This is a genomic window from Microbacterium imperiale (assembly GCF_017876655.1).
Classification (GTDB): domain Bacteria; phylum Actinomycetota; class Actinomycetes; order Actinomycetales; family Microbacteriaceae; genus Microbacterium; species Microbacterium imperiale.
Window position 1 is genome coordinate 1753153 of sequence record NZ_JAGIOK010000001.1, and the last position, 55473, is coordinate 1808625.

Annotated in this window: 58 protein-coding genes (2 of these 58 cut by a window edge); 28 read left to right on the forward strand and 30 right to left on the reverse strand. The window is 72.0% G+C overall.

Annotation, left to right across the window (positions count from 1 at the left end; all coding sequences use genetic code 11):
- The 10 genes from JOF37_RS08610 to JOF37_RS08655 form a co-directional block, all read right to left on the reverse strand.
- A protein-coding gene (locus JOF37_RS08610) for a dihydrodipicolinate synthase family protein (protein WP_210006446.1) crosses the window boundary here: on the reverse strand, nucleotides 1-831 show its 5' portion. It extends 72 nt beyond the left edge of the window; only the first 831 of its 903 coding nucleotides appear in the window; it begins with the start codon at nucleotides 829-831; its stop codon lies beyond the left edge, outside the window.
- Nucleotides 828-3185, reverse strand: coding sequence for a beta-L-arabinofuranosidase domain-containing protein (locus JOF37_RS08615; protein WP_245338127.1), 2358 nt, complete (start codon nucleotides 3183-3185; stop codon nucleotides 828-830). Before JOF37_RS08615 ends, JOF37_RS08610 begins: the two co-directional genes overlap by 4 nt.
- 381 nt (nucleotides 3186-3566) lie before the next feature.
- On the reverse strand, nucleotides 3567-5009 hold the full coding sequence (locus JOF37_RS08620; RefSeq protein WP_210006448.1) for an aminopeptidase P family protein: 1443 nt from the start codon (nucleotides 5007-5009) through the stop codon (nucleotides 3567-3569).
- Nucleotides 5006-6295, reverse strand: a complete 1290-nt coding sequence (locus tag JOF37_RS08625) for an alpha/beta fold hydrolase (protein WP_210006449.1) — start codon at nucleotides 6293-6295, stop codon at nucleotides 5006-5008. The genes JOF37_RS08620 and JOF37_RS08625 overlap by 4 nt, the downstream gene beginning before the upstream one ends.
- The gene (locus JOF37_RS08630) at nucleotides 6292-7176 is read right to left on the reverse strand and encodes an ATP-binding cassette domain-containing protein (protein WP_210006450.1); all 885 of its coding nucleotides are present in this window, start codon (nucleotides 7174-7176) and stop codon (nucleotides 6292-6294) included. Before JOF37_RS08630 ends, JOF37_RS08625 begins: the two co-directional genes overlap by 4 nt.
- A complete protein-coding gene (locus tag JOF37_RS08635; protein ID WP_210006451.1) occupies nucleotides 7173-8042 on the reverse strand; it encodes an ABC transporter ATP-binding protein in 870 nt (289 codons plus the stop codon). Before JOF37_RS08635 ends, JOF37_RS08630 begins: the two co-directional genes overlap by 4 nt.
- Before the next feature lie 17 nt (nucleotides 8043-8059).
- Nucleotides 8060-9058, reverse strand: coding sequence for an ABC transporter permease (locus tag JOF37_RS08640; RefSeq protein ID WP_210006452.1), 999 nt, complete (start codon nucleotides 9056-9058; stop codon nucleotides 8060-8062).
- Nucleotides 9055-10029, reverse strand: coding sequence for an ABC transporter permease (locus tag JOF37_RS08645; protein WP_210006453.1), 975 nt, complete (start codon nucleotides 10027-10029; stop codon nucleotides 9055-9057). The genes JOF37_RS08640 and JOF37_RS08645 overlap by 4 nt, the downstream gene beginning before the upstream one ends.
- A 1-nt stretch (nucleotide 10030) precedes the next feature.
- On the reverse strand, nucleotides 10031-11725 hold the full coding sequence (locus JOF37_RS08650) for an ABC transporter substrate-binding protein (protein WP_210006454.1): 1695 nt from the start codon (nucleotides 11723-11725) through the stop codon (nucleotides 10031-10033).
- Nucleotides 11726-11935: 210 nt separating this feature from the next.
- Entirely contained in the window at nucleotides 11936-13126 is a 1191-nt protein-coding gene (locus tag JOF37_RS08655; protein WP_245338128.1) for a serine hydrolase domain-containing protein, read from the reverse strand.
- Between the two features lie 133 nt (nucleotides 13127-13259).
- Between JOF37_RS08655 and JOF37_RS08660 the strand changes: the two genes are divergently transcribed.
- On the forward strand, nucleotides 13260-13568 hold the full coding sequence (locus JOF37_RS08660) for a DUF2470 domain-containing protein (RefSeq protein ID WP_210006456.1): 309 nt from the start codon (nucleotides 13260-13262) through the stop codon (nucleotides 13566-13568).
- Nucleotides 13569-13636: 68 nt separating this feature from the next.
- Nucleotides 13637-14293 (forward strand): biliverdin-producing heme oxygenase, encoded by a 657-nt coding sequence (locus tag JOF37_RS08665; RefSeq protein ID WP_210006457.1) that lies wholly within the window; start codon nucleotides 13637-13639, stop codon nucleotides 14291-14293.
- A gap of 25 nt (nucleotides 14294-14318) precedes the next feature.
- Here the strand turns inward: JOF37_RS08665 and JOF37_RS08670 are convergent, their stop codons facing one another.
- Entirely contained in the window at nucleotides 14319-15701 is a 1383-nt protein-coding gene (locus JOF37_RS08670; RefSeq protein WP_271175011.1) for an ATP-dependent DNA helicase, read from the reverse strand.
- Between the two features lie 42 nt (nucleotides 15702-15743).
- Here JOF37_RS08670 and JOF37_RS08675 point away from each other — a divergent pair, with 42 nt between their 5' ends.
- On the forward strand, nucleotides 15744-16877 hold the full coding sequence (locus JOF37_RS08675; RefSeq protein ID WP_271175012.1) for a hypothetical protein: 1134 nt from the start codon (nucleotides 15744-15746) through the stop codon (nucleotides 16875-16877).
- 22 nt (nucleotides 16878-16899) lie between these two features.
- Here JOF37_RS08675 and JOF37_RS08680 read toward each other — a convergent pair whose 3' ends face one another.
- From JOF37_RS08680 to JOF37_RS08700, 5 genes are all read right to left on the reverse strand, one after another.
- Nucleotides 16900-18873, reverse strand: coding sequence for a bifunctional copper resistance protein CopD/cytochrome c oxidase assembly protein (locus tag JOF37_RS08680; RefSeq protein WP_210006459.1), 1974 nt, complete (start codon nucleotides 18871-18873; stop codon nucleotides 16900-16902).
- A 94-nt stretch (nucleotides 18874-18967) separates the two neighbouring features.
- On the reverse strand, nucleotides 18968-19255 hold the full coding sequence (locus tag JOF37_RS08685; RefSeq protein ID WP_036304753.1) for an HU family DNA-binding protein: 288 nt from the start codon (nucleotides 19253-19255) through the stop codon (nucleotides 18968-18970).
- 210 nt (nucleotides 19256-19465) lie between these two features.
- Nucleotides 19466-20569, reverse strand: a complete 1104-nt coding sequence (locus JOF37_RS08690) for an alpha/beta hydrolase (protein WP_210006460.1) — start codon at nucleotides 20567-20569, stop codon at nucleotides 19466-19468.
- A gap of 98 nt (nucleotides 20570-20667) precedes the next feature.
- Nucleotides 20668-21996, reverse strand: coding sequence for an SLC13 family permease (locus tag JOF37_RS08695; RefSeq protein ID WP_210006461.1), 1329 nt, complete (start codon nucleotides 21994-21996; stop codon nucleotides 20668-20670).
- Between the two features lie 89 nt (nucleotides 21997-22085).
- Nucleotides 22086-23447 (reverse strand): homoserine dehydrogenase, encoded by a 1362-nt coding sequence (locus JOF37_RS08700; RefSeq protein ID WP_245338129.1) that lies wholly within the window; start codon nucleotides 23445-23447, stop codon nucleotides 22086-22088.
- A 183-nt stretch (nucleotides 23448-23630) separates the two neighbouring features.
- Between JOF37_RS08700 and otnK the strand changes: the two genes are divergently transcribed.
- Genes otnK through JOF37_RS08715 form a run of 3 tightly spaced genes read left to right on the forward strand, consistent with a single transcriptional unit; the run spans nucleotide 23631 to nucleotide 26318 of the window.
- Nucleotides 23631-24863, forward strand: a complete 1233-nt coding sequence (otnK, locus tag JOF37_RS08705; RefSeq protein WP_210006462.1) for a 3-oxo-tetronate kinase — start codon at nucleotides 23631-23633, stop codon at nucleotides 24861-24863.
- Nucleotides 24860-25507 (forward strand): class II aldolase/adducin family protein, encoded by a 648-nt coding sequence (locus JOF37_RS08710; protein WP_210006463.1) that lies wholly within the window; start codon nucleotides 24860-24862, stop codon nucleotides 25505-25507. The genes otnK and JOF37_RS08710 overlap by 4 nt, the downstream gene beginning before the upstream one ends.
- A gap of 4 nt (nucleotides 25508-25511) precedes the next feature.
- On the forward strand, nucleotides 25512-26318 hold the full coding sequence (locus JOF37_RS08715) for a DeoR/GlpR family DNA-binding transcription regulator (RefSeq protein WP_245338130.1): 807 nt from the start codon (nucleotides 25512-25514) through the stop codon (nucleotides 26316-26318).
- 101 nt (nucleotides 26319-26419) lie between these two features.
- On the opposite strand, the gene rpsN is transcribed toward JOF37_RS08715, so the two are convergent.
- From rpsN to rpmB, 3 genes are read right to left on the reverse strand one after another with little or no spacing between them, the layout of a single operon-like run.
- Nucleotides 26420-26725 (reverse strand): 30S ribosomal protein S14, encoded by a 306-nt coding sequence (gene rpsN / locus JOF37_RS08720; protein ID WP_112617610.1) that lies wholly within the window; start codon nucleotides 26723-26725, stop codon nucleotides 26420-26422.
- 4 nt (nucleotides 26726-26729) lie between these two features.
- On the reverse strand, nucleotides 26730-26900 hold the full coding sequence (gene rpmG / locus JOF37_RS08725; protein WP_005051772.1) for a 50S ribosomal protein L33: 171 nt from the start codon (nucleotides 26898-26900) through the stop codon (nucleotides 26730-26732).
- A complete protein-coding gene (rpmB, locus tag JOF37_RS08730; protein ID WP_005051771.1) occupies nucleotides 26900-27136 on the reverse strand; it encodes a 50S ribosomal protein L28 in 237 nt (78 codons plus the stop codon). The genes rpmG and rpmB overlap by 1 nt, the downstream gene beginning before the upstream one ends.
- 243 nt (nucleotides 27137-27379) lie before the next feature.
- On the opposite strand from rpmB, the gene JOF37_RS08735 reads away from it, so the two are divergent.
- The 3 genes from JOF37_RS08735 to JOF37_RS08745 all read left to right on the forward strand — a co-directional run bounded on the left by JOF37_RS08735 (nucleotide 27380) and on the right by JOF37_RS08745 (nucleotide 29913).
- A complete protein-coding gene (locus JOF37_RS08735; protein WP_210006464.1) occupies nucleotides 27380-27877 on the forward strand; it encodes a DUF1990 domain-containing protein in 498 nt (165 codons plus the stop codon).
- A 156-nt stretch (nucleotides 27878-28033) separates the two neighbouring features.
- On the forward strand, nucleotides 28034-28282 hold the full coding sequence (locus tag JOF37_RS08740) for a hypothetical protein (protein WP_210006465.1): 249 nt from the start codon (nucleotides 28034-28036) through the stop codon (nucleotides 28280-28282).
- 194 nt (nucleotides 28283-28476) lie between these two features.
- Nucleotides 28477-29913 (forward strand): HNH endonuclease signature motif containing protein, encoded by a 1437-nt coding sequence (locus JOF37_RS08745; protein WP_210006466.1) that lies wholly within the window; start codon nucleotides 28477-28479, stop codon nucleotides 29911-29913.
- Nucleotides 29914-30240: 327 nt separating this feature from the next.
- Here JOF37_RS08745 and JOF37_RS08750 read toward each other — a convergent pair whose 3' ends face one another.
- From JOF37_RS08750 to JOF37_RS08780, 7 genes are read right to left on the reverse strand one after another with little or no spacing between them, the layout of a single operon-like run.
- A complete protein-coding gene (locus JOF37_RS08750; RefSeq protein ID WP_372445436.1) occupies nucleotides 30241-30981 on the reverse strand; it encodes a DNA-3-methyladenine glycosylase in 741 nt (246 codons plus the stop codon).
- Nucleotides 30957-32387, reverse strand: coding sequence for a hypothetical protein (locus JOF37_RS08755; protein ID WP_210006467.1), 1431 nt, complete (start codon nucleotides 32385-32387; stop codon nucleotides 30957-30959). Before JOF37_RS08755 ends, JOF37_RS08750 begins: the two co-directional genes overlap by 25 nt.
- Nucleotides 32377-33177, reverse strand: a complete 801-nt coding sequence (locus JOF37_RS08760) for a TIGR03943 family putative permease subunit (RefSeq protein WP_210006468.1) — start codon at nucleotides 33175-33177, stop codon at nucleotides 32377-32379. The genes JOF37_RS08755 and JOF37_RS08760 overlap by 11 nt, the downstream gene beginning before the upstream one ends.
- A gap of 10 nt (nucleotides 33178-33187) precedes the next feature.
- Entirely contained in the window at nucleotides 33188-34204 is a 1017-nt protein-coding gene (locus JOF37_RS08765; RefSeq protein ID WP_210006469.1) for a permease, read from the reverse strand.
- Complete coding sequence (locus JOF37_RS08770; protein WP_210006470.1) at nucleotides 34185-34601, reverse strand: Fur family transcriptional regulator; 417 nt, start codon at nucleotides 34599-34601, stop codon at nucleotides 34185-34187. The genes JOF37_RS08765 and JOF37_RS08770 overlap by 20 nt, the downstream gene beginning before the upstream one ends.
- A gap of 10 nt (nucleotides 34602-34611) precedes the next feature.
- Nucleotides 34612-35493, reverse strand: coding sequence for a metal ABC transporter permease (locus tag JOF37_RS08775; RefSeq protein ID WP_210006471.1), 882 nt, complete (start codon nucleotides 35491-35493; stop codon nucleotides 34612-34614).
- The gene (locus JOF37_RS08780) at nucleotides 35490-36350 is read right to left on the reverse strand and encodes a metal ABC transporter ATP-binding protein (RefSeq protein ID WP_210006472.1); all 861 of its coding nucleotides are present in this window, start codon (nucleotides 36348-36350) and stop codon (nucleotides 35490-35492) included. Before JOF37_RS08780 ends, JOF37_RS08775 begins: the two co-directional genes overlap by 4 nt.
- Before the next feature lie 73 nt (nucleotides 36351-36423).
- Here JOF37_RS08780 and JOF37_RS08785 point away from each other — a divergent pair, with 73 nt between their 5' ends.
- Together JOF37_RS08785 and JOF37_RS08790 are read left to right on the forward strand one after the other, a co-directional pair.
- Nucleotides 36424-37269, forward strand: coding sequence for a flagellin N-terminal helical domain-containing protein (locus tag JOF37_RS08785; RefSeq protein WP_245338131.1), 846 nt, complete (start codon nucleotides 36424-36426; stop codon nucleotides 37267-37269).
- Between the two features lie 100 nt (nucleotides 37270-37369).
- Nucleotides 37370-38437, forward strand: a complete 1068-nt coding sequence (locus JOF37_RS08790; RefSeq protein ID WP_210006473.1) for a sugar-transfer associated ATP-grasp domain-containing protein — start codon at nucleotides 37370-37372, stop codon at nucleotides 38435-38437.
- A gap of 21 nt (nucleotides 38438-38458) precedes the next feature.
- Here the strand turns inward: JOF37_RS08790 and fliW are convergent, their stop codons facing one another.
- From fliW to flgN, 4 genes are read right to left on the reverse strand one after another with little or no spacing between them, the layout of a single operon-like run.
- Nucleotides 38459-38851: a flagellar assembly protein FliW gene (fliW, locus tag JOF37_RS08795; RefSeq protein WP_210006474.1), complete on the reverse strand. Its 393-nt coding sequence runs from the start codon at nucleotides 38849-38851 to the stop codon at nucleotides 38459-38461.
- Nucleotides 38848-39717: a flagellin N-terminal helical domain-containing protein gene (locus JOF37_RS08800; protein WP_307803455.1), complete on the reverse strand. Its 870-nt coding sequence runs from the start codon at nucleotides 39715-39717 to the stop codon at nucleotides 38848-38850. The genes fliW and JOF37_RS08800 overlap by 4 nt, the downstream gene beginning before the upstream one ends.
- Before the next feature lie 25 nt (nucleotides 39718-39742).
- Nucleotides 39743-41140, reverse strand: a complete 1398-nt coding sequence (flgK, locus tag JOF37_RS08805; RefSeq protein ID WP_210006476.1) for a flagellar hook-associated protein FlgK — start codon at nucleotides 41138-41140, stop codon at nucleotides 39743-39745.
- Between the two features lie 9 nt (nucleotides 41141-41149).
- A complete protein-coding gene (gene flgN / locus JOF37_RS08810) occupies nucleotides 41150-41611 on the reverse strand; it encodes a flagellar export chaperone FlgN (protein ID WP_210006477.1) in 462 nt (153 codons plus the stop codon).
- Nucleotides 41612-41871: 260 nt separating this feature from the next.
- Here flgN and JOF37_RS08815 point away from each other — a divergent pair, with 260 nt between their 5' ends.
- The 17 genes from JOF37_RS08815 to JOF37_RS08895 all read left to right on the forward strand — a co-directional run.
- On the forward strand, nucleotides 41872-42672 hold the full coding sequence (locus tag JOF37_RS08815; RefSeq protein WP_210007736.1) for a sigma-70 family RNA polymerase sigma factor: 801 nt from the start codon (nucleotides 41872-41874) through the stop codon (nucleotides 42670-42672).
- A 125-nt stretch (nucleotides 42673-42797) separates the two neighbouring features.
- Nucleotides 42798-44180, forward strand: coding sequence for a flagellar filament capping protein FliD (gene fliD / locus JOF37_RS08820; protein WP_210006478.1), 1383 nt, complete (start codon nucleotides 42798-42800; stop codon nucleotides 44178-44180).
- A complete protein-coding gene (gene fliS, locus JOF37_RS08825) occupies nucleotides 44177-44554 on the forward strand; it encodes a flagellar export chaperone FliS (protein ID WP_210006479.1) in 378 nt (125 codons plus the stop codon). The genes fliD and fliS overlap by 4 nt, the downstream gene beginning before the upstream one ends.
- Nucleotides 44551-44952 carry a hypothetical protein gene (locus JOF37_RS08830; RefSeq protein ID WP_210006480.1) on the forward strand — a complete coding sequence of 134 codons (402 nt, stop codon included), beginning with the start codon at nucleotides 44551-44553 and terminating at the stop codon, nucleotides 44950-44952. Before fliS ends, JOF37_RS08830 begins: the two co-directional genes overlap by 4 nt.
- Nucleotides 44953-45068: 116 nt before the next feature.
- Nucleotides 45069-45410, forward strand: coding sequence for a flagellar basal body rod protein FlgB (locus tag JOF37_RS08835; RefSeq protein WP_210006481.1), 342 nt, complete (start codon nucleotides 45069-45071; stop codon nucleotides 45408-45410).
- Nucleotides 45407-45799 (forward strand): flagellar basal body rod protein FlgC, encoded by a 393-nt coding sequence (locus JOF37_RS08840; RefSeq protein ID WP_210006482.1) that lies wholly within the window; start codon nucleotides 45407-45409, stop codon nucleotides 45797-45799. The genes JOF37_RS08835 and JOF37_RS08840 overlap by 4 nt, the downstream gene beginning before the upstream one ends.
- Nucleotides 45799-46107: a flagellar hook-basal body complex protein FliE gene (gene fliE / locus JOF37_RS08845; RefSeq protein WP_210006483.1), complete on the forward strand. Its 309-nt coding sequence runs from the start codon at nucleotides 45799-45801 to the stop codon at nucleotides 46105-46107. Before JOF37_RS08840 ends, fliE begins: the two co-directional genes overlap by 1 nt.
- Entirely contained in the window at nucleotides 46107-47729 is a 1623-nt protein-coding gene (gene fliF / locus JOF37_RS08850) for a flagellar basal-body MS-ring/collar protein FliF (protein WP_210006484.1), read from the forward strand. The genes fliE and fliF overlap by 1 nt, the downstream gene beginning before the upstream one ends.
- Entirely contained in the window at nucleotides 47726-48727 is a 1002-nt protein-coding gene (fliG, locus tag JOF37_RS08855; RefSeq protein ID WP_210006485.1) for a flagellar motor switch protein FliG, read from the forward strand. Before fliF ends, fliG begins: the two co-directional genes overlap by 4 nt.
- Nucleotides 48717-49322 (forward strand): FliH/SctL family protein, encoded by a 606-nt coding sequence (locus tag JOF37_RS08860; protein ID WP_210006486.1) that lies wholly within the window; start codon nucleotides 48717-48719, stop codon nucleotides 49320-49322. The genes fliG and JOF37_RS08860 overlap by 11 nt, the downstream gene beginning before the upstream one ends.
- Entirely contained in the window at nucleotides 49322-50614 is a 1293-nt protein-coding gene (locus JOF37_RS08865; RefSeq protein WP_210007737.1) for a FliI/YscN family ATPase, read from the forward strand. Before JOF37_RS08860 ends, JOF37_RS08865 begins: the two co-directional genes overlap by 1 nt.
- Nucleotides 50611-51045, forward strand: coding sequence for a hypothetical protein (locus JOF37_RS08870; RefSeq protein WP_210006487.1), 435 nt, complete (start codon nucleotides 50611-50613; stop codon nucleotides 51043-51045). The genes JOF37_RS08865 and JOF37_RS08870 overlap by 4 nt, the downstream gene beginning before the upstream one ends.
- The gene (locus JOF37_RS15785) at nucleotides 51042-52634 is read left to right on the forward strand and encodes a flagellar hook-length control protein FliK (RefSeq protein WP_210006488.1); all 1593 of its coding nucleotides are present in this window, start codon (nucleotides 51042-51044) and stop codon (nucleotides 52632-52634) included. The genes JOF37_RS08870 and JOF37_RS15785 overlap by 4 nt, the downstream gene beginning before the upstream one ends.
- Nucleotides 52635-52647: 13 nt before the next feature.
- The gene (locus tag JOF37_RS08880; protein WP_210006489.1) at nucleotides 52648-53064 is read left to right on the forward strand and encodes a flagellar hook assembly protein FlgD; all 417 of its coding nucleotides are present in this window, start codon (nucleotides 52648-52650) and stop codon (nucleotides 53062-53064) included.
- A 42-nt stretch (nucleotides 53065-53106) separates the two neighbouring features.
- Entirely contained in the window at nucleotides 53107-54264 is a 1158-nt protein-coding gene (locus tag JOF37_RS08885) for a flagellar hook protein FlgE (RefSeq protein ID WP_210006490.1), read from the forward strand.
- 214 nt (nucleotides 54265-54478) lie between these two features.
- Complete coding sequence (locus JOF37_RS08890) at nucleotides 54479-54697, forward strand: flagellar FlbD family protein (RefSeq protein ID WP_210006491.1); 219 nt, start codon at nucleotides 54479-54481, stop codon at nucleotides 54695-54697.
- A protein-coding gene (locus JOF37_RS08895; RefSeq protein ID WP_210006492.1) for a motility protein A crosses the window boundary here: on the forward strand, nucleotides 54697-55473 show its 5' portion. It continues 27 nt past the right edge of the window; 777 of the gene's 804 nt are visible here — the first part of the coding sequence; its start codon is at nucleotides 54697-54699; the stop codon falls past the right edge of the window. The genes JOF37_RS08890 and JOF37_RS08895 overlap by 1 nt, the downstream gene beginning before the upstream one ends.

Genomic DNA, 55473 nt, shown 5'->3' on the forward strand with positions numbered 1-55473 from the left:
CAGGCGGGGCGGACGCGTCGTGATGTTGCTCAGCACACCGGCCACCTGCTGCGAGAGCTTGATGGCCTGCACGAACCAGGTCTTCGAGTCCCAGCGCAGCAGCGGGTGCAGGTCGCGGTAGATCTCGCGGGCGCGCACCCAGTCCTGCGGGTCGTCCGACGTCGACAGCGTGTACAGCTCGACCGTCGCGGCGGGGATCGCGTTGGGGTAACCGGCAACCCACCCGACGGCGCCGTTCAGACCGAGCTCGAACACGACGTCGTCCGACCCGATCGAGATGTCGAGGCCCGGCGCGAGCTCGCGGATCTCGTAGGCGTGACGGACGTCGCCCGAGAACTCCTTGACCGAGACGATCAGGCCTTCGTCGAACAGGCGGGCGAGCAGGTCGGGACGCAGGTCGACCTTCGTGTCGATCGGGTTGTTGTAGGCGAGGATCGGCAGCCCGACGGCCGCGACGCGGCGGTAGTGGTCGACGACCTCGTCGTCGCTCGCGCGGTACGCGTTCGGGGGCAGCAGCATGACGGCCGGGGCGCCGTTCTCTGCCGCGTGCTCGGCGAATCGCACGCTCTCGAGTGCGCCGTAGGCACCGACGCCCGGGATGACCGCCGCGCCATCCGCCGCCTCGACGGCGGTGAGGAAGACGCGCTTGCGCTCCTCGTCGGTGAGGGTCTGGTACTCGCCGAGCGAGCCGTTGGGGATGATGCCGGTCACCCCGTTGCTCGTCGTGAAACGGACGAGCTCGGCGTACGCGTCGTAGTCGACGGAGAGGTCGTCGCGGAACGGCAGGGTGGTCGCGAGGTTGACGCCGTGCCAGGGCTTGCGGTCGGTCATGAGTCGTTCTCCGATCTGGCGGCGCGAGGCGCCGGTGTCAGTGCAATTGCAATGGTATCTGGTTTCGGGGCGGGGGGAAGAGTGAGACGGTTCCGTGGCTCTTCGTTGCCGGCACGGTCGACGGCGGCGAACTCGATGACCTGCTCGCGGTCGGTGAGCGCGCGGACGAACGCCTCCTGGAACGTCGCCCAGAAGGTGCCCTCACCCTCCCAGCGGATGCCGTCGACGCCCGACACGTCGTCGGTCGCCACGAGGGTGATCTCGACGGCCGCGCCGAGGTCTTTCACCCGCGCCGTGCTCTGCGGCGGTGCGGTGTCGATCGACAGCTCGCGCCCCGCCGTGGTGGTGCGGCCCTCCCGGTCGGTCGCGCGCGCCTCGACCCGCACGACGCCCTCGCGATCGATGGCGACCGGGCCGTCGGCGGCGAGCCAGGCTCCGCCGTCGACGCGGACCTCGGCGCGAGCGTCCGCCGAGGTGCGCACCGCGATCGTCGGCGGCCGGGTGAACCACCCGGATGCCGCGGGGGCCGGGGTCACCGCGATCTCGAGGGTCGGCGGCATGGCGGCATCCGGTTCCGCCGCGGTCGCCGCGATGAATGCCTGCGCGCGGGCGGCCGCGTCCGCCACAGCGGGTGACGCTCCGAGCGCCTCGACGGCGGCGGTCACGATGGCCCGCGCCTCGGATCCGTTCACGAGAGCGCCCGCCAGCCCGTCGCGGCACACCGCGACGATCCGATCGAGCAGATCGGCGTCGTCCCGGGGTGCCGGCTCGGACCACAGGTCGTCCAGGAGCGAGGTGCCGTCGGTGCGTCGGCGGGCCGGGACGCCCGTGTCGACGCCGGCGAACCCGATCGTGGGGTCGACCGCGCGCCCGTACAGGTGATAGCGCTCGTCCGAGCCGTTCCACACCGGCTCGAAGCGCAACCCCGCGACCGGAACCGCGCCGGCCCCGGCGAGCGCGGCGGCGACATCCTCGACGTCGGCGCGGATCGCCCCCGCCGGCATGCGACGCCCGTCCCACGGCCGCTCGATCGCTGTCGTGCCACCGTCGCGGGCGACGAGGACATGCGGGCCGAACGCGAGACTGCGCAGCGCGGGGTCGTCGATCGTCGGTTCGGCCCGCAGCGTTGCGGGCAGCGTCAGCTCGACCGTGTCACCGTCGCGCCAGTCCTGCTCGACCGTCGCAAAGCCGCCGGCCGCGGGGGTGAGCGCGAGCTCGCCGACCACGACGCCGGCCTCGCCCGCCACCCAGTCGGGGATGCGCAGGTGCAGCCGCAGCCGAACCGGCTGCGGAGAGTCGACTTGCACGCGCAGCGTCACCCGATCCGCGAAGGGATGCTCCTGCTCGATCGCGATGCGCAGTCCGCGCTCGGGCCAGCGCAGCTCGGCCGGTGTGTAGCGGGCCACCCACAGCTCGGCGCGGTCGCCCGACCCGGCGAAGAAGATGCCGCCGTGGTGGCCCACGTGGTTCTCGAGTCCGGTGCCGCCGCAGCAGGTGCCGATGTTGTCGTACTCGGGCAGCGCCCCCGCGTGCACGGGGAACATGTAGGTCACCTCGGGGCTCTCGTCCGAGAACACGTCACGGCGCGAGCCGAGGATGTGGTTGAGGCGCGCCCGCTCGGCGTACGCGAGGAAGCGGGGCTCGAGGGTGTGGGCGAACAGCAGCTCGGCCAGCTTCACCAGGTTGTAGGTCGCGCAGGTCTCGGCGTTGCGTCGTCCGATGTCGCCGGCGACGGTGCGGGCCGGACCCCACAGCTCGCTCTCGCCGGTGCCGCCGTGGGCGTACATCCGACCCGGCACGACCTGGTCGAAGATGCCGATCGCCGCGTCGAGGTAGCGGCGCTCGCCGGTGCGCTCGTACTCGTGGACGTAGCCGACGAGCTGCGGCAGGTGCTGGTTGGCGTGCATCCCGTCGAGGATGTCGCGGCCCGCGGCCCCCGCATCGATGAGGTCGCGCTGATCGAACCAGCGGGCGGCCGCGAGGAAACGCGGCTCGTCAGCCACGACACTCAGGCGGGTCAGCGTCTCGTTCATCCCGCCGAACTCGCCGGCGATGTAGAGCGACCACATCCGCTGCCGCCGCTCGTTGTCGAGCTTCTCGAGCCGGCCCGCGACCCAGTGGCCCATCCGCGTGACGACGGTGAGCGCCTGCGCGTTCCCGGCCAGCTCGAACGCGTCGAGCAGCCCCGCCATGATCTTGTGGCACGTGTAGTACGGCGCCCAGATCTCGCCGTAGGGGGCGAAGTGCTCGAGGCGCGAGAACTGCCACTCGCCCGAGGCGCTGAGGAAGCCCGGATGGGAGTACCGGCCGGTCGCGGCGAGCGCCGCCTGCACCTCCGCCAGTCCCGAGACCATCTCGTCGACCTTCGCCCGCAGCAGCGGATCGTCCTCCGTCGCCCGCGGCGAGCGCGAGCATCGACAGGAAGTGCCCCGCGTAGTGGCCGCGCAGCAGGTTGGCCGTCTGCGCGGCCTCGCGCCCGGGGTAGTCGTCCGGACCCCAGGCGTCCTCGGCGGGGTGGCCGAACCCCTCCCACGCTCCGGGCGGCTGGGCACCCCGGGTGTCGAGACCGGCGTTGGCGCGGAAGACCGCGAGCAGCCGGTCGACGGGATACACGCGGGCCAGGTGCAGCATCTGCTCGCGTGCCCGCGCGAAGGGACTGCGCGAGCTGAGCCGCACACTGCCGGGAGGGAACGGATGCGCGCGAGGCGCGGTCACGGTTTCTCCCACGGACGCGATCATCCGCGCTGCCCCAGCTGAGCCTGCGTCCACGCCTCGACCTCGCCCGCCGCGATCGGCAGCGCCGCGGACAGCACCTCCGAACCGGCGTCGGTCACGAGGACGTCGTCCTCGAGGCGCACGCCGATGCCGCGGAGCTCCGGCGGCAGCGTGAGGTCGTGGGCGTGGAAGTAGAGCCCCGGCTCGACCGTCATGACGACCCCGGGCTCGAGTGCGGCGCCCATGTAGTCCTCGTAGTGGGCCTGGCTGCAGTCATGCACGTCGAGCCCGAGGTGATGGCCGATGCCGCAGGCGAGGTACCGGCGATGCTGCTGCCCCGCGGGCGAGAGCGCCTCGTCGACCGACACCGGCAGCAGCCCCCAGTCGTGCAGGCCCTGCGCGACGACCTCCATCGCCGCGAAATGGAAGTCGAGGTACTCCACGCCGGGACGGATGCGGTCGAGCCCCGCGCGATGCGCCTTCTCGACCAGGTCGTGCACCTCGCGCTGCGCCGCCGAGAAGCGTCCGCTCGCCGGTACGGTGCGGGTGACGTCGGCGGTGTAGAGCGACCGGGCCTCGACCCCCATGTCGAGCAGCAGGGCGGCGTCGGGATCGATGTCGCCGTCGCAGCGCACCCAGTGCAGGATCGGGGCGTGGGCACCCGAGCCGACGATCGTGGAGTAGCCGGGGCCGTTGCCGAAGGTGCGGGCGTGCCGGTCGAAGGTGCCCTGCAGCCAGCGCTCTCCGAGCCCCTCGGCGACGGCCCGCGGCACCTCGGCGACGACCGCCGCGAAGCCGGCGACGGTCGCGTCGACCGCCTCGCGCAGCTGTGTGATCTCCCACGCGTCCTTGACCATCCGCAGCCGCGACAGCGTGCTCTCGAGCTCGGCCGACACCTCCGCGCCGGCGGTCGCGGCGAGGGTCGACGCCGATCGCGCCGCCCACGCTCCCCGCAGGTCGCCGTGCCGGGCGGCGAGGGCGTCGAGCGGTTCCACGACGACGCCGAGAGCCTCGCCCCACTCGGGCAGCCCGGCAGACGGGCCGACCCACAGCTCGCCGTGGTTGGCGTCGGCGAAGAAACCCGTATCGCCGGGACGGAAGGGCGGCGGCAGGTAGAGCACCGGGTCGTGCCCGCCCGGCACGGCCCACATCACCAGCACGGCGCCCTCGACCTGGCACCCGGTGAGCCAGACGAAGCTGCTGTCGGCCCGGAACCCGTAGTGGGCGTCGTCGTTGCGGACGGGCGCGTGCCCCGCGGCGGCGACGAGCGTGCGCCCGGGCAGGGCCGCGCTCAGCCGCTCGCGGTGGACGGATGCCGCCGCCGCGGCGCCCGGCGGCAGATCAGGGGCCGTTCGCACGTCGGCCCAATCGCGGGCGATGAAGGCGGTGAAGGCGGGCACCTGCCCGAGGCGCGGGTACCGCGTCCCCGCGTAGGGCGGGCGCAGGGCGTCGGTGCCGGTCATCGCTTCTCTCCTCCGCGGTCGCGCACGAGCTCTCGCAGCCGGGTGAACGTCCGGCCCGAACCGATCCCGTCGTGCTCGAACTCATTGGTCACCCACGACTGCGCGTTGCCGATGCGGGACAGCGTGTCGAGCTGCAGGCCCGCGTCGACGTACATGTCGTCGAAGTACACGGCGGCGGCGAGCGGCACGTCGTTCGCCGCGAGGCGCTCGGCGTCGTACAGCGGCGTCCAGTCGGTGCGCTCGGCGAGCGCGTGCACGGCGCCGCGGAAGCCGCGGAGCAGCCGCACCTCGTCGAACATCCATGGGAACGCCATCTCGCCGGTGAACAGCAGGGGCCGCCGGTCCTCGTCGAACTCCGGGCGCCGATCGCGCTCGTGCTGCGCCGCCCAGGCGGTCGCGCCGCTGCCCGGGTCGCCGTAGATCGACTCCTGCAAGGTCCAGAACAGCGGGTTGCCCGCGCTGGAGCTCAGGGCCTGCACGTCGGCGAGGAAGGCCTCCGAGAATCGGCCGGGACGCGCGAACGCTCGCTCGACGAGCCAGTGCAGCCGCTCGTGCCCGGGCTTCATCCCCAGGTCGATGCCGAGCGACTGGAAGCGGTGGACGGTGAGGACGTCGCCGTCCGGCAGGACCACGTCGCCCTCCGCGATGCGGTCGGCGATGCGCGTGATCGCCTCGGCGTCTCCGGGGAAGCGCCGGTACAGCTCGGCGGTCTTCGCCGCGACGCGGTCGAAGGTGCGGGCGTAGACCTCGGCGGCGCGGGGCGGGGTACCCGGGATGCCGCCGCAGACGTAGCAGGCGGTGAGGGCCCGCGGGGCCTGCGACAGGTAGGTCAGCGTGAGGAAGCCGCCGTAGCTCTGCCCGAGCGTCGCCCAGCGGCGGCCGCCGTACAGCGTCTCGCGGACGTGCTCGAGGTCGCGCACGATCGAATCGGCGCGGTGCAGCGCGAGCAGGTCGGCTCCGGCGGCGGCGTCGAGTCCCGCGACGTCGACGGCCTCGAGCGGCGTGCTGCCGCCGGTGCCGCGCTGATCGACGAGCACCACGCGGTAATCCCGCAGCGCCTCGTCGACCCAGCCGTCGCGGCGCAGGGGCCGCGGGTTCGCGCCTCCCGGTCCGCCCTGGAGGTACACCAGCAGCGGCAGGTCGTCGCGGGCGCGATCGGGGTCGACGAGCTCGCGCACCAGCAGCTCGATCGTGCCCGCGGCATCCGTGTCGGCACGCCAGTCGAGGGGGACGTCGATGCGTCGCTCGGCGACGCGGATGCCGGGCAGGTGGTACTCGACGGTCATGATGCCTCCGGGCGGGTCTCGGGGGCGCGCGCCGCGCGACGCCGGGCGTTCTCGGCGGCGCGGCGACGGCGGTCCCATTCGGGGTTGATGCGCGGCACGGCCGCGAGCAGGGTGCGGGTGTACTCGTGCTGCGGGTTCTCGAAGATGCGGTCGCGTTCGCCCGTCTCGACGATCGAGCCACGGCTCATCACCGCGATGCGGGTGGCGATCTGCCGGACGACCGCCAGATCGTGCGCGATGAACAGGTAAGCGAATCCCTCGTCGCGCTGCAGCGACGTGAGGAGGTTCACCACCTGCGCCTGCACCGACACGTCGAGGGCCGACACGGCCTCGTCGCAGATGACGAGCTTCGGGCCGACGGCGAGGGCTCGGGCGATCCCGATGCGCTGCGCCTGCCCGCCGGAGAACTGCGCCGGGTAGCGGTCGGAGTGGTCGGGGTTGAGACCGACGCGCTCCATGAGCGAGCGGGTGAAGGCGCGCGCGCCGCCGGGGACCTTTCGGTTCTGGTAGCGCAGCGGCGCGGTCACGAGACGCTCGACCGTGTGCTTGGGGTTGAGCGACGAGTACGGGTCCTGGAAGATCACCTGCACGTCGCTGCGGAAGGCGAGCAGGTCGCGTCCCTGCAGCCGGGTGACGTCGCGGCCCTCGAACTCGATCGTGCCGGCGGTCGTCTCCATGAGGCGGGCCACGAGCCGCGCGACGGTCGACTTGCCCGAGCCGGACTCGCCGACGAGGGCGAGGGTCTCACCGCGGCGGATGTCGAGGTCGACCTCGTCGACCGCGCGGAACCGGCTGCTGCGCGAGAAGAGCGCGCCGCCCGAGCTCGTGAACTCCTTGACGAGTCCGGTGGCCCGGCACAGCGGGGCGGTGTGCTCGGTCATGCGATCTCCTCCTCGGCGAGGACCGGGATGTCGGTCGTGCGCAGCTGCCCGATCGCGTCGTCGATGCGCGGCACGGCGTCGAGCAGGCGCCGCGTGTACTCCTCCTGCGGATCGCTGAAGACGTCTTCGACCGAGCCGCTCTCGATCATGCGGCCCGCGCGCATGACCACGATGTGCTCGGTGACCTCGCTCACGACGGCCAGGTCGTGGGTGATGAGGATGAGCCCGGCGCCGGTGTCGCGACGGATCTCGGCGAGCAGATCGAGGATCTGCGCCTGCACCGTCACGTCGAGGGCCGTCGTCGGCTCATCCGCGATGATCAGCTCGGGCTCCATGCTCAACGCCATCGCGATCATGATGCGCTGCCGCATGCCGCCCGAGAACTGATGCGGGTAGTGGTCGACGCGCTTCGCGGCATCCCGGATGTGCACGCGTTCCATCGCCTCGATCGCCACCCGCCGCGCCTCGCGGCGCGAGACGCCCGAGCGGTGCGACCGATAGGCCTCCGCGATCTGCGTGCCCACCGTGTAGTACGGGTTCAGCGACGACAGCGGGTCCTGGAAGATCATCGCGATCCGGTCGCCGCGCACGTGCCGCATCTCGCGGGAGGGCAGCGTCAGCAGGTCTCGACCGTCGAAGCCGACCCTCCCCGAGGCGGTGCCGCCCTTCGGCAGCAGACCCATGACGGCGAGGCTGGTCATCGACTTGCCCGATCCCGACTCGCCGACGATGCCCAGCGCACCGCCGCGGGGCACCGCGAAGCTCAGGCCGTCGACGACGCTGACCGCGCCGCCGGCCGTGCGGAACTGCACCGTGAGGTCGTCGACCCGCAGCAGGTCGTCGGACGAAGCGGGCGTGGTCGTCATCGGCATCCCTCCGCCGGTCATGCGCGCGCCGCCGTCCGGACGCGCGGGTCGATCGCGGCGTAGAGCAGGTCGACGACGAGGTTGCCGACGATCACGAAGAACGCCGACAGCAGCGTCACCGCCATGATGACCGGCTGGTCGTTCGACGAGATCGAGTCGGCGGTCAGCTTGCCCACGCCGTTGAGTCCGAACACGGTCTCGGTGATGACGGCACCGCCGAGCAGACCCGCGACGTCCATGCCGAAGATGGTCACGATGGGCGTGAGCGCGGGCCGCAGCGCGTGGCGGCGCCAGACGAGGCTCGGACGCAGGCCCTTCGCGTGCGCGCTGCGGACGAAGTTCTCCTGCAGCGTGTCGATGACGTTGGCGCGCGTGAGCCGCGTGTACACCGCCGCGTAGCCGACGGCCAGCACGATCCACGGCATGAGGAAGTTCAGGAACCAGCGCGCCGGGTCGTCGCCGAAGGGCACCGCCTGAGGGAAGGGCAGCCAGCCCAGCGAGACCACGAGGACGAACTGCAGCGCGAGGGCGAGCACGTAGTTGGGGATCGACATCGAGCCGAGCGTGAGGCCCGCGACGAACCGGTCGGCGAAGCGACCCTCGCGCACGGCGCTGAGCACGCCGCCGACGACACCGCCGACGAGCCAGAGCACCGCGGCGCCGATCGCGATCGTCGCCGAGATCGGCAGCCGCTGCACGATCATGTCGCCGACGAGCTGGCCCGTCTGGAACGAGTAGCCCAGGCACGGGGCCCCGCACACGACGGTGGCGCCGGCGACCTCGTACTCGCGGCCGACGAACAGGCCCGACAGGTACGTGAAGAACTGCGTGAGGAAGGGCTGGTCGAGGCCGAGGTTCGCGCGGATCTGGTCGATGCGCTCGGGCGTGCAGTTCTTGCCGCAGATCTGCACCGCGGGGTCGGGCGAGAGCACGAAGAAGATCACGAAGGTGAACAGGGTCACCAGGAACAGCACGACCGCCATGCCGGCGACGCGCGAGAGGACGAAGCGGGTCACGCGCGCACCTCCGTGCTGCCCACGAGCGCGCGGATGCGGTCGCCGAGGGTCGTGAAGGAGAGCACGAGCAGGAACAGGAACGCGCCCGGGATGAGGAAGTACATCGGGTCGACGGCGTACCAGGGCGCCGCCGACGCGATCATCTGGCCCCAGCTGGGGGTCGGCGGCACGACCCCCACGCCGAGGAACGACAGCCCCGCCTCGGTGCCGACGTACCCCGGAACGGCGAGCGTGGCCATCACGATGATCGTCGACGAGAGGTTCGGCAGGATCTCGCGGAAGATGATCTGCACGCTCGAGGCTCCCGACGCCCGGGCCGATTCGACGAACTCGCGCTCCTTGAGCGAGAGCGTCTGCGAGCGCACGATGCGGGCGAGGTAGGGCCAGCCGAACAGCGAGATGACGACGACGAGCAGCAGCACGCGGTTGTCGGCGGGGAGCGCCGAGAGGATCGCGATCATGAAGATGAGCGCGGGGAAGGCCATGAGGAACTCCATGACCCGCGAGATGACCGTGTCGACCCAGCCGCCGAGGTAGCCCGCCAGCATCCCGAACACGACGCCCAGGACGGTCGTCAGCAGAGTGGCCGACAGCGCCACCGTCATCGACACCTGCGCGCCGTAGACGATGCGCGCGAAGATGTCGCGGCCGTTGCCCGGCTCGACGCCGAACCAGTGCTCGGCGCTGATGCCGCCGAGCGGGCCGATCGGGATCGCGCCCATGTTCGGGTCGATCGCGCTCTGGTCGAACTCGTACGGTGACCAGCCACTCAGGCGCACGATCAGGGGGGCGAAGACGGCCATGAGCAGGACGAGCACGATGTACCCGAGCGAAAGCATCGCGGGGACGTCGGTGAGGAAGCCTCTGAGGAGTTTCCGGCCGGACGCCGGGTGGGATTCCACGGACTCGTCGAGTGTGGAATCACCGCCCGGAGTGGCCTCGACCTCGAGGGGGGCCGAGCTGAAGGTCATGTCAGCCCTTCGACGGGTCCTTCAGACCGACGATGGTGAGGTCGGTCATGTTGGTGTTCGGGATGTAGCCGGCGATGTTCTCACCCGGCAGGAAGATGCCGTTCTCGAACACCATCGGGGCGATGGGCGCGAGCTCCATGATCTGCTGGTCGAGCTCGCCCCAGGCCTCGTTGGCGGCGTCGACGTCGGTCATCGCCCGGATCTCGGCGATGCGCTCGTTGACGGCCGGGTCGTCGAGCTGGGCGAGGTTCTGGTTGCCCTTCTCGGCGATCGCTGCACCGTCGAACAGCGGCGGGATGAACGTGCTCGCGCTCGAGGCCCAGTCGGGGCACCATCCGGTGATCGCGGCGTTGTTCTGCTGCGAGGGGGTGGCGATCGTCTCGTAGTAAATCGACGTGTCGATGACGTTGAGCTTCACGGTCGCCCCGATCCGTTCGAGGCCCTGCTGCACGGCCTCCGCCTGCGCCTGCGCGACGGGGTTCGTGCGGATGTCGAGGGTGAACTCGAACCCGTCACCCAACCCGGCCTCCTCGAGCAGCGCCATGGCCTCGTCGACGTCGCCGGTGCTGCCGTCGGAGGGGTAGAGGTCGTAGTCGAGGTGGCCGCTGACGGCCGGCGGGATGATCGTCGTCGCGACATCCGCCAGCTGATTGCCGCCCGAGGCGTTCTGGATGCTGGCACGGTCGAGCGCCCAGTTGACCGCCTGGCGCACGCGGACGTCATCGAAGGGCGGCTTGGTCGTGTTCAGCGACATGTAGGTCGTGCAGTACGCCGGGGCGGTGATCGCGCGCTCCTGCAGCTGCGGCGTCTGGATGCGGGGCAGCGTGGCGCCCGCGATCTTGCCCGCGATCGCGTTCTGATCGGCGCCCTGTCCGGCGATCATGCGCTCGTCGATCGTCGCGCCGTCGATGCCGATGTCGAACTGCCACTGGTCGGGGTAGGCCTTGCGGACCTCATCGGTCTCGGGCTCCCAGTGCTCGTTGCGCACGAGCGTGATGGTGCTGCCGGGGGTATAGGCGTCGAGCGTGTACGGGCCCGAGGCGATGACGTCGTTGATGAACTCGTCGCCCCCGCCGGACCCGACCGGGAAGGGCACCGCGTTGGGCTGGGCGAGGACGTTGTCGAACTCGGGGAAGGGAGCCTTGAGGTGGAAGACGATCGTCTTCTCGTCGGGGGTCTCGATGGTCGGCAGGTCGCCCGAGACGTAGGGGCCCTGATAGTCCTCGGGGGCGTCGATGACGCTCTTGAGGTACGGCGAGCCGATGCCGATCTGCGGGTCCCACGCCCGCGAGATGCCGAACTCCATCTCGGCCGAGGTGATGGGCGCACCGTCGTCGAAGAAGATGTCGTCCTTGAGGGTGTAGGTCCAGGTGAGCCCGTCGTCGGACACCTCGCCGAGACCCGTCGCGAGGTCGGGCACGATCGCGTTCGGGTCGTTGGAGTCGCCCGCGGCCTGCATCGTGAGTCCGCGGTAGAGCAGCCGGTAGAACGCGTTCACGCCGCCGTCCCACCCGCGGGCGGGATCGAGGTACGAGAAGTCGGCGTTCTGGAGCATGTGGACGGTTCCGCCGGTCTGCGGCTCACCGGCGGTGCCGCTCTGCTGCGGCGAGCCGCCGCCCGCGCCGCACGCCGTGAGGGCCAGTGACACGGCTGCGCCCGCGGCGAGGATGCCGGCGAGTCTCCTAGTGGTGGTCATCGGTGGACCTTCCCTTTCTCTGCTCCATTGCGTCGAGTGCTGTCCATGAAACAACATCACGGTGCAATGTGCAATTGCACGATCACGCTGAAACAGTTCTACGCAATCGGCGAGACGCACGCTGGCGCCGTGACACGATCGTCACGCGCGGGCCGGATTTCTTCACACCCGCGTAACACGGCGCCGCGCAGAGGCGACGGGAACCGCGGATTACGGGATCGGGCAGGTCGCGACGGACGCGAGGTCGCCGTCGAGCTGCTCGGGCGTCCACGGCAGGCCCGACGGCGGAGCCGTCTCGCCCTCGGCCGCGGGGGCCTTCGAGGCGATGGCGGCGAGCTGCCACCCCAGCACGCGGATGGCCTCGGCCGACGCGCGCGAGTTGTTGAGCACGGCTACGACCGTCAGGCCGGTGTCGCGATCGGCGAACGCGACGGTCTGGTAGCCCGGCACCGATCCGTACTGTCCGATGAGGGTTCCCGCCTGATACGTGCCGCCGTCGACGGTGTACCAGGTCGGCGCACCCTCGTCGACCGGCAGCGGCGCGGCGAACCGCTCCTCGCCGTCGAAGGGGCGCAGGCCGGTCGCGAGCGCGCGGGCGTACCGGCCCAGGTCGTCCGCCGTGGTGACCGCGCCGGACGCGGTGAAGCCCGCGGTGGGCGACAGGGAGGTCAGGTCGACGGCCGTGGCGCAGTCCACCGCGCCTTCGGGCGTGAAGACCGACTGCGTGCCGTGCAGACCGAGCTCGGCGGTGGCGCCCGGCAGCGACGAGGCCGACATGCCGAGCGGTCCGAACACGTACCGCTCGAACAGCTCGGCGGCGGTGCTGCCCGAGGCGCGTTCGAGCGCGATGCCGAGCATCACGTACCCGGCGTCCGAGCTGGCGTACGTTCCGGCACCGGTCGGCGCGCCGGCGGCCAGGCCGTAGGCGAGCAGTTCGTGCGGCGCCCACGTCCGCGACGGGTTGGACTCCCACCGCCCCTGGAGCTTGGGCTGGTACGAACCGAGGCCGCTCGTGCTGTCGCACAGCTGCTCGAGGGTCACCACCGGTGTCGCGGGGAACCCGACGACCCAGTTGGTCACGGGATCGTCGAGTTCGACGACCCCGTCCGCCGCGAGGCCGTAGAGGACGTCGCAGGTCATCGCGCGGGTGACGGGTCCCGCCTTGAAGGTGTCATCGGCGGCGACGGCCGATCCGTCGGGGTTGGCGCCGAAGCCGCTCACCCACTGTCCGGCCCAGGGCACCCACACTCCGGCGATGGCGCCGCCCGATCCGGTCGCGGCCATGGCCCGCTCGACCGCAGCGGTGAGCTGCGCCTGCGTGTCGTCGCCCAGCTCGCCTTCCACCTGGGGCGGAGCCGCCACCGTGTCGATGCCGCCGGGAGCGCACGCGGACAGGGTCAAGCCGAGAGCGATCGCAACGACGACACCCGCGCTTCGAAGCCGTCGGCTCGCACGCATTACTCAGCCACCCCCTGATGTGTTCCTCCAGTGAATCACACCGGTGCGCTGGTTCCTGCGAATCTAGGGTGGACGCATGACCCACCGTTTCGACGAGGCCGCCCTGGCGGGCGTGCTCGGCCACATGAACGAGGACCACCGCGACGACAACCTCCTGATCGTCCGCGCTTTCGGTGAACCGGGCGCCGTGGCCGCCGCGATGCGCTCGTTCGACGGCTCCGGCGGCTCGTGGGTCGCGACGCGCGAGGACGGCTCGACGCACGACGTGCGCGTCACGTGGCTCGGCGGTCCGATCACCGAGCGTCGCGAGGTGCGCCGCGAGATCGTCGCGCTGTACGACGCCGCGTGCGCGCACCTGGGCGTCGAACCGCGCCCGCACGACTGAGCACCACCGCGGCGGATGCCGCCTGAAAAACCTTCAGGTTAGCTGCACCTAAGTGCTACTCTCGGGCCATGAACGCACCGATCCCGTTCTCGACGGCTCTGCGCGAGCGCTCCAGCTCGGCCCACTCCGGCAGCGAGGGCGCCGGCTTCATGTCGGATCTCATGCGCGGTGCGGGCAGCCGCGACGACTACACGGCGCTCGTCGCGCAGCACTGGTTCATCTACGAGGCGCTCGAGGACGCGGCATCCCGCATGGCCGCCGACCCCGTGGCGGCGATGTTCATCAGTGCGAAGCTCACGCGGCTGCCGGCCCTCGAAGCCGACCTCGAGTTCCTCATCGGCCCGGACTGGCGCGAGCGGATCGCGCCACTGCCCGCCACACGCCGCTACGTCGCCCGCATCCGCGAGGTCGGCGCCAGCTGGCCCGGCGGGTTCGTCGCGCACCACTACACCCGCTACCTCGGCGATCTCTCGGGCGGGCTCTTCATCGGCAAGCTCATGGCGCGGCGGTTCGGCTTCGAGACCAACGGCATCGGGTTCTACCTCTTCGCCGAGATCGGTGATCCCGCGGCGTTCAAGGAGCACTACCGCGCTCAGCTCGACGCCGCTCCCTGGGACGCGGCGGAGCAGCAGCGCGTCATCGACGAGGTGCTCGCGGCGTACCAGTTCAACACCGACCTGTTCACCGACCTGGCCGCTGCGAAGGCGGCATCCGTCGTCGCCTGACCCGACTTCGCCCGCCGGACGCGGATCACATCCCGGCGGCACGCACGGCGGCCATGAAGCGGCGCACGTCATGGTCGACGAGGATGTCGCTCGGTCGCAGCGGCCGCGACAGGTAGAGGCCCTCGAGCGAGGTCAGCCGCGACAGCGCCACATAGGTCTGCCCCGGCGCGAAGGCCCCGCTGCCGAGGTCGACGATGGCGCGGTCGTAGGTCTTGCCCTGCGACTTGTGGATCGTCACCGCCCACGCCAGCCGCAGCGGGAACTGCGTGAACTCGGCCACGACCTCGCGGGTGAGCTTGCGCGAGCCCGGGTCGTACGCGTAGCGGAACCTCTCCCAGACGACCGGTTCGACGTCGTGCTCCTCGCCGTCGAGCTCGACCCGCACCGATGAGCCGGCGATGCGGGTGACGGTGCCGATCGAGCCGTTCACCCAGCGCGGCCCGTCACCGCTGAACCCGCCGCCGACGTCGTTGCGCAAGAACATCACCTGCGCCCCCACCTTGAGCTGCAGCTCCGGGTCGGCGGGGTACGAGGCGTCGCCGCGGCCGAAGTCCCCGCTCACGTCGGCCTTCGCCGTCTGCACCGGACCCGTCAGGGCGTCGAGGTGACGCTGGTTGATGCGGTTGACGGCGTCGTTGCGGGTGGCGAGCGTGATGACCGGCGGCTCGTCGCCGGTCGGCGGGGGCGGCGTGCGGGCTCCGGCGGCGTTGAGCGCCGCGGCGATGTCGGCGGTGACGACGCCGTAGCGGACGGCGTTGAGCATCTCTTTGAACGCGACGTCCGACTGGCGGTGGATCTCGCCCAGCTCCGCGATGTGCAGCGGCGCGCCCACGCGGCCGAGGTCGAGCAGTCCGTCGGAACGGATGGCGCCGGCATCGGCCTTCGGGCCTGCCCACACCTGCGCGTCGAAGAACCAGAACGAGCGGTAGTGGTCGCGGATGTAGCGCAGCTCGTCGCCGCGGGGCGGCACGGGCGACAACTGGTACGGGTCGCCGAACATCACGACCTGCACGCCGCCGAAGGGCTCGGAGCGCCGCCGACGGGCCTGCCGCAACGAGCGGTCGATCGCGTCCATGACGTCGGCGTTGACCATCGAGATCTCATCGATGATCAGGGTGTCGATCGCGTTGAGGATGCGACGCGTGGGCTCGGACTGCTCGAGCTCGCTGTCGGCGACCAGGCCGATCGGCAGCCGGAAGAGCGAGTGGATCGTCTGACCTTCGACGTTGAGGGCGGCCACCCCGGTCGGGGCGCAGATCGCGATCTGCTTGTCGGTGTTCCAGGCCAGGTGCTGCAGCAGCGTCGACTTGCCCGTGCCCGCCCGCCCCGTGACGAAGACGTGGTCGCGCGTGCTCTCGATGCGACGGAACAGGGCCTCCTGCTCGGCGGAAAGAGGCGGCAAGGTCACCGATTCATGGTAGCCACAGGCATGCCTTCCTAGACTTGACCCGTGCATGAGGCGCAGACGACGGCGGATGCCGCGGGCGGCGAGGCGACGGACAGCGATCCGTCCCCGTCGGCGCGCGGTCGCCGGAGCGCGCCCGCGCGCAAGCGCCACCGCAGCCTCGCCCTCGAGCTGACGGCGATCGGCGTCCTCGGCGTGCTGCTGCTCGGCGGGCTCGCCGCCGGCGGTGTCGTCGTGTACCGCCAGCTGTACAGCCCGTCGGCCTTCGTCGAGCGGTACCTGTCGCTGCTGAGCACCGGCAGCGCCGCCGACGCACTGCAGATCCCCGGCGTCGCGCTGGACTCCGCCGACCTCGCCGCGGCCGAGCTCCCCTCGACGGCATCCGAGGTGCTGCTGCGCCGTGCCGCCCTCGCGCCCCTCTCGGAGGTCTCGGTCATCGGCGAGCGCCCTCGCGGCGACGTCACCGAGGTGACCGTCACGTACCTCGCGAACGGCCACCGGGGCCGGACGCAGTTCGACGTCGAACGCAACGGCTGGATCGGGGTCGCGCCGGCGTGGCGTTTCGCGAGCAGCCCGCTCGCGGCGATCGACCTCACCGTGCGGGGCGCCACGCGCTTCACCGTGAACGGCTTCGAGCTCGACACCCGGCAGGTCGCGCCCGAGGGGCTCGACGCCGACCCGCTCGTGCCGGTGTCGATGCTGGTGTTCTCGCCCGGCGCCTACTCGATCTCGGTCGACACCGCGACCGCCGCGACAGCGGGCGTCGCCGTGCTCTCGGACGCGCCGATGAAGTCCGTCCCCGTCGACCTGCAGGCCGAGCCGACGCCGGAGTTCGTCGGGGTCGTGCAGGAGCGCGTCGACGAGTTCCTCGCGTCGTGCGCGACGCAGCAGGTGCTGCAGCCCACCGGCTGCCCCTTCGGCTACTTCGTGCGCAACCGCGTCGAGGGCGCGCCGCAGTGGTCGATCGCCGAGAACCCGCAGATCGAGGTCGTGCCCGACGGCGCCCAGTGGGCGATCCCCCGCACCCGAGCCGTCGCGCACATCGACGTCGACATCCGCTCGCTCTACGACGGCCGACTGAACACGGTGTCGGAGGACGTGGAGTTCTTCCTCACCGGCAAGATCACGATCCTGCCCGACGGCACCGCGTCGATCCAGGTCTCGGCCGACCAGGGCTGAGGGCAGCGACGCGACCCGGGCGTCAGCGTCGCGCGACGTCGCGACGGGCCAGCTCGGCCAGTCGCTCGTTGTACTGCTCGAGCTCCGCGTCGCCGGCGCGGTCGACCTGCCGGTCGCGGCGGCGCTGCATCCGGTCGTCGGAACGGCTCCACTGGATGGCGACGGTGATCGCGAGGATGAGCGTCGGGATCTCGCCCACCGACCAGGCGACGCCGCCGCCGATGTACTGGTCCTCGAGCGGCGTCGGCCCCCAGGTGCGTCCCATCGCGCCGAACCACTCCGCGGCGAACAGCCCCGACGACATCATGATCGCCATGCCGAAGAAGGCGTGCATGGCCATGACGGCGATGAGGGTCAGCAGGCGGAACGGGTACGGCAGCCGGTACGGGACCGGATCGATGCCGATGAGCGACAGGACGAACAGGTACCCCGAGAGCAGGAAGTGGACGACCATCCACTCGTGCCCGAGGTGGTCGTACAGCGTCCACCGGAACAGATCGGTGTAGTAGAACACCCAGAGCGATCCGATGAACATCAGCGACGCGAACGCCGGATGCGTCACGACCCGCGAGAACGGCGTGTGCACCGCCCACAGGATCCACTCGCGGCCGCCGCGGGTGCCGTCGTCGCGCTTGCGGATGGCCCGTGCGGCGAGGGTGACCGGCGCGCCGGCGACGAGGCAGAGCGGGATCGCCATCGACAGCAGCATGTGGCCGACCATGTGCAGGCTGAACAGGTAGTCCTGGTAGGCGTTGATCGGACCGCACGTCACCCACAGCAACAGCAGCATGCCGAAGGCCCAGAGCAGGGTGCGGTAGAGCGGCCAGCGGTCGCCGCGCCGGCGCATCCGCCACACGCCGGCGAGGTAGAAGAACAGACCGAAGCCGACGACGAAGACCCACAGCAGGTCGATGTCCCACATCGTGAACCAGCGGTCGATCGTCAGCTCGGGGGGCAGCGCCGCGCCCGTGAGCACCTGGGCCGGCGTCGCCTCTTCGGGCAGCGCCGTGTCGACGGGCGGAGGCGTGCGCGCGAGCGCGGCCGCCGCACCGCTGGCGATGCCCATGAAGGCGATCTCGACCGTGACGAGGAGCCAGAAGATCCGTGCCGCGCCCGCCGACGCGAGCTTGGCGATCAGGCGACGCCGATACGACGCCCCGAGCACACCCATCGCGATGAGCGCCACGACCTTCACGGCCAGCAGGGCACCGTAGGGCGAGAGCAGGTTCTCGGGCGACACGAGGCCCACGGCCGCGCGTACGGTGCCCGAGACGGCGACGACGACGAAGGCCGCGAGCGCGATGCTCGAGTACCGCGACACGACCCTGACCATGTCGGCGCGATCGACGACGGGACGGATCACCACGAGCAGGATCAGGCCCCCGAGCCACACCGCCGCCGCGACGATGTGCAGGGCGAGGGCGACCACGGCGGTGTTGTGGTTCGCCTCCTCGCCGGAGTGGCCCTGCGTGGCCATCGGGACGAGGGATGCCGCGGCCAGCACGGCCACGAGCAGGGTGCTGGTCCAGCCGCGCACGGCGAAGGTCAGCACCGTCAGCACCGCGCCGGCGATGGTCGTCAGCAGCCAGGCCCGCCCGGCCTCGGTCTCGACGAGGAAGCGGCCGAGCTGCTGGCCGAACTCGGCCCCGGCGCTGGGAGCGGAGCCGAAGAGGTTGAGGAACGTGAAGAAGGCGGTCGCGGCGCTGGCCACGGTGAAGATCGCCGCCGATACCGACGCCGTGTCGAGCGCGACCTCGAACGGCCGCTGACCCGCCCGCAGCGCGAAGAGCGCGACGACGAGCGAGCCGACCATGCCGGCGGCCGTGAGGTTGACCACGAGCTTGATGACCGGCAGACCCCAGCGCACGACGGGGCCGGGGTCGAGCAGCTGCAGCGGCGCCGCGCCGCCACCGGCAGCGAGTCCGATGAGGACGACGATGAGGGCCGACACGGCGAGGATCGCCGGTCCGGCGATGCGCTGCGCTCGGGATTCCACCCGACAAGCCTAGGCGCTCGCGCGGTGACCGAGCCGGGCGCGAACGACGGAGGGGGATGCCGCGCGGCATCCCCCTCCGATGAATCGTCGTCGATTACTTGACGGCGGCCTTGAGCTTCGAGCCGGCGGTCACCTTGACGCGCTTGCCCGCGGCGATCTTGATCTCTTCGCCGGTCTGCGGGTTGCGGCCGGTGCGAGCGGCGGTGTCGACCTGCTCGAAGGCGATCCAGCCCGGGATCGAGACCTTGCTGCCCTTGGCGACGGCCTCGGAGACGGTCGTGAAGAGCGAGTCGAGCACGCCCGAAACGGCGGCCTGGCTCTGACCGGTGGCGCTGGCGATGCTCGCAACGAGCTCGGTCTTGGTGATGGACTTGTCAGCCATAGGGTTGTCCTCCAGACGGCGGACGACGGACGCGCCGCCGACAGCGTGGGTGGTTCCCGGGGACTCGCGTCCCGCGGTTGGTCGTTCGACCGGTCCCGAATATACGCGGATTCCGCGGAATTTCGCGGATTTCCGGGCCTGCACGACCCGTTTGACCCGGCGTGTCGCCCGATTCGGGGGCGGGTGGGGCAGATGTGACGTCGAAATCGGTCAGATCCGCCGCAGCGCCGCGACCACCTCGGCCTCCCACCGCCGCGCCGCGGGAAGGGCCCCCACGAAGATCGGGGTGTCGTGCGTCACCCCGAGGTACCGGGTCGCGCTCGCCTCGACGCCCGAGCGGCGCAGCGCGGCCGCGTACGCCGCGCCGTCGCGCCGCAGCGGGTCGTACTCGGCGGTGAGCACGACCGCGGGCGGCAGGTCTGCGTGCGACGCGGCCCGCATCGGCGACGCGTACGACTCGTGAGCGCGACGGCGGTCGCCGAGGTAGGTGCGCGCGACCGACACCAGTTCGCGCACGGCGATGAATGCGGGGATGCCGAGCGCGTAGGTCGCGCGCAGGTCGATCCAGCGGCCGGTGAGGTCGGTGACGGGCACCTCGAGGATCTGCACCGCGATGGGATGGCGCGAGCGGTCGCGGTTCATGAGGGTCAGGGCGGCGGCGATGTTGCCGCCCGCCGAGGCCCCCGACACCCCCAGGCGGCGCGGGTCGATCCCGAGCGCCTCGGCCTCGTCGTGGACCCACTCCCACGCGGCGTGCGCCTGCTCGATCTGCGTCGGATAGCGGTGCTCGGGCGCGAGCGAGTAGTCGACCGCGATGAGGACGACACCGGATGCCTCAGCACGGCGCCGGCAGGCGGCATCCGCCGTCGGGTAGTCGATGCCGCCGATGCGGAACGCCCCGCCGCCGAAGACGAGGCACGCGGGGGCGGGCTCACCGGCGACGAGCGTGCTGGGCCGGTACACGCGCACCCGCACGTCGGGGTAGCCGGGCACCGGCACGAGGTGCTCGGTCGTCGCGATGGGCGGGCCGGGGGTGCCGACGGTGCGCAGCTCCTGCCGGTCCCACGACAGCGCGGCCTTGCGGTGGCGCTCGCGCGGGGTCATCACCCGCTTCGGGGCGGACTTCGCGGGGGCGGCGGGGGCGGTCTCGGTCGGCGGCGTCGACGCGGCGCCCGGGACGCCGTCCGCCGCGGGGGGACGGCCCGCGCTCGGCCGCACCGCGGCGAACCGGGAGGTCAGCGAGCGCCACGCCTGCCGCAGCAGGTAGCGACGGTGGGTGCGCAGGCGCTCGGCGAAGAATGGATCCAGCGGCATGATGCTCCTCCCGGTCCGTCGAGGATATCGAGGGCGCACGCGTCGATGGCCCGGGTCTCGAGTGAGATCCGGGCCATCGCGGCGTGCGGTGCGCGGTGTCAGGCTCCGAGGAAGGGCACGACGAACAGCAGGATGGTGATCACCGGGCCGATGACGACCATCGACAGACCCCAGATCATGAGGTGCCGGTACAGCCGGGGTCGGTCCTCCTCGGGACCCGAGGCGACGATCGTCGCACCGGTCGTCCCGAACGGGGCGCAGTCGACGAGGGACGCCGAGATCGCCAGCGCGTAGATGAAGCCGGTCATCTCGAGGCCACCGCCGGGCACGAGCAGCGGCACCGCGAGCGGGACGAGCGCGCCGATGATGCCGATGGTCGAGGCGAACGCCGACACGAGGGCCGCGATGACGCACAGGACGACGGCCGCGATGATCGGCACGCTGACCGAGCGGGCCGCCTCGCCGAGCTGGTCGATCGCACCGAGGCGGGTGAGGACGCCGACGTACGTGATGATGCCGCCGAGCAGCAGGATGGTGCCCCAGTCGACCTTGCCGAGCGCCTCGCGGCCGACCTTCGGGTTGATGAACGCCAGCAGGACGGCGATCGTGAGCGCGACGGCGCCGAGGTTGAGGTCGACGTCGTTGATCGTCAGCGTGAAGAAGGCGATGACCAGGACCGGGATCGAGATCAGCGTCAGCAGCTGGTAGCCGGTGAGCTTCTGCGTAGCGGTCTGGGGAAGGACGCCCGTCACACCGCTGCCGCCCCCGACCCCGCCGAGCGAGGCCGCGCCGCCGGAGGTCCGCGCCGCCTTGGCGGCACGTCCGCGCGCGATCAGCTCGCGTCCGCCGAACATGAAGAACGCGACGAGCACGACGAGGGCGTTGACGCCGATCGACAGAGCGAACATGAGGCCGGCGTTGTAGGGGATCTCGGCCGCGTTCGCGACGGTCATGACGGTGATACCGACGATGCTCGTCGGGGCGAGGGCGCCGCCCACGATCGCCGAGCTCATCACGATGCCCATCATCGTCGTGTGGATGCGGTGCTTGTGCGCGAGGCTCATCGCGATGGGCACGATGGTGAACGCGGCGTGCGAGGTGCCCAGGCACGCGACCAGCGTGCCGACGACGAGCATCGCCCACGGGATCAGGGCGACGCGGTCGCCGATGAGTCGCACCGAGCGGTCGACGAGCCAGTCCACCGCTCCGACCGTGCGCGCGATGCCGAACAGGTAGGTGATGCCCAGCAGGATCAGCAGGGCGTCCACGGGGAAGCCGCCGAGGACGTCGTCGAGGGGCTCGCCCACGAGCAGCACCCCCACAAGCACGGCGGCCACGAGCGCGAGCGCGCCCATGTGGACGTTGCGGATCGCCGAGATGGCGAAGACGGCAACGAGGACGACCAGGGCGATGATCTCCACGGTCATGCGGGATCCCCTCCCCCGGTCGGAAGGGCGGTCAGGTCACGGTGCATCAACGTTGATCTCCAGGTCGAAGGGGTCGGTTGTCGGGTGGATCAGTGGCCGAGCGCGAGGCCGGCCCGGTAAGCGGCGAGCGCCCCCGTCGGCACTCCCTCGAGGTCGGCGAGCGTGACGAGCGAGCCGGCAGCGACATCGCGACGCAGGCGGGCTCCCGACAGCAGGTAGTACGGTGCGACCTCGCCCGCGTCGGGCGCGACGATCACCGGCGCGACGCCGGAGATCTCGTGGTGGTGGCCCTCAACGCGGAACACGGTGTCGGCGGCGAGGTCGGCGGTCGTGCGCGCGGCGAGCACGGTGTGCTGGCGGGGCTCCGGCGTCGCAGCTGTTCCGTCGACGGCGGCCGCGACGGTGAGGGGAGTCTCGACGCCCATGAAGTGATAGGGCCAGTAGATGCAGGCGTAGCGGCCGTTGCGGCTCACCACGTGGCCCTTGCCGCGCAGGATGTCCCACGTGACGTCATCGCCGGTGCGGACGATGGCGAACACACCGCCCGCGAAGCTCGCCTCGCCCGGCAGGCGCAGCATCGAGAACACGTCGATGACGCCGGTGGACGCGAGGATGCCGCCGTCCGCGCGCTCGGCGTAGATGTCGGCGAGCTCGTCGGGGCGGGCGACCGGGTAGTGCATCGCCTCGATGTCGGCCACCGCCCCCGTGTAGAGCGAGACCACGTTCATCTCGCACGAGTCGGCGGCCGCGGCGCGCTTGAGGTCGGCGACCGCCGCCGCTCGGGCGGCGAGCGTCGCGGGCAGATCGTCGCCGAGCGAGAGCAGGTCGGCGAGAGCCGGGGCCGACACGGCGACGCCGTTCTGGTTCACGATCCCCGTCTCGGGATCGAACACCAGGTCGTACTCGCCCGACTTGCCGAGCGCGACGATGTCGAACCCGACGCCGAGCACCCATTCGACCAGGCGGAGGAGGTTGGCGGGCTGGTCGCCGTCGCCGGGAAGGTACCGGAGGCCCCGCTCACGTGCCCGGGCGCTGAGCGCGACGCCGGCCACCGACTCGATCTCCTTGCTGACCATGACCACGTGGGTGCCCGAGTCGAGGGCTGCCTCGGCGTACGCGTGACCCGCCTCGATGCGCCCAGTCGCCTCGACCAGCACGTCCGCGTGCGTCCAGGCGATGTGGGCGCCGTCGCCGATGACGGCGATCTTGCCCGCGTCGACGGCGGCAGCCGCCTCGGCGACGGATGCCGCGTGCACGAAGCCGTCCTCGCTCACGCCGAGCGCGGTCAGCATGCGCACGACGCCGTCGACGTCGGGGTCGACGAGCTGAGCCGCGGTCATGTCGGGAAGACGTTGCAGCTGGTCGAGAAGGGTGCGTCCGTACCCGCCGTTCGCGCCGGTGAGCGCGATGCGGATGACGGCGGTACGGCGGGGCGCCGGGCTCTGGATCACCGTTGTTCCTGGTTTCGTCGTCGAGAGTTGTCGAGGATCCGGCACGGACCTCGGGGAGCGCCTGCAACTGTAACGGGTTCTCACAGATTGTCAAAAATAGTCTCAAATAATCACATACACTGGTCTCGTCGCCCGCTGGCGGCATCGCAGTCCCCCCGGCCGAACCGAACGAAGAGGTTTCCCATGTACATCGGCGCCGTCGCCGACGACTTCACCGGCGCGACCGACCTGGCAACGACCCTCCGCGCACGCGGGATGCGTGCCGTCGTCGTGATCGAGGACCGCCCCGTCGATCCCGCTCGACTCGCGGACGCCGACGCGGTCGTCGTCGCTCTCAAAACCCGCACCGCGCCCGTCGCGACCGCGATCGCCGCATCGCTGCGGGCCGTGGACCGCCTCGTGGACGCCGGAGCCGAACGCGTCTACGTGAAGTACTGCTCGACGTTCGACTCGACCGACGAGGGCAACATCGGTCCGGTCCTCGACGCCGTGCTGGCGCGGCTGGAAGCGGACCGCACCGTCGTCGTCCCGTCGTTCCCCGCGAATGGTCGGACGGTCCGCGAGGGGCTGCTCTACGTCGGCGACGACCTCCTCGAGGACTCGTCCATGCGGCACCACCCATTGACGCCCATGACCAAGTCGCGGGTGCGCGACATCCTGGCGCCGCAGACCAGCGCGGCGATCACCGAGATCCCGCTGCACGTGGTTCACGAGGGGGTCGGGGCGCTTCGGACCGCCATCGACGACGCCCAGCCCGGCTACGTGATCATCGACGCCGTCACGGACGAGGACCTCGCGGTGATCGCCGCCGCCTCCTCGCACCTGCGCGTCCTCTCGGGCGGGGCGGCGCTGGCCGCCGGCATCGACGCTCCCGTCGGAGCCGCGACAGGCGCCCTCGCCCCGGTCGGCCCGGGTCGCCTCGTCGTGTGCGGCTCGGCCTCACGCAAGACGCGAGCGCAGCTGGCTGACGCCGCGGCGGGCGGTGCGGCGATGCGCCGGATCGACCTGGACCGCGCCGTCGATCACCCGCAGGACGAAGCGGCCGCCGTCGCCGCCTGGGTGCGCGGACTGCCGACGGATGCCGTCCCGGTCGTGTACTCGGTCGCGGAGCTTACCGACGTGCGGGCCGGCTCCGCCGACGTGTCGTCCGCCGTCGAGGACGTGCTCGCCTCGGTCGTGTCGCAGCTCGTCGCGAGCAACGACGTGCACCGCATCATCGTGGCGGGAGGCGAGACGAGCGGAGCGGTCGTGCAGCGCCTGGGCATCTCAATGCTCGAGATCGGGCCCCAGCTGGCGCCGGGGGTCTGCTGGAGCACCGCTTCGACGGGCGATGGGCACCGCGTCGCGCTGGCGCTCAAGAGCGGCAACTTCGGCGCGGACGATCTCTTCACGACGGCATGGGAGGTTCTCGCATGAACGCCGCCGACGCACTGATCCAGGCGGGCCGTGCCCTCGTCGAGGCCGGCCTCAGTCCCGGAAGCTCGGGCAACGTCAGCATCCGCACGGGCGACCGCGTGCTCATGTCGGGCACCGGCACCCGGCTGGGCGCGCTCGAGCCGACCGACCTCGCCGAGCTCTCGCTCGACGGCACGCACGTCGGCGGCGCCCGTCCGTCGAAGGAGGTGTCGCTGCACCTCGCGCTGTACGCGAAGAACCCGACGCACACCGCCGTCGTGCACGTGCACTCCCCCTCGGCGGTCGCGCTGTCGTGCCTCGAACCGTGGTCCGAGCACAGCGCCGTCCCGCCCCTGACCCCGTACGCGCTGATGCGCGTCGGCCAGGTGCCCCTGCTCGACTTCGTGCCTCCGGGCGACCCCGCCATGGGCGAGCTCATCACCGGCAGCCGGCATCCGTTCCGCGCGGCACTGCTGGCCAATCACGGCGCCGTCGTGAGCGGCGAGGACGCCCCGACCGCGGTCGACAGTACGATCGAGCTGGAGGAGGCGTGCCGCATCGCCCTGATGACCCTGGGAGCGCCCCGACGCCTCATCGCCGCGGACCAGGTGGCGGCCATCACGCAGCGCTGGAACATGCCCTGGACCGACGACGCGCATCAGTAGGCTGATGACGACGGAAGGGATGTCGATGACGGATGCTGCACCGATGATCCCCGACCAGCGGCGAGCGACCATCATCCAGCACCTGCACCGCGAACGCGTGCTGAGCTTCCGTCAGCTCAGTGATCTGCTCGGCGTGAGCCAGATGACGGTGCGGCGGGATGTCGCGGCGCTCGAGGAGCAGGGGCTGGCCCACTCCACGACCGGTGGCGTCAAGCTCGCCCCCCGTCTGCTGTCGGAGCCGCCCCGCGCCGAGAAGGCCGCTACGGATGTCGCCGAGAAGTCCGCGATCGCGCGGAGCGCCGCCGGCCTCGTCCGCGACACCATGACGGTCTACCTCGACGCCGGAACGACCGTCCAGGCGATGCGGCCGCACCTCGACCACGTCGTCGATCTGACGGTCGTCTCGAACGACCTCGCCACCGTCCAGGCGTTCATCGATCATCCGAGCGTCGACCTCATCTGCGTCGGCGGCCGCGTCGACAAGACCAATCTCTCCACGATCGGCAGGCTCACCCGGCTCTCGCTGGCGGAGCTCTCCCTCGATCTCGCGTTCATCTCATCGAGTTCATGGGACCTCAGCCACGGCGTCACGACGCCGGTCGAGGCGAAGATCGAGGCCAAGCGCGCGGCCGTGGAGTCGGCGGAACGGTCGGTGCTGATGGCCGACAGCTCGAAGTACGGCCGTTTCGCCAAGTACCGGGCTCTGCGTCTCGACGAGGTCGGCACCGTCATCACCGACGCCGGACTGCCCGATGCCGCGGCCGCGGACCTGGGTGCGGCCGGCGTGGACGTCGTCCGCGCCCCGCGCTGAGCCTGCGCCCGGCAGCATCCGCCGACCCGAGCCCGGGAACGGCGAAACCCCCGCCCCGAGGAATCTCGGAACGGGGGTTTCGGTGCTGTGATGCAGGCCGCTTACCAGCTCGACTTGGTCACGCCGGGCAGCTCGCCCTTGTGCGCCATGTCGCGGAAGCGGACGCGGGAGATGCCGAACTTCGACAGGTGGCCGCGGGGGCGACCGTCGATGGCGTCACGCTTGCGGATGCGCACCGGCGACGCGTTGCGCGGGAGCTTCTGCAGGCCGACGCGGGCGGCCTCACGGGCCTCGTCGGTCGCGTTGGGGTCGACGAGCGTCTTCTTCAGCTCGGCACGCTTCTCGGCGTAGCGGGCGACGACCTCTTCACGCTGGTTGTTGCGCGCGATCTTGCTCTTCTTAGCCATGAGATCAGCGCTCCTCTCGGAATTCGACGTGCTTGCGGATCACCGGGTCGTACTTCTTGAGCACGATGCGGTCGGGGTTGTTGCGACGGTTCTTGCGCGTCACGTAGGTGTACCCCGTACCGGCGGTCGAACGGAGCTTGATGATCGGACGGACGTCCTGAGCCTTCTTCGCCATTAGAGCTTCACACCCTTCGCGATGAGGTCCTTCACGACCGACTCGATGCCGCGGGCGTCGATGACCTTGATGCCCTTAGCCGAGACGTTCAGCGTGATCTTGCGACCAAGCGAAGGAACGTAGTAGGTCTTCTTCTGCACGTTCGGGTCGAAGCGGCGCTTCGTCCGGCGGTGCGAGTGCGAGATGTTGTGACCGAAGCCGGGAACCGCTCCGGTCACCTGGCACACTGCTGCCATAGTGATTCTCCTTAGTACCGTGACACCGGACGATGCCACCCAAGATCCCTTGTCTGCACCCGCGCCTCATCCGGCCGTTTCGGGCCGCGTGATGGGGAGTGGGTACGTACTGCGTGCTGGAGTGCGCGCAGACAAACAGTCAGTCTAGCACGGCGCGTCCCCGCGGCCGGGCGGGCGACGCGGCATCCGGCCCGGCGCCTCGGAGCGTCCGCCATGCGGTGACGCGGATGGGATGCTGTCCGCATGAGCCTTCCGCATCGCGACGAGTGGAACGCCCGGCCGGGCGGCTTCCGCCGGTTCGAGAAGACCGTTCCCGTGGGCTCGGGCGACGCCGTCTGGCAGCGGGCGCGCGCCGATCTGCTGGCCTGGCGGGTCAAGACGCGCAGCGGGTTCCGCGTGGTGCCGGACCTGCCGGCGGCCGAGGGCGGACGGCACTGGCTCGAGGTCGGGTGGGGCCCGCTCACGCTCCGCGAGCCGGTCGAGGTCGTCGCGTTCGCGGATGAGCGCGACCGGGTGGGCTACGTCTACCTGGCACTCCCCGGCCACCCGCTCGAGGGCGAGGAAGCGTTCCTTCTCACGCGACACGGCGACGACGTTCGCTTCACGCTGCGCTCACTGTCCCGGCCGGCGCCGACACCGATCTGGCGGCTCGCCTACCCGGCCGTCCGCATCGTGCAGGTGATCGTGCGGACGCGCTACCTCAGCGCCCTTCGGCGCGAGGATCGGATTCCCGGTCGGTGAGCCGAGGGCGAGTGGCCCATGGTGGCTCCCTCGGGGAGCGAGTCGTCGATCATGTCGACGACGCGGTGATCGGTTTTCCTCTCGCAACTAGCGGAACTGTGCCAACCGCGGCGCGATTTCTTGCAGCATGGCAACGCGACGCCCAAGAATTCGACCGTGACCACATCGCCGCCGGAACTATCTCGACTGGGTGCGGCGGCTCTGATCTGCCTGGGCGCCGCGGTGGCCCTGGCGTGGGCGCTGTTCTCCGCCGCCCACGTCGACACCCCACGGGAAGCACGTGCGGTAGCGGGGTACTACTGGGTCGCCGACGTTGACGCGATCGCGGGCGCGGTGCTCGCCGTCATCGCCTTCGTCAGTCGGCGCCGGCAGCCGGCGGCGGGCGCGCGCCGTCGGAGCAATTGACCGCTCCGGCGGATCAGTTGCGGGAGGGTGACTGTTGCGACTGCAGCGGCATCTCGAGCAGTCGCTTCACGTGACCTTCATCGCCCGGGCGATGTGAAAGAACTCATCCGACCCCATCGCCTTCTTGTCCGTGGCCGCAGCGGCATGTCACACGCCCGGATCGCGACGTCGGAGGTTCATGGCATTATTCGAACATGCATTCGAATGGCGAGGTCGGTAGCGACAGCGGGAGCGGGAGCGACGCGGATGTCGCCGCACTCGCGGAACTCGTCGCCGACGCCGCCGGTGTCACGGATGCCGCACGCGCGGTGCAGATCCGCGAGGTGCGGGTGCTCGCCGCGGCGGGACGGCTGGCCGAGCAGCAGACGGCCGGGGCCGACGAGAGGGTCAAGGCCCGCGAGATGGCACTGCGAAGCATCGCAGCGGAACTCGCGGGAGTGTTCGTCACCACGGACCGGACGCTGCAACGACGGATCGACGAAGCGCGAGACCTCGTCGAGCACTACCCCGCGACGATGGACGCCTGGGAAGCGGGTCGCATCACCCGGGGGCATGTGCGGGTGATCCAAGACGCCGGGTGTGTCGTGCCGATCGAGGTGCTCGGCGAGTTCGAGCGGGCCGCGATCGAGCGGTGCGAGGGCGAGACGCCGAACCGGGTGCGAGACGCGCTGGTGCACCTCGCGGAGAGATTGCATCCACGGTCATTCAGCGAGCGGCACGAGGCTGCTGCGGCCGGGCGATGCGTGCGCGTGCAGCCGGGGGCGGACGGGATGTCGGACCTGATCGCGACGCTGCCGACCGTGATCGCCGAAGGGGTCGTCGACCGGTTGACGCGACAGGCACGGGAGATCATCGACGCCCGCCCGCAGGCCGATTCGGCCGGGAATGACGACGGGGCGGCGTCGGGCACGGTCGAAGGGGCGACGAGTGACGCAACTGCGGCGGGAGCAGCGAGGGCGGGCGGTTTGTCGTTCGCTGGCGACACCCGCACGATGGACCAAGTCCGCGCCGACGTGTTCGCCGACCTGCTGCTCGCGGGAACGCCCGCGGTCGACCCCACGGCGACCGGCGACGGAGACGGGACGCTCGGCGCAATCCGCGCCAAAGTGCAGGTCGTCGTCTCCGCCCTCACCCTGACCGGTGAAGACGACGGGCCGGCCGACCTCGTCGGACGCTCCCCCATCGACGCCGCCACCGCCCGCGAACTCGCCGGCGACAACACCGTCTGGGACCGACTCCTCACCCACCCCGTCACCGGAACCGTCCTCGAGTGCGACGCCTATCAACCGACCGCGGCGATGCGGCGCCTCCTGCGAGCACGAGACCGGCACTGCCGATTCCCCGGATGCCGGCAACCCGCCATCCGGTGCGAAATAGACCACACTCATGCGGCATCGGGCGGCGGACCCACCCATGTGTGCAATCTCGCGCAGCTGTGCAAAAGACATCACGACGTCAAACACCACACCCGCTGGCGAGTGAGACAGCTCGCGGGAGGACTGCTCGTGTGGACTTCACCCACCGGGAGGGTCTACCGCGAAGACGCACCACCACCGCTGGTCGCATTCGCGCCGGCGATCGATCCGCCACCGCGGACCTCACCACCGTTGGGTGACGCACCGCCGTTCTGACCCGAGGACCCGAGGACCCGAGGACTCAAGGACACTGAGGACCCGGGTGCCCACGCGCGCGCCCGCGCAGATGCGCTCGGCGACGCCGCATCTCCTTCGGCGGGACGTACCTGCGTGCCCCCGGGACACCACGGTCACCTGGTGACGACGCCCGCTGGCGTGCCGCCTCCGCATCACGCGAAGCGCGCGGGCGGCGGCTCCCCGTGTGTGACCCACTGCGCGCGTCGCGACGCAATCACCCCGCGCGGCGTTCACGGGCTGCGGGACTGCGCGGGACTTCGCGATCACCCCACGGCCGCCTTCGGGTGTTTCACGCGCGCGCTGGGATCACTCCGCCCCGGCGCTCGCGGCGCCATCGGCGGCCTCGGCGGCCTCGGCGGCCTCCGCGGCGCCGCGGCCCCAGCGGAACGCCGACACGGTCGGGTCTCCGGCGATCCAGAAGCGCCACGGGAACGCCACCGTTCCGGCCACACCCGCAACCCCGACGCGCGGCCCCGTCGCCACCGCGACCTCCGGGTCGTCGCGCAGCAGCAGGCGCGCCACCGCACCGGCCCGCTCGGCGCCCGTCACCGCGTCGATGCCGTCATGCACCGGATACCGCAACCCGACCGCGTCGCCGAGCCGCCCCGGTCCCCGCGCCAGGTCGCGCGCCACCCGTGCCGCGGGACGCCGCGCGTGGGCAGCATCCGCCCCCTCGACGATCTCCGCGGCCCGCAGCAGCACTCCACCGGCGACGCCGGCCGGCCCGCAGACGACGTTCACGCACGAGTGGATGCCGTGACTGAGGTACACGTACAGATGCCCCGGCTCGCCCCACATCGTCGCGTTGCGCGCCGTCGGACCCATGCGAGCGTGCGACCCCGGATCCGGCCGGTCGCCGGTGTCGCGGCCGTGATACGCCTCGACCTCCGTCAACCGCGCCGTCACGGCGATCCCGTCGACCGACACCCGCAGCAGACCGCCGAGCAGGCGTGGCGCAACGTCGACCGGCAGCGACGCCAGCTCCGCGCGCGTCGTGGGGTGGAACCCGGCCGGGACGGAGGTCACGGCCGCGGCGCGCTCTGGCACCACGAGATGTCGAAGCCGCTGAGGGCCTGAACCTCCTCGCCGGTGCCGAGGTCGACGATGTGCGTCTGCAGCCGCTCCGGCAGCGGCAGCAGATACGCGTCGTACGGGTTCGAGACGGCATCCGGTGCGACCAGGAACGCCGCGTACCGGCTGCTCGGCGACACGCAGGTGTGCAGCAGCAGGTCATCGGAGTCGACCGAGAAGACTTCGCGCGCCGACCCGTCGGCGCCGACCAGCGCGACCGACGTCGACAGCACGGTGAAGCCCTCGACCTGCGACAGCACCCGCAGGGTCTCGTCGGCGGTGCCGGGCAGCGCCGTGACCGACTGCGTCTCGCCGAGCGCGGGGTCGGTGGGCGTGAGGGTGCGCTCCTCGGCCGTCGCCAGGTCGATCGCCACGAGGCCGGCCGCGCGCTGCACGATCGCCTCGGTCGACCCGCGCGCGATGCCGTCGATCGTGATCGCGTTGCCGAGGGCCACGGGCGCTCCGCCCGCCGTCGAGACGAGGGTCAGCGCGCTGTCGAACGTCAGCAGCAGCACGGCGTCGGTGCCCGGCACGAACCGCCAGTCGTCGGTGCGCGAGTCGGCGCCCTGGATCTCCAGCTGCGTCGGTTCGTCGTCGGCGCGCGCGTCCGCGAGTGATGCGGTGAACAGCGCGCTCTCGAGGCCACCGCCGGCGCCGATGTCGGCGTCGGTGAAGGTGTAGCCGATGAGGTCGCCGCGGTCGGCGGTCTGCAGATTCGTCACGGTGCCGCGCCCGGGCAGCGGCAGCTCCCGCTCCCGCTGGCCGTCGCGGTCGGTGACGATGAGGGTCGACGTCCCGTCCTCCCCCGTCGACACGATCGCGAGGTGGGTCGTGGTCGCCCGGAAGTCCTCGATCCGCGGGTGCGTGAAGACCGGCACCGCGCCCTCGCCGTCGAGACCCGTGCGGAAGATCGTGTCTTCATCGCCGCCCCGCTGAAGCAGGAAGGTCTCGAGCGGCGGCGTCGTGAACGTCTGCTCGACCGTCCCGGCCGGACCGCCGCCGAGTCCGCGCAGCCCCTCGATCCGGACCGAGTACTCGGTGTCGTCGCGCAGCGGCAGCGTGAACCGGATGCCGATCTGCCGGCCGGACGTGTCGACCGTGAAGTCCGCGGCCGGCTCGATGCTCACCTGCGCGGGATCGACCTCGACGAGCGACTGCGTCGTCGTGACGATCATGCGCGACCCCGCCGACTCGATCGCCGCCTGCGGATCGATGCTCGTCGACGTGGCCCGCGGTCCCTGGATGGTGGTGAGGATGCCGCTGGCACCGCCGACCAGCGCCAGAGCGCCGATGACCGCGGCCATCGCGACCACGAACCGGCGGGATCGGCGGTGGCGCGAGCGCGCGCGGCGCGACCCGGTCGGCGCGGCCTCAGTACTCATACGGGTCCTCGGGCTCGTCGATGGTCTGCACGCCGGTGGCCTCGACGACGAGCGCTCCGTCGCGGTCGCGGATGACGCCCGTGACCGTGACCCAGTCGCCGGTCGCCGGCACGGACTCGAGGGCGCCGCCGATCGGGATGCTCGCGGGCTGCGCGTCGATGACGCAGTGCGTGATCACGAGGCGCGTGAGTCCGAAGCCGTCGCCGCCGGACGGCGTGACGAAGCCGGTGAGCGTGATCTCGTTGCCCTCGAACGCCTCGGGGTTCGTGGCCGTCGCGAACACGCTCGCCCACTCGCCGACACCGAACGCGGCGGTGTCGCCCGTCGTGGCCAGTGCGACCGTGTCGGCACCCTGGAACAGCGGCGGCGCGCCCGTGTCGCGCGACATCGCGAGCTCCGCCGACAGCGTGGCGGGCGGGGTGACCAGCGCGACCGCGACGAGTCCCGTCGCGAGGATGCCACCGCTCGCCGTCGCGAGGAACCGCAACGGGGTTCCCGCCTCGAGGTCCGCGTGATCGTGCCCGTGTCCGGTGTCACCGTCATGGGCGGCATCGTGCGCCGCGCCCGCGGGAGCATGCGCATCGCCGTGGTCGTGCCCGTGATCGGCCTCGGCGCCCAAAGGCAGCGCGAAGCTCACGACGGCTCCGATCAGGCCGAGCACCGACATCCCCACGGCGAACCAGGCGGAGTCGGGGTTGATGTACAGGCCGATGCGGCCGGTCACCGCGAGGGTCACGGTGATTGCCGCGAGGGCGGCGGCCAGCCCCACGCCGAACAGGCGCGTGAGCATGGCGGACGACTTAGGCAAGGAGGTTCACCACCCCACCGAGCGCGATGGCGAACAGCACGACGATGACGACCAGCCCCACCAGCACGCGCGAGCGCAGCGTCGTGCGCATGAGCGCGAGCATCTTCACGTCGACGAGCGGCCCGACCAGCAGGAACGCCACGATCGACCCGGGGGTGAAGGTCGATGCGAACGACAGCGCGAAGAACGAGTCGACGTTCGAGCAGATCGACACGATCATCGCCAGCGCGATCATCGCGAGGATCGACAGCGCCGGGTTCGACCCGATCGCCAGCAGCGTGTCACGCGGCACGAGCACCTGCACCGCTCCGGCGATGGCCGAGCCGAGCACCAGCGCCGGCATGACCGCCCGCAGCTCGACGACGAACTGCGCCAGGCTGCGCCGCCCCCGTCCACCCGGGTCTTCGGCCGCGAGCTCGCACGTCGCGAGGAAGCGCTCGGTGAGCAGAGCGTCCGGGTCGGGATGCCGCGAGTACAGCCACCCGATGAGGTTGGCCACGACGTAGCCGCCGACGAGACGGGCGACGAGGATGCCGTCGTCGAACCCGAACGCCTGATGCGTCGTGATGATCACGATGGGGTTCACGATGGGGGCGGCGATGAGGAACGTCATCGTCTCGGGCACCGAGAATCCGCGGATCATCAAGCCGCGGGCGAAGGGCAGGTTGCCGCACTCGCACACCGGGATCAGCATGCCCAGCAGCGACAGCACCGCCCGGCGAGCCCATGCGCGCCGCGGCATCCACCGCTCGATGACGCTCGGCGGCACCCACACCTGCACGACGATCGAGAGCGCGACGCCCAGCAGCACGAAGGGCAGAGACTCGATGAGCACGCTCAGCCCGAGCGTGACGCCGTCCTGCGCGCGCAGCGGCAGCGAGGGCCCGGGAGTCAGGACGGCGACACCCAGCAGCGCGGCGATGACGACCGCACCGATCCCCAGCAGGACGACGGTGCGCGTCGCCGGCGAGGGTGCGAGCCGTGCGGTTCTAGGAGCCGTCACGCTCATCGTCGCGCCGCAGTGCCGAGCACGCGGCGCAGAGGCCGAAGATGTCGACGACGTGCTCTGCGCGGGTGAACCCGTTGGCGGCGGCCGTGCGGTGCGCCCACTCCTCGACGTCGGACGCCTGGATCTCGACGGTGAGGCCGCACGAACGGCAGATCAGGTGGTGGTGATGCCCTTCGCTCGAGCAGGCCCGGTAGATGGCCTCGCCGTCGGGGCTCTGCAGCTGGTCGGCCTCACCCGAGGCGGCGAGCGTCGCCAGCGCACGGTAGACGGTGGCCAACCCGATGCCGGTGTTGTCGTCGCGCAGCGACGCGTGCAGGTCTTGAGCCGAGACGAAACCGCGCGCATCCGACAGCGCCGTGCGCACGCGCTCGCGCTGCCATGTGTTCCGCTGGGCCATGGCGGCGAGTCTACTCGGCCGTCCTCGGCATCGGCTGGGTGCGCAGCACGCGGCCGCGACGCGATCCGACGATGCGGCAGACCAGGTAGATCGCGAACGAGATCGTCGTGATGTAGGGGCTCACGGGCAGTGTGCCGGCGACGGCCAGCAGGATGCCGCCGACGGCCGACACGACGCCGAACAGCGCGGCCAGCAGCGGCACCGCGAGCGGTCCGGTGGCGACCCGCACCGCCGCGGCGGCGGGCGTGACCAGCAGCGCCATCACGAGCAGCGCGCCGATGATGTGGACGGCGACGGCGACGATGAGTCCGAGCAGCAGCATGAAGCCCAGCGAGACGGCGACCGTCGGCACGCCGCGTGCCGCCGCCGACTGCGGGTCGAGCGAGTCGAACCGCAGCGGCCGCCAGATCAGCAGCAGCGCGATCAGCACGAATGCCCCGATCGCGATGAGCCAGCCGAGCTGGCCGGACTGCACCGACACGATCTGCCCGGTCAGCAGGCTGAACCGGTTGGCGCTGCGGCCGTCGTAGAGCGACAGGAACAGGATGCCGAGCCCCAACCCGAACGGCATGAGCACGCCGATGATCGAGTTGCGGTCGCGCGCTCGCGAGCCGAGCCATCCGATGAGCGCCGCGGCGATGAGCGAGCCCACGATCGACCCGGTGACGACGTCGACGCCGATCAGCAGCGCCGCCGCGGCGCCCGCGAACGACAGCTCGCTGATGCCGTGGACGGCGAACGCCATGTCGCGCTGCAGCACGAAGACGCCGATGAGCCCGCCGACCAGCCCCAGCACGGCACCGGCCCAGACCGAGTTCTGCACGAGCGCGAGGATGTCGCCGTACACCGGCAGTCCGCCGAACATCGCGTCCCAGACGTCCGCCCAGCTCATGCGTGCTCTCCGTGATCGTGATCGTGGTGGTGGTGCGACGCATCGGCGTCGGGAGCACCGACGACGACGAGCCGGTCGCCCGCGCGCAGCACGAACACCGGCGCTCCGTACAGATCGGTGAGGACGGGCGACGTCAGCACCTCTGCGGGCGTGCCGAGCGTGAAGCGGCCGTTCGCGATGTAGAGGATGCGGTCGACCTTGTCGAGCACGGGGTTGATGTCATGGGTCACGAGCAGGACGGCGGCGCCGGTGCGGCGGTGCTCGTCGATGAGCCCGACGACCGCCTGCTGGTTCGCCAGGTCGAGGCTCGTCAGCGGTTCGTCGCAGAGCAGCAGCTTCGGATCGTCGGCGAGCGCCTGACCGACGCGCAGCCGCTGCTGCTCGCCGCCGGACAGCACCCCCACGGGCCGGTCGGCGAAGGACGCCGCCCCGACGTCGGAGATGAGCCGGTCGATGCGGTCGCGGTCGCGGCGGCGCGGCAACGGCAGCCCGAAGCGGTGCCCGTCGACGCCGAGGGCGACGAGGTCGCGCGCGCGCAGCGCCGTGTCGCGCGGCAGCGGACGCGCCTGCGGCAGGTATCCGATCGCCCGGTTGCCGCGGCGGCGCACGGGACGGCCGAGGGCGGTGATCGACCCCTCGCTCAGCGGCTCGAGTCCGAGGATCGCGCGCAGCAGCGTCGTCTTGCCCGAGCCGCTGGGGCCGAGCACCGCGATCAGCTCACCGGGCGCCACCTCGAGGTCGAGTCCGCTCCACAGCTCCCGTCCGGAACGGCGCAGGGCGGCACCACGGATCTCGAGCAGGCTCACCGGGTCAGCGTACCCGCCTAACGGATCGCGCCGAGCGGTCGATAGAGGCATCCAGGAGTCCACGGACGGACTCCGGGAGCCCAGGACGGGCTCCCGCTCATCCCAATCCACGGAGGAATGAACCATGGGAATGCAGATCGCCACCAACGTGGGCGCGCTCAACGCCTACCGCAACCTGTCCAGCACGCAGAACGACGTGTCGAAGTCGCTCGAGAAGCTCTCGAGCGGTCTGCGCATCAACCGCGCTGCGGACGACGCCGCCGGCCTCGCCATCTCGGAAGGCCTGAAGTCTCAGGTCAACGGACTCAACGTGGCCGCGCGCAACGCTCAGGACGGCATCTCGGTCATCCAGACCGCGGAAGGCGCCCTGACGGAGGTCCACTCGATCCTCCAGCGCATGCGCGACCTGGCCGTCCAGGCGGGCAACGACTCGAACAACGCCGACTCGCGCACCGCGATCACCACGGAGGCCACGCAGCTGACCGCCGAGCTGACCCGCATCAGCACGTCGACCAACTTCAACGGCATCAAGCTGCTCGACGGCACCGCCGGTGCTGACGGCGACGGCGTGCTGTCGTTCCAGATCGGTGCAGACGGCTCGGCGGACAACCGCCTGACCGTCGACCTCGGCGCGGCGAACGTCGCCGACGTCGTCACCGGTCTGGGCACGCTCGACTTCAGCTCGGCGACGGGTGCCGCAGCCGCGGTCACCGCGATCAACACGCAGATCACCGCGGTGTCGGCCGGTCGCTCCGAGCTCGGTGCGGCGCAGAACCGCTTCGAGTCGGCCATCAACAGCCTGAACGTGTCGGCGGAGAACCTGTCGGCTGCCAACAGCCGCATCCGCGACACCGACATGGCCGCCGAGATGGTCAAGTACACGGCCGCGAACATCCTGTCGCAGGCGGGCACCGCCATGCTCGCGCAGGCGAACCAGGCCAACCAGGGCGTGCTGCAGCTGCTGCGGTAAGTCTCGCGACGGTGGGTCTCGCGTCGGCTCGACGCGAGACCCATCGCCGTCACGGGCGGCCCTGAGGAATCCGATCCCGAACACCACCACGAGGACCTCGATGACAACCCCCCAGCCCCTCACCCCCGGCCTCTCCTTCCTCTGGGAGCGCGCCCGCCGGGTCAACGTGGCCGCCCTCGTCGGCCGCGCCCGCCAGGCCGCCGCCCGTCACGGGCGGAGCACGCCGGCGGTCGTGATCGACATGCTGTGGCAGGCGGGCTTCCGCGGGGTGGGATTCCAGGACTACGTCGACTACGACTTCGCGATGCTCACGTCCGCCGAGCGATCGACGTACATGACGAGCCCGGTGTCGCACCGGCTCGCGCTGCAGTTCGACGACCCCGCGTACCGGCACCTGTTCCACGACAAGATCGCGTTCAACCGCACCTTCGACGAGCACCTCCAGCGGGACTGGATGGTCGTCGCCCCGGGCAACGCCACCGAGCTGCGGCGCTTCGCGGAGCGGCACGGCACGATCGTGACGAAGGAGCCGCTCGGGCGCGCGGGACTCGGTGTCCACCGCTACCACGCGAGCGAGGTCACCGACTGGAGCCGCTTCCACCGCGGCCTGCTCGATCGGGGCGAGACGCTCGTCGAAGAGGTCATCCGTCAGCACGACGACCTCGCCGCGCTGTGCGCGGGCACCGTCAACACCACGCGCGTCACGACCTACTTCGACGGTGAGCGCACCCACGTCCTGGCCATGGCGCAGAAGTTCGGCCGCGGCGCCGTCAGCGACCAGAACGCCTTCGGCGGCTTCTACGCCATGCTCGACGAGAGCGGCCGCGCGACCGGCGACGGCTACGACTCGAACGACCGCGTCTACGAGGCGCACCCCGACAGCGGCATCCGCATCGCCGACTTCCGCCTGCCGATGCTCGACGAGGTCGTCGCGTTCGTCGACCGCCTCGCCCGCGTCGTGCCGCAGGTGCGGTACGTCGGGTGGGACATCGCCGTGTCACCGACGGGCCCCGTGCTCGTCGAGGGCAACTGGGCGGCGGGCGTGTACGAGAACAAGCCGAGCGCGACGGGGATCCGCACGGGACACAAGCCGCGCTACCTCGCCGCCATCGCGGCCACCGATGCGGCGCCGCGCACCGTGCCCGCGGCCGAGACCGCGGCGGCCTGACGCGCGGCCGGCCGTCGCGGGTCAGCCCAGGAGCGCCCGCACCGGCAGGTCCTGCCCCTCGAGGATCACCTGCGCGGCCACGCCCGTGCGCCGGTTGACGACCACGGGGGCCAGGAGATTCACCCCGATGCCCTCGTCGGTCATCCGCGCGACGACGAACACGCGCGCCTCGGCCGGCTCGGTCAGCGCGAGCGCGTCGACGTGCGCGTCGGAGAGCACCGGCGCGTAGTCCGACACGACCGCGGCGGGGTCGACGAGGTACAGCCGGGTGTCGGGGTCGTCGACCGCGGTCATCGCGTGCAGGCCGCCGGTCGCGTCGATCGTCTCGAGCGAGAACGCGGTGTGCGGGGCCAGCCCCGGCGGCGGGGCGATGAACGACAGGACGGATGCCGCCGGCGCGGCCGCGTCGCTCACGAGAGGAAGTCCATGAGCGTCGGCTGCATGACCCGGGCGGTCACGGCGAGCGCCGACTGGTAGACGAGCTCCTGCGACTTGAGGGCGACGAGCACCTCGACGGTGTCGACGTCCTCGACGGCCGCGCGCTGCGCCTCGAGTGACACGGTGGCGTCGGAGGCCGCCTCTTTCGCTCGCATGATCTGATTCTGCCTCGCCCCCACCGTGCCCTGCACCCCCAGCATCCCGTCGAGCCGCTGGTCGATCTCGGTCAGACGCGCGCCGACGTCGACGCCCGCGCGCAGATCCGCGACGATCGCCCCGACGAGCGCGAAGACCGAGTCATCGCCCGAGCCGAACACCTCGGCGCCGTTCGCGTCGACGCGCACCGCCTCACCGTCCGACACGCGTCGGCGCACCTCGCCGCCGGCGACACCGGCGAAGGTGAAGTCCGGCGCGAACGCCGGACCGTCCGACGTGCCCGCGAACACCGAGCGCCCGAGCAGGGTCGTGTTGGCCTGTCCGAGCAGCTCTTCGGCGATGCCCTCGAGCTCGACGGCGATGGCTTCGCGGGATGCGCCGTCGAGGGCGCCCGAGTTCGCGCCGCGCGTCGTGAGGTCGCGGGCGCGTCCGAGCAGCGCCGTCGACGCCGAGATCGCGTTGTCGATCGTCGTCACCCACGCCAGGCCATCGTCGATGTTGCGCGCGTACTGGTCGTTGCGGCGCTGCGCCGCGTGCAGGTCGAGCGCCGCCGCAGCGGCGGCGGGGTCGTCCGACGGGGCGAGGAACGCCCGCTGCGAGGTGGCCTGGTTCTGCAGGCGCGACAGGTCGTTCAGGCCGCCCTGGAGGTTGCGCATCGCCGTCTGCGCGAGGCTCTGCGAGGTCACACGGGTGATCATGGCGCTCCCGGGTTCAGCGGCCGACGAGGCCGGTGCGGTTGATGAGGACGTCGAGGGCTTCATCGACGGCGGTCAGCACGCGGGCGGCGGCCTGATACGCCGTCTGATACGTCAGCAGGCTCATCGTCTCTTCGTCGTTGTCGACGCCGGCCACCGACTGCTGCGCCGCCACGGCGGCGACGGCGGTGGTCTCGGCTCGTGCGGCCCGGCCGGCCTCGGCCGCCGTGGCGACGGCCAGGCGCGAGACGACGTCGCGCCACAGCGCATCGGGGCCGTCGGAGCGCTTGCCGATGCCCGACAGTGCGTCGGCGTTGCTGCCGTCGAGGGCCCCGGCGCCCGGCGCTCCGATCGCGAGCTCGTCGCGGCTCGTCGGGACGACGCTCAGCCCCAGTGCCGCCGGCACGCCCGCCGCACGGGCGAAGAAATCGCCCCCGGCCGCGCCCGCCGCGGTCGCCCCGGCGCGGTGCTGCGCGTTGACGGTGTCGGCGAGCGAGGCCGCGAGCGCGTTGTACGACTCGGCGAGTCCCGCGAGGGGACCGCCGGCATCCGCGGGAGCCAGCAGCGAAAGAGCACCGGCGAGCTCTCCGCTCGCGACGCCGACGGGCGGGCCGCCCGCGGGCCGCCAGGCGACCGTGACGGGTTCGTCGGTCCCGATCGCGCTCGGACCGGTGACCTCGAGGGCTCGCGCCTGCGAGCCCGAGACGAGCGCGTTGCCGTCGACGCGCAGGGTCATGGTGCCGTCCGCCTCCACCGTGCCGACAGCGCCGGCGAGGCGCGAGACCGTCTGGGCCAGCAGGTTGCGGCGGTCGACGAGCTCGTTGACGGGGGTTCCGGATGCCGTGCCCTGCCGGATCGTGCCGTTGAGCTCGGCGATCTCGGTGGCAGCGGCGTTGATCTGGTCGACGACCCGGTCGGCGCTCGAGCGGGTCGATGCCCACTGCTGGGCCACGGCGCGGTAGCCGTCGCCGATGCGCGCGGCGATGGTCTCGCCCCGCGTCAGGACGGCGGCCGCGGCGGCCGTGGAGTCGGGAGCGTTCGAGAGATCCTGCCAGGCGGTCCACAGCTGCGAGAGCTGATCGGCGATGCCGTTCTTCGTCGGCTCCGCGAGGGCGGCCTCCGCGGCTGCGGTCGCCGAGGCCCGCGTCGACCAGTAGCCGGATGCCGCCAGGGTGTCGCGCACGCGGGCATCGAGCACCGCGTCGCCGAGCCGGGCGATGCCGTCGACCGAGACGCCCTGCCCCACGCTCGCGCGGCCCGGCGTCGCGACGCCGCCGATGGCCGAGGTCTCGAGGCGCTGCCGGGTGTAGCCGGGCGTCAGCTGGTTGGCGACGTTCTGCCCCGCCAGGTCCATGCCGCGGCGCGCCGCAGCCAGGGCGCTCGCGGCGGTCCCCACCCCACTGAATGTCGACATGCGGTCCTCTCAGATCTCCCGGTCGACGATGCGCGCGGTGTCCTCGCGCACCCGTCCGCCGCCGGTCGTGTACTCCCCCGTGCTCGCCTCGAGTCCGGCCAGGGTCTCGTCGACCGCCCGGCTCGCGGCGCGCAGATGGGTCTCGTTCGCGTCCTTCAGCTGCGCCACCTCGGCCATGCGCTCGGTCAGGGCGATCCGGTGCTCCGCGAACACCTCGCGCCAGGTTCCCGTGGGCGCGGCCTCGAGCAGCTGCGCGAGCGTCGTGGCATCGGGCATGCCCCACTCGCGCGCCACCGCGGCGACCTCCACGTCGCGCCCCAGACCCGACTCGCGCAGCTGTTCGAGCACGCGCTCGATCTCGCGCGACGCGAGGTGGATCCACCGCGTGTTCCCCGACTCGAGCAGCAGTCGCTGCTCCTCGAGCTTGAAGATCAGCAGCTCCAGCAGCTCGCGCTCGCGCCACAACTGCATGGACAGCTCGTTTGCTCCCAAGGTGTTCCCCCTCCTCGAGCAGCCCCCATGGACCGCGTAGAACGGCTCGCTCATCGACGAACTGTTCCGAAGCGATCTTCCTCGTCTATCGGCAGGAACGACAGTGCGGTTATGCGCGCCCTGAATTTTGCATGAGATTCCTCTCATCTTGCTTATGATGGCAATCAGCCGGCGTGACGGCTCCTGCGAATTCGGGCCGCAGGGGTGAGCGCACGCCACGAAAGAGGCTTACTTTGCACATCCTCGGCCACGCGGAACGCAATCGACTCATCGAAGAGAACCTTCCCCTGGTGGGCTACCTGGCGCGCGACCTGCATTCGCGGGCGACGCACGTGCCGCTGGAGGAGCTCGCGTCGGTCGGCGCCCTCGCGCTGGTCACCGCCGCCGACGCCTTCGATCCTGCGCTCGGGGTTCCCTTCGGCGCCTACGCGCGCCGCCGCATCCTCGGTGCCTTCGCCGACGAGATGCGCTCGATGGACTGGGCCTCGCGCGGCATCCGCAAGCGCATCAAAGAGACCACGGCGATCCGCGACACTCTCACGGCCCGCCTCGGCCGCAGCGCCACCGCCGACGAGATCGCCGAGACGATGGGCCTGCCCCGCACGGCGGTCGTCGAAGCCCTCGACGACGCAGCTCGCACCGTCACGAGCCTCGACGACGCGTCGGTGCTCGAGGTGCCGAGCGCCATGACCCTGCCCGACGAGGCCGCGGTGCTGCGCGAGCGGCGCGACGTCCTCGAGCGCGCGGTCGCCGCCCTCCCCCCGCGCATGCGCGCCATCGTGCAAGCCGTCTACATCGACGAGCGCCCCGTCAAAGAGATCGCCGCCGAGCTCGGGGTCTCGCACTCCGCCGTGTCGCAGCAGCGCGCCGAGGCGATCCGTCTGCTGCGCGATGCGCTCGAGCGCTTCGCCGCCGAGGAGCAGGTCGAGCCCATCTCGCGCGTGTCGGTCGAGACCCGCGAGGCGTACTTCACCCGCATCACCGCGATGCTGCCGCGCGCCGGACGAGGGATGACGCCGGCGGCATCCGTCCCGCTGTGACGTCCCGCTCTGACGTCGCGCTCTGACGTCGCGAACCCGTCCCCGGCCTAACGCGGGCCGACGGCGTGCCGATAGACCCTGCCGACGGCGGGCGCATCCGCCGCACGACGACGACAGGACGGCACATGGCGATCTCGATCGGCGGTCTGGCCTCCGAGCTGGACACCCAGAAGATCATCGACGCCCTCATGAACGTCGAGCGCATCCCGCGCACTCTGCTGAGCGCGAAGTCCGACGACCGCAAAGCCGTCATCGCGCAGCTGCAGTCGCTCAACACCTCGCTGCAGGCGCTGGCCACGACCGCGAAGGATGCCGCCGGCCCGACGGCGCTCCTGCAGCGGACGGCGACCAGCTCGGACGAGGCCGTGCGCATCCGCGCGACCGACGGTGCGCCCGTGCTGCAGACCGACGTCATCGTCGACCGGATCGCGACCGCGCACAGCATCGTGACGGGCAGCTTCACCGCCGCCACCGACGATCCGCTCGTGTTCACGGTCGTCCGGCCCGGCGGTGAGCCCGTCGAGGTGCGGCCGGCGTCGGGGAAGGCGGCCGACATCGCGCAGGCTCTCACCGCCGCGGGCGCCGGCGTCACCGCCTCGGCCGTGTCGGCCGGAGTCGATGCCGAGGGCCGGGCCCAGTGGCGGCTGCAGGTCACCGCGACCGAGACCGGTGCGGCGGCGGCGTTCCAGGTCTTCCGCGGCGACGCGGCGGCCGTCGCTGCGGGCACCGCGTCGGATCTCGCGACCGAGCCCGGCGGGGCCACCGTCACGGCGGGCGCCGACGCGCAGGTGCGCCTGTGGGCCGGCACCGCGGCCGAGCAGACCGTCACCTCGGCGAGCAACACCTTCACCCAGCTGTTCGCGGGCGTCGAGGTCACCGTCTCGCGCGCCACGACCACGCCCGCGACGCTCTCGGTCGCTGCCGACACGACCAAGAGCACGGCCGCCGCGAAGGCTTTCGTCGGGGCGGTCGGCACCTTGCTGGCCGGCATCGCGCGGGGCTCGACCGCGACCGCCGCGAGCGCCCCGGGCGAGCAGACCCGCCTCGGAGTGTTCACCGGCGACAGCACCGTGCGCAGCCTGAACCAGGCGATGACCGCCGCCGTCCAGCTGCCCATCGACGGCGTCTCGCCCGCGACGGCCGGCATCTCGGTCGACCGGCGAGGCGTCGTCACGCTCGACGAGAAAGCGTTCACGGCCGCCCTCGCGGCGGATCCCGTGGCGGTGCAGCGGATGTTCGCGGGCGTCGCCGAGCGAGTGCAGGATGTCGCCGAGCGCTACTCCGACAAGTACGACGGCCTGCTGACGTCACGCATCACGGGTCAGGAGAGCGAGGTCAGGATGCTGGGCGAGCAGCTCAGCCGGTGGGACCTGCGCCTCGAGCAGCGCCGGGCGACGCTCGAGCGCACCTACGCCTCGATGGAGACGATGCTCTCGCGGCTGCAGTCGCAGTCGTCCTACCTCGAGTCGCAGCTGTCGGGCCTGTCGGGATCGGGGTCCAACAAGTGAACGCGGCCCTGCGCGCGCAGCAGCGCTATCGCGAAGAGACGATCCTGTCTGCCAGCCCGGCACGGCTGGTCACCCTGCTGTACGACCGACTGCTGCTCGACGTCGAGCGGGGCGAGGCCGCCCAGCGCGCGGGCGACTGGCAGCGCGCCAACAGCGAGCTGCAGCATGCGCAGCAGATCGTCGCCGAGCTCTCCGGCTCGCTCACCGATGACTGGGCCGGGTCGGCGTCGCTGCGCGCCGTCTACGACTATCTCGCTCGCACCCTCGTGGGGGCGAACATCGGCCGCGATCCGGAACGCACCCGCGAGTGCCGCGACCTGATCGCGCCCCTGCGCGACGCCTGGCACGGCGCGGCCGAGGCGACGGCCGGATGAACGACGGCGGGATGGGCGACGGCGGCATGAACGGCGGCGGGATGAACGACGGCGGACCGTCGCTCCTGGGCGCGGACGAGATCACCCCGCTCGCGGGCTCGACGGCCCGCCCGCGGGAGCGCGCCTGGCGCGACATGCTCGACCTGTTCGAGACGGATGCCGCCGCGTCAGATGCCGTGGTCGAGGCCGAACCGGTCGAGCCGTGGCTGCCGCCGCTCGATCTCGGCCCGCTGCCCGAGTCGCTCGCCGACCGCGCCCGGGCCGTGCTCGCGGCGCAGTCCGACCGCACCGCCCGTTTGCGCACCGACATGACGACCGTCCGATCGCACCTCGACGCGCTCGCGCGGATCCCGGCCGACGCCGTCGAGACCGCGGTGTACCTCGATCGGAACGGCTGAGCGCCCGCCCGTCTGCGCCTAACGCAGCGGCAGAGCCGGCCGATAGGTGATCCTGAGCATGGATCGCTCATCCCCCGGCCACGGATCGGCCTCGTCATCAGACGGAAGACGCCTGCGTGCTCGAATCAGTGACCACCACCGCGCTCACGAGCGCCCTCACGGGCCTCTCGCAGCGGCAACGCGCCATCGCCGACAACATCGCGAACGTCAACACCTCGGGCTACCGGGCCCAGGTCGTGAGCTTCGAGGCCGAACTGGCTCGCTCGGTCGAGCGCGGCGACGGCGCGGTCTCGCCCACGGTCCGTGCATCGACCGCGCCCACGCGATTGAACGGCAACAACGTCAACCTCGACACCGAGACGCTCGCCAACATCGAGACCGTGCTGCGGTACCAGTTCGCCGCGCAGGCGGTCGGCGGCACCTTCAGCTCGCTGCAGACGGCGATGAGGACGTCATGACCTTCGACGCCATCGGCATCGCCGGGTCGGGTCTGACCGCGCACCGCACCTGGCTCGACGCCCTCAGCGACAACATCGCCAACGTCAACACCGCCGTCGCGCCCGGCGACGACGCCTTCCGGCAGCGCTTCATCGCGGTGCAGTCCGCGGGCGACGGGGGCGGCGTCCGCGTCGCGGGCGCCGTCTGGGGGGGCCCCGAGGGGCGCCTCGTGCACGAGCCGAACAACCCCCTCGCCGACGCCGACGGCTACGTGCGCTACCCCGACATCGACCTCGGCGAGCAGATGAGCCACCTGATCCTCGCGCAGCGGGGATACCAGGCCAACGCCGCCGTCGTCGACCGCGCGAAGACGACCTATGAGGCCGCCCTGCAGATCGGACGCCGCTGATGCCGCCCCTGTCGGGAGTCGACGCGCTCGGCGCGATCGGCTCGGCCCTCCCCACCGCCGCGCCGCGATCGACCACGGACGGTGACGCCGCTGGATTCGGCGCGAGCCTCACCGGCGCCGTCGACGAGCTGCGGGCGCTGCAGTCGACCTCGAACGGGCTCGCCGTCTCGGCCGTCACGGGCGACCTCGACGACATCCACGCCGCGATGATCGCGTCATCGCGCGCCTCGGTGACCCTCGAGCTCGTGGCAGCCGTCCGCAACAAGGGCATCGACGCGTTCAACGAGATCATGCGGATGCAGGCCTGATGCCCGCGGCCGTCACCTCGCTGTGGACCCGACTGCGCACCACGGTCGCGGGGTTCACTGTCGCGCAGCGCACGATCGCGATCATCGGCGTCGCCGTGCTCGCCATGGGCGTCTTCGCCCTGGCGAGCTGGATGTCGCGACCGACGCTCACCCCGCTGTTCTCGGGCCTGTCGGCCTCCGACGCCAGCGCGGTCGTCGAGCAGCTGCGCTCGGCCTCGGTCGAGTACCAGCTCACTGACGGCGGCTCGACCGTGCTCGTGCCCGAGCGCGCCGTCTACGAGCAGCGCCTCGCCGCAGCGGCGTCGGGGCTGCCGAGCCCCGAGTCCGCGGGCTACTCGCTGTTCGACACGATGGGCGTCACCAGCTCCGAGTTCCAGCAGTCGGTGACCTACAAGCGCGCCATCGAGGGCGAGCTCGCCCGCACGATCGGCGCGCTCGAGAACATCTCGACCGCGTCGGTGCAGCTGGCCCTGCCCGAAGAGAGCGTTTTCGTCTCGCAGCGGATCGAGCCGACGGCATCCGTGTTCGTCGAGACCGCCCCGGGCGCCGACCTGAGCGCCGAGCAGGTCGAGGCGATCGTGCACCTCACCTCGGCCGCCGTCAGCGGGATGAAGCCCGAGAACGTCGCCGTCGTCGACGCGGCCGGTCGCACCCTGTCGGCGATCGGCGGCGCCGGTGCCCGCGGCACCGACCAGCAGGCGGGCGCGTACGAGACCCGCATGACGGCGAGCGTGCAGCAGATGCTCGACACGGTGCTCGGCGCCGGCAACGCGACCGTCTCGGTCGCGGCCGAGATGCAGCAGGCCACGAGCGAGCGGGTCGACGAGATCTACACCCCCGTCGACGGCGCCCTGCCCGCGACCGAGGAGACCAGCAGCGAGACCTACACCGGAACGGGCGCTCAGCCCGGAGTGCTCGGCACCGAGCTGCCCGCCGCCGGCACCGGCGGGGCGGGCACGTACGAGTCGACGCAGACCAACCGTTCGAACGTCGTCAACAAGACCGTCGAGAGCGTGTCGACGCCCGCCGGCGCCGTCGCGCGGCAGACGGTCGCCGTCGCCGTCAACGCCGACGGGACGGATGTCGTCGACGTCGAGCAGCTCGAGGCGCTCGTGACCTCGGCGGCGGGCATCGACCCGGCCCGGGGCGACCGCGTGACCGTCGAGCTCGTCGCCTTCGACGACCAGGGCGCGGCGGCCGCGCAGGCCGCACTCGACGCCGCCCGCGAGGCCGAGGAGGCCGAGCGCGCCGCCGAGACCCTGCAGACCTCGATCGTGGCCGCGGCCGTCGTGCTGGGACTCGTCGCCGCGACGATCGCGGGCGTCGTCGTGATGCGCCGGCGCCGTGCCGCCGCCGACGACGAGCCGATGATGACCCTGACGGCCGTCGACGAGCCGATCGACCGCTTCGACGCCCTCACGCGCGGACTCGCGACGCCGCTGCTCGACGAGGCACCCACCGTGCCGCTGCCCGCGGTCGAGCTCGACCCCGAGCCCGACCCCGAGCCGGTGCAGGTCGCCCTCGACCGCCGCCGGGCCGAGATCGGCGACTTCGCGCGCCGCGATCCCGCGCGCACCGCCGATCTGCTGCGCCGCCTGGTCCGGGACTCGGCCGACGCATGAGCGAGCTGACCGGCACCCAGACGGCAGCCGTCGTCATCATGAACCTCGACCGCGCACAGGCGGTCGAGGTGCTCAAGCACCTCTCGGACGACGAGGCCGAGGCCATCGCGGCGGAGATCATCCGGCTGCGCGATCTCGACCTCGAGACGACGCGCGACGCGCTGACCGACTTCCAGCGGGTCGTGCGCGGCCATCTGCCGCCCGTGCGCGGCGGTCGCGACCTCGCGACGGGCCTGCTCGAGGCATCGCTCGGCGCGGAGCGCGCCGCCGGCGTGCTGACGAAGGTCGCCTCGTCGATGACGAGCTCGTCGTTCGAGTTCCTCACGACGGTCGAGCCCGCGCAGGTCGCGAGCATCCTCGACGGCGAGCTGCCGCAGACCATCGCGCTCGTCATCGCGCACCTTCCGGTCGACCGCGCCGCGGCCGTCCTCGCCGAGATCGCCGATCCGGCCCGCACCGACGTCGCCCAGGCGATCGCGACGATGGGGACGGCGACGCAGGATGCCGTGGCCGTCGTCGCCACGACGCTGCGGGCGCGCGCCGGCGCGATGACCACGCGCGACGCCCGCGACACGCTCGGCGGCGTGCAGCCCCTCGTCGACATCATCAACCGCTCCGATGCGACCGTCGAGAAGGCGCTGCTGGCGAGCATCGAGGCGCGCGACAGCGCGCTGGCCGAAGACATCCGCTCGCGCATGTTCACGTTCGCCGACATCGTCGTCCTCGACGACCGCGACGCGCAGCGCGTGCTCCGCGGCATCGACGTGCGCGTGCTCGCGCTGGCGCTGAAGGGCTCGTCCGGCCCCGTCGCCGATGTGATCCTGCGCAACATGACCGAGCGCAACCGCGAGGCGCTGCAAGAAGAGGCGCGCCTGCTCGGCACCGTCCGGGTCTCGCAGGTCGAAGAGGCGCGCGCCGCGATCGTCCGCACGATCCGCGAGCTCGAGGCCGTCGGCGACATCCGCGTGCAGCGCGTCGAGGAGGAGTATGTCGTCTGACTCCTTCACGCGCCTCGAGATCCCGCGGCTGTCGGGCCCTCCGCTCGATCAGGAGCGCGAGCGCGCCCGGCTCCGCGGTCACGCGGCCGGCTACGCCGAGGGGATGCGGCTGGCGGCGGCCGATGCGGCAAGCGCGGCCGACGCGCGCGACGAGCGCGCGCGCGAGGTCGATGCCGCCGACCGCGCGCGCGTCGCCACCGCCCTGGCCGCGCTCGAGGCCGCCGCTCGCGACGTGACCGCACACGCGGATGCACTCGTCGCGCCGGCCGAGGCCCGTCTGCACGCGCTCGCGGTCGAGCTCGCCGAGGCCGTCGTCGCGAGCGAGCTGTCGGACTCTGTGCGCTCGGCCCTGACCGTCGCCGCCCGCATCGAGCAGGCCGCGGCCGCGGGCGACGAACCGGTCGCGCACCTCAATCCCGCCGATGCCGAGACCCTCGAGCGGCTCGGTGCCGCGCCCGCCGGCATCCGGGTGACGCTCGACCCCGACCTCCGCCCCGGCGACGCCGTCGTGCGCGTGACCGACGGCGCGATCGACCTGCGCATCGAGGCGGCGTTCACGCGCGCCCGCGCGGCGCTGAACGAGGGCACGCGGTGATGGGCTGGTCGGCGGTGCTCGAGGCCGCGCGCCCCGTGCACACCGGCACCGTGTCGCGGGTCGTCGGGCTCGGCGTCGACGTCCGCGGCGTCGACGCCGCCGTCGGCGACCTGCTGACCCTTGGCGACGGTGTTCCGGCCGAGGTCGTCGCCGCCGAGGGCGCGACGCTGCGCTGCATGCCGCTCGGCCGGACCGACGGCCTGCGCGTCGGCGACCCCGTCGCCTCCGCCTCGGGTCGATTGCGCGTCCCCACCGGCCGCGCACTGCTCGGACGCGTCCTCGACGGTCTCGGCCGTCCCATCGACGGCCGCGGTCCCGTTCGCGCGGCGGCGGTGCCGCTCGACCACGAACCCCCGTCGGCGATGGGCCGCGAGCGCATCACCGAGCCGCTCGTGACCGGTGTCCGCGCGATCGACACGCTCACCCCCCTCGGCCGCGGCCAGCGGATGGGCCTGTTCGCCGGGTCGGGGGTCGGCAAATCGTCGCTGCTGTCGATGATCGCCCGCGGATCGTCCGCCGCCGCCAACGTCATCGCGCTCGTCGGCGAGCGCGGCCGCGAGGTGCGGGAGTTCCTCGAGGACGACCTCGGACCCGAGGGCCTCGCCCGTTCCGTGGTCGTCGTCTCGACCTCGGACCAGCCCGCCATGGCGCGACTGCGCGCCGCGTCGACAGCGACCCGCATCGCCGAAGCGTTCCGCGACGACGGCGATGACGTCGTGCTCATGATGGACTCGCTCACCCGCGTCGCGATGGCGCAGCGGGAGATCGGGCTCGCCGCCGGTGAGCCGCCCGCCACGCGCGGATACCCGCCCTCGACCTTCCCCGTGCTCGCGCGCCTGCTCGAGCGGGCCGGCACCGACCGGCGCGGGTCGATCACCGGCATCTACACGGTGCTCGTCGAGGGCGACGATCACAACGAACCGGTCGCCGACACCGTCCGCTCGATCCTCGACGGGCACCTCGTGCTCGATCGATCCCTCGCCGTGACCGGCCACCATCCCGCGATCGACGTGCTCGGCTCGGTGTCGCGCCTGGCCGGCAAGGTCGCCACCGCCGAGCAGCGCCGGCTCGCCACCGCGCTGCGGACGGTGCTCGCCGCCCGCGACGAGGCACGCGACCTCATCGCCATCGGCGCCTACCAGCCCGGCGCGAACCGGCGCGTCGACGCCGCCGTGTCGACCGAGTCCGCCATCGCGGGTTTCCTGCGGCAGGACCTCGACGAGCGGACCCCCGCCGAGGAGTCCTGGCGCCGCCTGCACGACCTCGTCGCCGCGTTCGGAGACATCTCGTGAGCCGCCGCTTCCCCCTCGCCGGGCTGCTGCGCATCCGCGGCATCCAGGAACGCGCCGCCGCCGCGCACCTCTCGCGCGCCGCCCTCGAGCAGCAGCGCACCGAGGCGCGTGAACGTCAGGTGCGCACGGCCCTCACGGCGTCGGCCGATACGCCCGGCGACGTCCGCACCCTTGCTGCGGTCGCCGCAGGGCGTGTCGCCGCGCGCAGCCAGTTGAGCGACCTCGCCGCGCTGCAGCGGACCCAGCGCGCCGACCTCGACGCGGCTCGTGCGCGCCACGCCGCCGCCCGTCGCGCCGAGCACGGGCTCGAGCGGCTCGCCGAACGCCACGCCGAGCGAGAGGACGCGCGTGCCGAGGCCCGCGACCAGGCCGCGCTCGACGAGATCGCCCTGCGGCCCGCGCCGCCGCGCACGGCAGAGGAGCACTCGTGACCGCCTTCCTGCTGCCGACGTCGCCCGCCGCCGCCCCGCGACCGCGCGTGCCCGGCTCGACCGAGAACGGCCCCTCGGCGACCGACGCCGCCGCCGCCGCGACGAGCGCTTTCGCCGCCGCCTTCGCGGCCGCGTCGGGCGCCGCCGAGACCGAAGCCCCGCGCGCGGATGCCGTCGGCGGAGCGGATGCCGCGGGTGCGACGGATGCGGGCGCGACGGATGCGGGCGCGACGGATGCGGGTGTCGCGAGCGCGGCGGTGCCGCCCGGCGTGCGGGGCTCGACCGCGACCGGAGAGGCGGAGTCGGGTGCAGCAGCCGTTGCCGTGGCCGCGCTTCGACCCGGAACCGCTCCGGCGGGGACGTTCGTGGCGGTCGCCGCGACATCGGCGGCGGGTGAGACGGTCCTCGCGAACCCTCCGGCTTCGGGCGCGAGCACGGCGCCGGGCGCGACGACGGATGCTGCCGCGGACGCGGGAGGTGCGACGGACGCGGATGCCGCTGCGCTCGACGTCCTCGCGCGGGCGGCGGCGACCGCGCCCGCCGCGGCGCCGACATCGGCGAGCGGTGCCGGCACGCTGCCGGTTCCGCTGGACGCCGCGCCCGGCACCGCCCCCGGGACTTCGAGCTCACCGGCGCCCGCGACAGCCGCGGCATCCGGCTCTGGCTCCGCGACGTCCGCGGCGACGGCCTCGGCGGCGTCCGGCACTGCCCCGACGTCCGGCGCTGCCGCGAAGGGTTCTGTCACGGTATCCGGTGAGCTCTCCGAACCCGCGGCTGCGGCGTCGGCCCCGACATCGGCGCCGACACCGACATCGGCACCGACATCGGACGCAAGCCGGGCGCTCGGCGGAGCCGAGGCTTCCGGCGGGCGGATCGCGCTCGCGGGATCGGCCCCCACCGCCGCCCGGGCTCCCGAGCCGGCCCTCGCTGCGGCACCCCCCGACGACGCAGCCACAACCCCACCGTCCGCGACCGCGCCTATCGCGACGCCCGCCGTCGCTTCCCCGCCGCCGCCCACGCTCGCGGCCGCGGCTCCGTCCGCCGCAGGCCCGAGCCGCCCCTCCGTACCGCCCGCGCCGCTGACGCCGCAGCTCACCGCGCCGATCCTCTCGCTCGCCGGCTCCGACGCGGGTCGGCACACGATGGTGCTGCGGGTCTCACCCGAGAGCCTCGGGCCCGTCACGGTCACGGCGCACATCTCCGGCTCGTCGATCACGATCGAGCTCGCCTCCGCGACGACCGCCGGTCACGACGCCCTCCGCGCCGTGCTCGGCGACCTGCGACGCGAGCTCGCGGTGCTGGCGCCGTTCTCGTCCGTGACCCTCGCCGCGGGCGACGCCGACCCGCGCGGGCAGACCGCCTCGCAGGCGCCAGCCCAGCAGGCATCCATGTTCGGCGGAAGTGCGGGCTCGGGCGGCTCAGCCCCCGGCGGCATGGCGCAGACCGGCGACGACCGTTCGCCGGGCCGGTCGCCGCAGCCCGACGGCGCCGCGCCGCGAGACCCCGACACGACCGAGCCGTCGCCGCTCGGCGGCATCCCCCTCGTCCCCGTGCCACTCGGCCCGGGCCGCATCGACCTCTACGCCTGATCCGGAGACGCCCATGACCACGATCCCGCCCGTCGGCGACGTCAGCACGGCGACCGCGCCCGCCGCGCCGCCCGCACCGAAGCAGACCCTCGACGCCGAGGTGTTCCTCCAGCTGCTCGTCGCGCAGATGAAGAACCAGGACCCGAGCTCACCGCTCGACACCAACGAGATGATGGCCCAGACGACGCAGCTGGCCATGATGGAGCAGCTCACCGCGCTGACCTCGACGTCGTCCGAGCACTTCGCGCTCACGATGCGCCAGACCGCCGCCGCGCTCGTCGGCCAGCAGGCGTCGTACGTCGACGCCGACGGCAAGACCCAGACCGGCCGGGTGACCCAGGTCTCGTTCGAGAAGGGCGTGCCGCTCGTGACCATCGGCGGCACCGCCGTCCCGCTCGACGTCGTCTCGGGCATCTCGGCCACCTCCTGACCACTTCTTCCCGCTCTTCCACCCTCGACCGAAGGACAGCCCATGCTCCGTTCGCTCTACGCCGGCATCTCCGGCCTCCGCTCGCACCAGACGATGCTCGACGTCACGGGCAACAACATCGCCAACGTCAACACCGTGGGCTTCAAGGCCGGGTCGGTCCAGTTCCAGGACACCCTGTCGCAGATCGTGCAGAACTCCCGGGCCCCGCAGGCCGCCGCCGGCGGCACGAACCCGGCGCAGGTCGGCCTCGGCACGCAGATCGCGGCGGTGCGCACGACGTTCACGCAGGGCTCGCAGCAGGCGACGGGCGTCCCCACCGACCTCATGATCGCGGGCGAGGGCTTCTTCGTCGTCCGCAACGGCGCTGAGACGCTGTACACGCGCAACGGCTCGTTCGGCTTCGACGCCGCCGGCCGGCTCACCACGAAGGACGGCGCCCTCGTGCAGGGCTGGACCGCCGTGGACGGCGTGGTCGCCACCGGCGGCCCGGTCGGCGGCATCGCCCTGCCGGTCGGCGCGACCTCGCCGGGCCGGGCGACGGCGAACGCGAGCGTCAGCGGCAACCTGCCCTCGGATGCCGCCACCGGCGAGCAGCTCGTGCGCGACGTTACCGTCTACGACGCGCAAGGCGCCGCACGCCAGCTCGCGCTGACGTTCACCCGCACCGCGGCCGGCTGGGACGTCACCGACGGCACCGCGACGACGTCGCTCGCCTTCACCGACGGACGCCTCACCGGTCCCGCGAACATCGTCGCCGGCGGCGTCGACGTCGACCTGTCGGGCGTCACCGGCTACGCCGACCTACGCACCGTCAAGCTCGGCGAACAGGACGGTCGCGCCCCCGGCAGCCTCGTGTCGTACACGCTCTCGGCCGACGGCAGCCTCGTCGGGGCGTTCAGCAACGGCGCCACCGCCGTGCTCGCACAGGTCGCTCTCGCCTCGTTCGAGAACCCGGAAGGCCTCGAGAAGGCCGGCTCGTCGCAGTACCGCGCCGGCGCGAACTCGGGCGCGGCGGCGGTCGGCGTCGCCGGCACCGACGATCGCGGCGACCTCGTCAGCGGCGCGCTGGAGATGTCGAACGTCGACCTCTCGCAGGAGTTCACCAACCTGATCGTCGCCCAGCGCGGCTTCCAGGCCAACGCCCGCATCATCACCACGAGCGACGAGGTCCTGCAGGAGCTGACGAACCTCAAGCGCTGACCCGCGTCCGCGCACAACTCCTCAGAAACGGCGGCGAGCCGGTCCGGCAGGCCGCTGAGCCGGCGCCGGCGGCCCGGATCTGAGGAGTTGTGCGCGCCGCGAGACCGAGACCGCGGTTGCGGCCGGCCGCTAACCGACTGCCGCGCCGTGCCGACAGTCCCCTCGGAGCCGCCGTATCGACGCCGGCCCGGACCCGCCGACGAGAAGGGGCGACATGATCGTTCTGACACGACTGAACCGTCACCGGTTCGCCGTGAACCCCGACCTCGTCGAGCGGGTGCAAGAGAGCCCCGACACGACGCTCACGCTCGTCGACGGTGCCACCTTCGTCGTGGCAGAGACCATGGAGGCGGTCATCGAGAGCATCGTCGAGTTCCGCGCCCGCGTGCTCGCGACCGCGCTCGATCGCTCCGTCGCGGGGAGTGAGAGCTGATGGATCCGTCTCTGCTCATCGGCATCCTGCTCGCCTTCGGCGGGCTCTGGGCCATGATCCAGCTCGAGGGCGCGAGCATCAACGCCCTGCTCCTTCCGGCCCCGATGGTGCTGGTCTTCGGCGCGACGATCGCCATCGGCATCGCGGGAGGGACGCTGCGGGATGCCGCCGCCGCCGTGCGCGCGCTGCCGCGGGCCTTCGTCGGCAAGACGGGCTCGACCGAGGCGCTCATCGACACGGTCGTCGGCTACGCCGAGAAGGCGCGCGCCGAGGGACTGCTCGCGCTCGAGAGCGCCGTCGCCGACGAGAAGGACCCCCTGCTGCGCCACGCGCTGCAGAGCATCGCCGACGGCACGGACGCCGAAGACCTGCGTGTCGTGCTCGAAGACCGGGTGGCGACCGTGGCGGCCGAGCGCCGCACGGCATCCCGGTTCTACTCCGCCCTCGGCGGCTATGCGCCCACCGTCGGCATCGTCGGAACCGTCGTGTCGCTGACCCACGTGCTTGAGTACCTCGACAAGCCCGACCAGCTCGGCCCCCTCATAGCCGCCGCCTTCGTCGCGACCCTGTGGGGTCTGCTGTCGGCCAACTTCATCTGGCTGCCCATCGGCACCCGGCTGCAGCGCTTGGCCGAGATCGAGGTCGACCGGATGACGCTGGTGACCGAGGGCATGCTGGCGGTGCAGGCCGGCAACCCGCCGATGCTCGTCGCCGAGCGCCTGCGCGCTCTGGCGCCCGAATCCAAGCCCGGACGCGGCCGCGCGAAGGCCGCGGCG

What these genes read in the sequence shown, in the direction of transcription:
- JOF37_RS08620 (WP_210006448.1), bottom strand. Translation starts at nt 5,009, where the DNA reads ATGACCGGCACCGACGCCCTGCGCCCGCCCTACGCGGGGACGCGGTAC.
- JOF37_RS08890 (WP_210006491.1), top strand. Translation starts at nt 54,479, where the DNA reads ATGATCGTTCTGACACGACTGAACCGTCACCGGTTCGCCGTGAACCCC.
- JOF37_RS08660 (WP_210006456.1), top strand. Translation starts at nt 13,260, where the DNA reads ATGACCCACCGTTTCGACGAGGCCGCCCTGGCGGGCGTGCTCGGCCAC.
- otnK (WP_210006462.1), top strand. Translation starts at nt 23,631, where the DNA reads ATGTACATCGGCGCCGTCGCCGACGACTTCACCGGCGCGACCGACCTG.
- JOF37_RS08650 (WP_210006454.1), bottom strand. Translation starts at nt 11,725, where the DNA reads ATGACCACCACTAGGAGACTCGCCGGCATCCTCGCCGCGGGCGCAGCC.
- fliG (WP_210006485.1), top strand. Translation starts at nt 47,726, where the DNA reads ATGAGCGAGCTGACCGGCACCCAGACGGCAGCCGTCGTCATCATGAAC.
- fliD (WP_210006478.1), top strand. Translation starts at nt 42,798, where the DNA reads ATGGCGATCTCGATCGGCGGTCTGGCCTCCGAGCTGGACACCCAGAAG.
- JOF37_RS08690 (WP_210006460.1), bottom strand. Translation starts at nt 20,569, where the DNA reads ATGCCGCTGGATCCATTCTTCGCCGAGCGCCTGCGCACCCACCGTCGC.
- rpmG (WP_005051772.1), bottom strand. Translation starts at nt 26,900, where the DNA reads ATGGCGAAGAAGGCTCAGGACGTCCGTCCGATCATCAAGCTCCGTTCG.
- JOF37_RS08780 (WP_210006472.1), bottom strand. Translation starts at nt 36,350, where the DNA reads ATGCCTCTATCGACCGCTCGGCGCGATCCGTTAGGCGGGTACGCTGAC.
- JOF37_RS08665 (WP_210006457.1), top strand. Translation starts at nt 13,637, where the DNA reads ATGAACGCACCGATCCCGTTCTCGACGGCTCTGCGCGAGCGCTCCAGC.
- flgK (WP_210006476.1), bottom strand. Translation starts at nt 41,140, where the DNA reads ATGTCGACATTCAGTGGGGTGGGGACCGCCGCGAGCGCCCTGGCTGCG.
- rpsN (WP_112617610.1), bottom strand. Translation starts at nt 26,725, where the DNA reads ATGGCTAAGAAGAGCAAGATCGCGCGCAACAACCAGCGTGAAGAGGTC.
- JOF37_RS08885 (WP_210006490.1), top strand. Translation starts at nt 53,107, where the DNA reads ATGCTCCGTTCGCTCTACGCCGGCATCTCCGGCCTCCGCTCGCACCAG.
- JOF37_RS08630 (WP_210006450.1), bottom strand. Translation starts at nt 7,176, where the DNA reads ATGACCGAGCACACCGCCCCGCTGTGCCGGGCCACCGGACTCGTCAAG.
- fliF (WP_210006484.1), top strand. Translation starts at nt 46,107, where the DNA reads ATGCCCGCGGCCGTCACCTCGCTGTGGACCCGACTGCGCACCACGGTC.
- JOF37_RS08865 (WP_210007737.1), top strand. Translation starts at nt 49,322, where the DNA reads ATGGGCTGGTCGGCGGTGCTCGAGGCCGCGCGCCCCGTGCACACCGGC.
- JOF37_RS08770 (WP_210006470.1), bottom strand. Translation starts at nt 34,601, where the DNA reads ATGGCCCAGCGGAACACATGGCAGCGCGAGCGCGTGCGCACGGCGCTG.
- JOF37_RS08645 (WP_210006453.1), bottom strand. Translation starts at nt 10,029, where the DNA reads ATGACCTTCAGCTCGGCCCCCCTCGAGGTCGAGGCCACTCCGGGCGGT.
- JOF37_RS08760 (WP_210006468.1), bottom strand. Translation starts at nt 33,177, where the DNA reads ATGCTCACGCGCCTGTTCGGCGTGGGGCTGGCCGCCGCCCTCGCGGCA.
- JOF37_RS08775 (WP_210006471.1), bottom strand. Translation starts at nt 35,493, where the DNA reads ATGAGCTGGGCGGACGTCTGGGACGCGATGTTCGGCGGACTGCCGGTG.
- JOF37_RS08735 (WP_210006464.1), top strand. Translation starts at nt 27,380, where the DNA reads ATGAGCCTTCCGCATCGCGACGAGTGGAACGCCCGGCCGGGCGGCTTC.
- JOF37_RS08860 (WP_210006486.1), top strand. Translation starts at nt 48,717, where the DNA reads ATGTCGTCTGACTCCTTCACGCGCCTCGAGATCCCGCGGCTGTCGGGC.
- JOF37_RS08715 (WP_245338130.1), top strand. Translation starts at nt 25,512, where the DNA reads ATGACGACGGAAGGGATGTCGATGACGGATGCTGCACCGATGATCCCC.
- JOF37_RS08785 (WP_245338131.1), top strand. Translation starts at nt 36,424, where the DNA reads ATGGGAATGCAGATCGCCACCAACGTGGGCGCGCTCAACGCCTACCGC.
- JOF37_RS08695 (WP_210006461.1), bottom strand. Translation starts at nt 21,996, where the DNA reads ATGACCGTGGAGATCATCGCCCTGGTCGTCCTCGTTGCCGTCTTCGCC.
- JOF37_RS08745 (WP_210006466.1), top strand. Translation starts at nt 28,477, where the DNA reads ATGCATTCGAATGGCGAGGTCGGTAGCGACAGCGGGAGCGGGAGCGAC.
- JOF37_RS08685 (WP_036304753.1), bottom strand. Translation starts at nt 19,255, where the DNA reads ATGGCTGACAAGTCCATCACCAAGACCGAGCTCGTTGCGAGCATCGCC.
- JOF37_RS08830 (WP_210006480.1), top strand. Translation starts at nt 44,551, where the DNA reads ATGAACGACGGCGGGATGGGCGACGGCGGCATGAACGGCGGCGGGATG.
- JOF37_RS08790 (WP_210006473.1), top strand. Translation starts at nt 37,370, where the DNA reads ATGACAACCCCCCAGCCCCTCACCCCCGGCCTCTCCTTCCTCTGGGAG.
- fliE (WP_210006483.1), top strand. Translation starts at nt 45,799, where the DNA reads ATGCCGCCCCTGTCGGGAGTCGACGCGCTCGGCGCGATCGGCTCGGCC.
- flgN (WP_210006477.1), bottom strand. Translation starts at nt 41,611, where the DNA reads ATGCAGTTGTGGCGCGAGCGCGAGCTGCTGGAGCTGCTGATCTTCAAG.
- JOF37_RS08840 (WP_210006482.1), top strand. Translation starts at nt 45,407, where the DNA reads ATGACCTTCGACGCCATCGGCATCGCCGGGTCGGGTCTGACCGCGCAC.
- JOF37_RS08615 (WP_245338127.1), bottom strand. Translation starts at nt 3,185, where the DNA reads ATGGTCTCGGGACTGGCGGAGGTGCAGGCGGCGCTCGCCGCGACCGGC.
- JOF37_RS08710 (WP_210006463.1), top strand. Translation starts at nt 24,860, where the DNA reads ATGAACGCCGCCGACGCACTGATCCAGGCGGGCCGTGCCCTCGTCGAG.
- JOF37_RS08625 (WP_210006449.1), bottom strand. Translation starts at nt 6,295, where the DNA reads ATGACCGTCGAGTACCACCTGCCCGGCATCCGCGTCGCCGAGCGACGC.
- rpmB (WP_005051771.1), bottom strand. Translation starts at nt 27,136, where the DNA reads ATGGCAGCAGTGTGCCAGGTGACCGGAGCGGTTCCCGGCTTCGGTCAC.
- JOF37_RS08880 (WP_210006489.1), top strand. Translation starts at nt 52,648, where the DNA reads ATGACCACGATCCCGCCCGTCGGCGACGTCAGCACGGCGACCGCGCCC.
- JOF37_RS08635 (WP_210006451.1), bottom strand. Translation starts at nt 8,042, where the DNA reads ATGACGACCACGCCCGCTTCGTCCGACGACCTGCTGCGGGTCGACGAC.
- JOF37_RS08765 (WP_210006469.1), bottom strand. Translation starts at nt 34,204, where the DNA reads ATGAGCGTGACGGCTCCTAGAACCGCACGGCTCGCACCCTCGCCGGCG.
- JOF37_RS08755 (WP_210006467.1), bottom strand. Translation starts at nt 32,387, where the DNA reads ATGAGTACTGAGGCCGCGCCGACCGGGTCGCGCCGCGCGCGCTCGCGC.